This is a genomic window from Neisseria shayeganii (genome assembly GCF_014054965.1).
In the GTDB taxonomy this organism is placed as follows: domain Bacteria; phylum Pseudomonadota; class Gammaproteobacteria; order Burkholderiales; family Neisseriaceae; genus Eikenella; species Eikenella shayeganii.
The window spans coordinates 1690084-1747754 of record NZ_CP059567.1 but is presented as its reverse complement, the minus strand read 5'-3'; the positions used below and the strand labels follow the sequence as shown (position 1 = coordinate 1747754).

48 protein-coding genes and 1 tRNA gene are annotated in these 57671 nt (G+C 59.4%); 32 read left to right on the top strand and 17 right to left on the bottom strand.

The window, feature by feature from the left end; genetic code table 11:
- Positions 1-267: 267 nt before the first annotated feature.
- Positions 268-3630: a TonB-dependent receptor domain-containing protein gene (locus H3L94_RS08530; protein WP_182121667.1), complete on the bottom strand. Its 3363-nt coding sequence runs from the start codon at positions 3628-3630 to the stop codon at positions 268-270.
- A gap of 544 nt (positions 3631-4174) precedes the next feature.
- Between H3L94_RS08530 and sstT the strand changes: the two genes are divergently transcribed.
- From sstT to H3L94_RS08505, 5 genes are all read left to right on the top strand, one after another.
- Positions 4175-5404: a serine/threonine transporter SstT gene (sstT, locus tag H3L94_RS08525; protein WP_009118836.1), complete on the top strand. Its 1230-nt coding sequence runs from the start codon at positions 4175-4177 to the stop codon at positions 5402-5404.
- Positions 5405-5535: 131 nt separating this feature from the next.
- A complete protein-coding gene (locus H3L94_RS08520; protein WP_009118835.1) occupies positions 5536-6030 on the top strand; it encodes a low molecular weight protein-tyrosine-phosphatase in 495 nt (164 codons plus the stop codon).
- Positions 6031-6147: 117 nt separating this feature from the next.
- Positions 6148-8010 (top strand): dihydroxy-acid dehydratase, encoded by a 1863-nt coding sequence (gene ilvD, locus H3L94_RS08515; RefSeq protein ID WP_182121666.1) that lies wholly within the window; start codon positions 6148-6150, stop codon positions 8008-8010.
- 361 nt (positions 8011-8371) lie between these two features.
- Positions 8372-8812: a hypothetical protein gene (locus H3L94_RS08510; RefSeq protein ID WP_182121665.1), complete on the top strand. Its 441-nt coding sequence runs from the start codon at positions 8372-8374 to the stop codon at positions 8810-8812.
- Between the two features lie 51 nt (positions 8813-8863).
- Positions 8864-9361, top strand: coding sequence for a hypothetical protein (locus tag H3L94_RS08505; RefSeq protein WP_182121664.1), 498 nt, complete (start codon positions 8864-8866; stop codon positions 9359-9361).
- An 82-nt stretch (positions 9362-9443) separates the two neighbouring features.
- Here H3L94_RS08505 and argG read toward each other — a convergent pair whose 3' ends face one another.
- On the bottom strand, positions 9444-10778 hold the full coding sequence (gene argG / locus H3L94_RS08500; protein WP_182121663.1) for an argininosuccinate synthase: 1335 nt from the start codon (positions 10776-10778) through the stop codon (positions 9444-9446).
- Between the two features lie 317 nt (positions 10779-11095).
- Here argG and H3L94_RS08495 point away from each other — a divergent pair, with 317 nt between their 5' ends.
- The gene (locus H3L94_RS08495; RefSeq protein ID WP_182121662.1) at positions 11096-11593 is read left to right on the top strand and encodes a hypothetical protein; all 498 of its coding nucleotides are present in this window, start codon (positions 11096-11098) and stop codon (positions 11591-11593) included.
- A 165-nt stretch (positions 11594-11758) separates the two neighbouring features.
- Positions 11759-13357 (top strand): peptide chain release factor 3, encoded by a 1599-nt coding sequence (locus H3L94_RS08490; protein WP_182123139.1) that lies wholly within the window; start codon positions 11759-11761, stop codon positions 13355-13357.
- A gap of 92 nt (positions 13358-13449) precedes the next feature.
- On the opposite strand, the gene H3L94_RS13045 is transcribed toward H3L94_RS08490, so the two are convergent.
- The 3 genes from H3L94_RS13045 to fabD form a co-directional block, all read right to left on the bottom strand.
- A protein-coding gene (locus H3L94_RS13045; RefSeq protein WP_182121299.1) for an IS630 family transposase occupies positions 13450-14389 on the bottom strand; the annotation gives its coding sequence in 2 pieces (ribosomal slippage) (positions 13450-14055 and positions 14057-14389; 939 coding nt in all).
- A 57-nt stretch (positions 14390-14446) separates the two neighbouring features.
- A complete protein-coding gene (fabG, locus tag H3L94_RS08480) occupies positions 14447-15193 on the bottom strand; it encodes a 3-oxoacyl-ACP reductase FabG (protein ID WP_182121661.1) in 747 nt (248 codons plus the stop codon).
- A gap of 198 nt (positions 15194-15391) precedes the next feature.
- Positions 15392-16318, bottom strand: a complete 927-nt coding sequence (fabD, locus tag H3L94_RS08475) for an ACP S-malonyltransferase (RefSeq protein WP_182121660.1) — start codon at positions 16316-16318, stop codon at positions 15392-15394.
- Between the two features lie 205 nt (positions 16319-16523).
- Between fabD and H3L94_RS08470 the strand changes: the two genes are divergently transcribed.
- Positions 16524-17399, top strand: coding sequence for a chorismate mutase (locus H3L94_RS08470; protein ID WP_182123138.1), 876 nt, complete (start codon positions 16524-16526; stop codon positions 17397-17399).
- 74 nt (positions 17400-17473) lie between these two features.
- Positions 17474-18246 (top strand): IS5 family transposase gene (locus H3L94_RS08465; RefSeq protein WP_182121336.1). Its coding sequence is split into 2 segments (ribosomal slippage): positions 17474-17828 and positions 17828-18246, totalling 774 coding nucleotides; the frame shifts between segments, so codons are not numbered across the junction.
- A 185-nt stretch (positions 18247-18431) separates the two neighbouring features.
- On the opposite strand, the gene H3L94_RS08460 is transcribed toward H3L94_RS08465, so the two are convergent.
- Positions 18432-19916 carry a tetratricopeptide repeat protein gene (locus H3L94_RS08460; protein ID WP_182121659.1) on the bottom strand — a complete coding sequence of 495 codons (1485 nt, stop codon included), beginning with the start codon at positions 19914-19916 and terminating at the stop codon, positions 18432-18434.
- A gap of 286 nt (positions 19917-20202) precedes the next feature.
- Here H3L94_RS08460 and H3L94_RS08455 point away from each other — a divergent pair, with 286 nt between their 5' ends.
- Together H3L94_RS08455 and H3L94_RS08450 are read left to right on the top strand one after the other, a co-directional pair.
- The gene (locus H3L94_RS08455; protein WP_009118687.1) at positions 20203-20346 is read left to right on the top strand and encodes a DUF3149 domain-containing protein; all 144 of its coding nucleotides are present in this window, start codon (positions 20203-20205) and stop codon (positions 20344-20346) included.
- Positions 20347-20499: 153 nt separating this feature from the next.
- A complete protein-coding gene (locus H3L94_RS08450) occupies positions 20500-21018 on the top strand; it encodes a GbsR/MarR family transcriptional regulator (RefSeq protein ID WP_182121658.1) in 519 nt (172 codons plus the stop codon).
- A 234-nt stretch (positions 21019-21252) separates the two neighbouring features.
- Here H3L94_RS08450 and H3L94_RS08445 read toward each other — a convergent pair whose 3' ends face one another.
- The 3 genes from H3L94_RS08445 to dinG form a co-directional block, all read right to left on the bottom strand.
- Complete coding sequence (locus H3L94_RS08445; protein ID WP_182121657.1) at positions 21253-25998, bottom strand: NAD-glutamate dehydrogenase; 4746 nt, start codon at positions 25996-25998, stop codon at positions 21253-21255.
- A gap of 306 nt (positions 25999-26304) precedes the next feature.
- The gene (locus tag H3L94_RS08440; protein WP_009118683.1) at positions 26305-26784 is read right to left on the bottom strand and encodes an FKBP-type peptidyl-prolyl cis-trans isomerase; all 480 of its coding nucleotides are present in this window, start codon (positions 26782-26784) and stop codon (positions 26305-26307) included.
- 101 nt (positions 26785-26885) lie between these two features.
- On the bottom strand, positions 26886-29015 hold the full coding sequence (dinG, locus tag H3L94_RS08435) for an ATP-dependent DNA helicase DinG (RefSeq protein WP_182121656.1): 2130 nt from the start codon (positions 29013-29015) through the stop codon (positions 26886-26888).
- 123 nt (positions 29016-29138) lie between these two features.
- Here dinG and H3L94_RS08430 point away from each other — a divergent pair, with 123 nt between their 5' ends.
- The 15 genes from H3L94_RS08430 (at position 29139) to H3L94_RS08360 (ending at position 40856) form a co-directional block, all read left to right on the top strand.
- Positions 29139-29345: a hypothetical protein gene (locus H3L94_RS08430; RefSeq protein WP_040660145.1), complete on the top strand. Its 207-nt coding sequence runs from the start codon at positions 29139-29141 to the stop codon at positions 29343-29345.
- Positions 29342-29701 carry a VanZ family protein gene (locus H3L94_RS08425; protein WP_182121655.1) on the top strand — a complete coding sequence of 120 codons (360 nt, stop codon included), beginning with the start codon at positions 29342-29344 and terminating at the stop codon, positions 29699-29701. The genes H3L94_RS08430 and H3L94_RS08425 overlap by 4 nt, the downstream gene beginning before the upstream one ends.
- A gap of 61 nt (positions 29702-29762) precedes the next feature.
- A tRNA-Pro gene (locus H3L94_RS08420) sits at positions 29763-29839 on the top strand.
- A 135-nt stretch (positions 29840-29974) separates the two neighbouring features.
- Positions 29975-30331, top strand: a complete 357-nt coding sequence (locus H3L94_RS08415) for a hypothetical protein (RefSeq protein WP_009118680.1) — start codon at positions 29975-29977, stop codon at positions 30329-30331.
- 100 nt (positions 30332-30431) lie between these two features.
- On the top strand, positions 30432-31730 hold the full coding sequence (tyrS, locus tag H3L94_RS08410) for a tyrosine--tRNA ligase (protein WP_182121654.1): 1299 nt from the start codon (positions 30432-30434) through the stop codon (positions 31728-31730).
- A gap of 175 nt (positions 31731-31905) precedes the next feature.
- On the top strand, positions 31906-32154 hold the full coding sequence (rpsP, locus tag H3L94_RS08405) for a 30S ribosomal protein S16 (RefSeq protein WP_009118678.1): 249 nt from the start codon (positions 31906-31908) through the stop codon (positions 32152-32154).
- Between the two features lie 17 nt (positions 32155-32171).
- A complete protein-coding gene (gene rimM, locus H3L94_RS08400; RefSeq protein WP_182121653.1) occupies positions 32172-32684 on the top strand; it encodes a ribosome maturation factor RimM in 513 nt (170 codons plus the stop codon).
- Positions 32684-33427 carry a tRNA (guanosine(37)-N1)-methyltransferase TrmD gene (gene trmD, locus H3L94_RS08395; protein WP_182121652.1) on the top strand — a complete coding sequence of 248 codons (744 nt, stop codon included), beginning with the start codon at positions 32684-32686 and terminating at the stop codon, positions 33425-33427. The genes rimM and trmD overlap by 1 nt, the downstream gene beginning before the upstream one ends.
- 14 nt (positions 33428-33441) lie before the next feature.
- The gene (gene rplS / locus H3L94_RS08390; RefSeq protein ID WP_009118675.1) at positions 33442-33810 is read left to right on the top strand and encodes a 50S ribosomal protein L19; all 369 of its coding nucleotides are present in this window, start codon (positions 33442-33444) and stop codon (positions 33808-33810) included.
- Positions 33811-34103: 293 nt separating this feature from the next.
- On the top strand, positions 34104-34832 hold the full coding sequence (phoU, locus tag H3L94_RS08385) for a phosphate signaling complex protein PhoU (RefSeq protein WP_182121651.1): 729 nt from the start codon (positions 34104-34106) through the stop codon (positions 34830-34832).
- A 411-nt stretch (positions 34833-35243) separates the two neighbouring features.
- Positions 35244-36041, top strand: a complete 798-nt coding sequence (locus H3L94_RS08380) for an ABC transporter ATP-binding protein (protein WP_182121650.1) — start codon at positions 35244-35246, stop codon at positions 36039-36041.
- 145 nt (positions 36042-36186) lie between these two features.
- Positions 36187-37353: an ABC transporter substrate-binding protein gene (locus tag H3L94_RS08375; protein ID WP_182121649.1), complete on the top strand. Its 1167-nt coding sequence runs from the start codon at positions 36187-36189 to the stop codon at positions 37351-37353.
- 67 nt (positions 37354-37420) lie between these two features.
- Positions 37421-38173 (top strand): ABC transporter permease, encoded by a 753-nt coding sequence (locus H3L94_RS08370; RefSeq protein WP_182121648.1) that lies wholly within the window; start codon positions 37421-37423, stop codon positions 38171-38173.
- Between the two features lie 362 nt (positions 38174-38535).
- Positions 38536-38862: a hypothetical protein gene (locus tag H3L94_RS08365; protein WP_182121647.1), complete on the top strand. Its 327-nt coding sequence runs from the start codon at positions 38536-38538 to the stop codon at positions 38860-38862.
- 338 nt (positions 38863-39200) lie between these two features.
- Positions 39201-40856 (top strand): electron transfer flavoprotein-ubiquinone oxidoreductase, encoded by a 1656-nt coding sequence (locus H3L94_RS08360; RefSeq protein ID WP_182121646.1) that lies wholly within the window; start codon positions 39201-39203, stop codon positions 40854-40856.
- Positions 40857-40985: 129 nt separating this feature from the next.
- Here the strand turns inward: H3L94_RS08360 and hslO are convergent, their stop codons facing one another.
- Complete coding sequence (hslO, locus tag H3L94_RS08355; RefSeq protein ID WP_182121645.1) at positions 40986-41891, bottom strand: Hsp33 family molecular chaperone HslO; 906 nt, start codon at positions 41889-41891, stop codon at positions 40986-40988.
- A 189-nt stretch (positions 41892-42080) separates the two neighbouring features.
- On the opposite strand from hslO, the gene rfaD reads away from it, so the two are divergent.
- Positions 42081-43082, top strand: coding sequence for an ADP-glyceromanno-heptose 6-epimerase (gene rfaD, locus H3L94_RS08350; protein WP_182121644.1), 1002 nt, complete (start codon positions 42081-42083; stop codon positions 43080-43082).
- Between the two features lie 112 nt (positions 43083-43194).
- Here rfaD and H3L94_RS08345 read toward each other — a convergent pair whose 3' ends face one another.
- The 3 genes from H3L94_RS08345 to H3L94_RS08335 form a co-directional block, all read right to left on the bottom strand.
- A complete protein-coding gene (locus H3L94_RS08345; RefSeq protein ID WP_232203073.1) occupies positions 43195-43680 on the bottom strand; it encodes a DUF4442 domain-containing protein in 486 nt (161 codons plus the stop codon).
- Between the two features lie 88 nt (positions 43681-43768).
- Positions 43769-44782, bottom strand: coding sequence for a ketol-acid reductoisomerase (gene ilvC / locus H3L94_RS08340; protein WP_182121643.1), 1014 nt, complete (start codon positions 44780-44782; stop codon positions 43769-43771).
- Positions 44783-44803: 21 nt separating this feature from the next.
- The gene (locus H3L94_RS08335; protein ID WP_182121642.1) at positions 44804-45004 is read right to left on the bottom strand and encodes a hypothetical protein; all 201 of its coding nucleotides are present in this window, start codon (positions 45002-45004) and stop codon (positions 44804-44806) included.
- 130 nt (positions 45005-45134) lie between these two features.
- On the opposite strand from H3L94_RS08335, the gene H3L94_RS08330 reads away from it, so the two are divergent.
- From H3L94_RS08330 to mfd, 3 genes are all read left to right on the top strand, one after another.
- Complete coding sequence (locus H3L94_RS08330) at positions 45135-45425, top strand: hypothetical protein (RefSeq protein ID WP_009118659.1); 291 nt, start codon at positions 45135-45137, stop codon at positions 45423-45425.
- Positions 45426-45561: 136 nt separating this feature from the next.
- Positions 45562-46497, top strand: a complete 936-nt coding sequence (gene pip, locus H3L94_RS08325; protein WP_182121641.1) for a prolyl aminopeptidase — start codon at positions 45562-45564, stop codon at positions 46495-46497.
- Positions 46498-46681: 184 nt separating this feature from the next.
- Entirely contained in the window at positions 46682-50293 is a 3612-nt protein-coding gene (gene mfd, locus H3L94_RS08320) for a transcription-repair coupling factor (protein ID WP_182121640.1), read from the top strand.
- Positions 50294-50466: 173 nt separating this feature from the next.
- On the opposite strand, the gene H3L94_RS08315 is transcribed toward mfd, so the two are convergent.
- Entirely contained in the window at positions 50467-51657 is a 1191-nt protein-coding gene (locus tag H3L94_RS08315; RefSeq protein WP_182121639.1) for a CaiB/BaiF CoA transferase family protein, read from the bottom strand.
- Positions 51658-51838: 181 nt separating this feature from the next.
- On the opposite strand from H3L94_RS08315, the gene H3L94_RS08310 reads away from it, so the two are divergent.
- Positions 51839-53875: a M28 family peptidase gene (locus tag H3L94_RS08310; RefSeq protein ID WP_182121638.1), complete on the top strand. Its 2037-nt coding sequence runs from the start codon at positions 51839-51841 to the stop codon at positions 53873-53875.
- A gap of 129 nt (positions 53876-54004) precedes the next feature.
- Here the strand turns inward: H3L94_RS08310 and H3L94_RS08305 are convergent, their stop codons facing one another.
- The 3 genes from H3L94_RS08305 to H3L94_RS08295 form a co-directional block, all read right to left on the bottom strand.
- Complete coding sequence (locus H3L94_RS08305; protein WP_182121637.1) at positions 54005-54472, bottom strand: ankyrin repeat domain-containing protein; 468 nt, start codon at positions 54470-54472, stop codon at positions 54005-54007.
- Between the two features lie 241 nt (positions 54473-54713).
- Positions 54714-55256, bottom strand: a complete 543-nt coding sequence (locus H3L94_RS08300; protein ID WP_182121636.1) for a hypothetical protein — start codon at positions 55254-55256, stop codon at positions 54714-54716.
- Between the two features lie 278 nt (positions 55257-55534).
- Positions 55535-56716, bottom strand: coding sequence for an acyl-CoA dehydrogenase (locus H3L94_RS08295; RefSeq protein WP_182121635.1), 1182 nt, complete (start codon positions 56714-56716; stop codon positions 55535-55537).
- A 105-nt stretch (positions 56717-56821) separates the two neighbouring features.
- On the opposite strand from H3L94_RS08295, the gene H3L94_RS08290 reads away from it, so the two are divergent.
- Positions 56822-57616, top strand: coding sequence for an IclR family transcriptional regulator (locus H3L94_RS08290; protein WP_009118410.1), 795 nt, complete (start codon positions 56822-56824; stop codon positions 57614-57616).
- Positions 57617-57671: the final 55 nt, after the last annotated feature.

Below are 57671 nucleotides of genomic sequence, written 5' to 3'. Positions count from 1 at the left end.
TGCCGCAGCGCAGTATAGATCATTCAATTTTAAAAGTAAATAATAATTATTATTAATTATAAAGAAAGTTGAACATTCTGAGCCTGTCGGAAATCTTTTGGCTGGACGTAGTTGCCTTATAGTTTGGGTTAAGGCGTAGCGCCAGTCCAACGCTTCTATTTCGGAGGATGGATTGTTGGGTTGCGGCGTACCGCCCAAGTCAATCTGCGGGTCTCAAACCGGAGGCTACCTGAAATCTTTCAGGTAGCCTCAAAACGCCGGCTTGGCTTACCATTTGCCGGAAATGCCCAGGCGGATGCTGCGGCCGGGGCCGGGCATAAACGAGCGGGAAAGCGGGTCGAGGTAATAGCGGTTGGTCAGATTGGTGCCGGACAATTCGGCGCTAAAATGCTTGTTGATGCGGTAGCGCACATAGGCGTCCCACAAGGCCACCGGCTGCCAGCGCACTGCGCTGCCGCCGCCAAAACGTTGTTCACAATGTGATTTGTCGCCAGGCCAGTGGGCAAAGCAGTCTTCACGGGCGCTTTTGTCGCGGGTGTCGTAAACGCGGCTGTGGTAGGTCAGGCGGCTGCCCACTTCCAGTTTTTCATCCCAGAAACGCGCCCCCAGATTGGCCACCACCGACCAGCGTGGTGCCACCATATGCTGCAGGTAGCCGTTTTCGGCCATGCCGCCGTTAAAGCAGCGCAGCCTCTGCTCTTCGCCGGTAATCACGCTGCGCCATACTGCATCGTCGCATACCTGATTTTTCAGATTGCGGGTTACCGCCAAATCGGCAAAGATGCGGCCGAAATCGGCGCGGCTTTGAAATTCTACGCCGGTACGGATTTGTTTGTCGTACTGCTGGATAATGTATTTGTCGTCGCGGTCGTAGATATTACGGGTGGTGTTGTGGAAATAGCCCAGACGCATATCGGCATAGCGCGCTTGGGGCAGCAGGCCGGTGAAGTCATGCACATAGCCCACTTCCCAGTTTTTGCCCCGCTCCGGTTGCAGGGTGCGGTATTTCGACAGATCAAGCTGGGTGCTGAAGCCGACTGTGCCTTCGAAGATGCTGGGGAAGCGTACGGTTTCAGCATAGCGGGCATAGAGTCGGCCCCTGTCGCCGATTTGCGCCGTCAAGCCCAGCATGGGCAACCAGCGGCTGCGTCCATAGCGGCGGCTTAATTCAGCCACCTCTTGATCATTTAATTCTTTTTCAGTTGTTACTTCTCCTCCCGGTTTTACATTTGGGCACTCAACCCCATAGTTTGTGTAACGTTCTTCAAACTCATCCTTGTCACAACGGTAAATTCGTCTAACGGTTCTGCCGTCCAATGGATTTACAGCTTGTGCATCCCAATCCGTTGAGAAATTGGGATGGTCTTTATAATGCAAGCGGCCATACGAATCGAGCTTCCATAAACGATCAACCCCTTCCACAAATAAATCTTCGCCTGTTTCTTTATGACGCAGTACGGTGACAGTTCTGTGCAGTCCTTGGTCGAACCATTCTTTTACTTCAGGGTCGAGATCCGAAGCGCCGTTACCATGCTGATCCCACTGTTGTTTAAACCGATTGTATAAATCTAATTGTTCAGGCGAAGCAATTTGAGCATATCTGACCCGCTCCCCCAATGTCATAGACGGTTTGTAATTGGGATTGGCTTCTTTCAGCCTATTGATAAACGATTGCAGGTTCTCATCACGCACTTCAGAACGGCTTTGGCGGGCGCCGGCTTCAATGGTGAGCCAGGAAAACGGGCGGTAGCGGAAATTAAAACCGAAATTGACTTCCTGGCGCCTGCCGGAACGCGGCGCGGCAACATTATAGGTTTGGGTATTGTAGTTGATGGGGTCTGAACCGTTATTGGTAGCCTGCAAACCGTCGCTAAAGGTTTTATTGGGATTGTTGAAAAACTCGTCAAAATTGCTGTGCCCCTTCAGGGTTTCATACTGGATATCGCCCATCAGGGTTAATTCCAGATTGTCGCGCAGCCTCATCCGGTTGGAGAGCTGGAAGCCGACACGGTTGTTTTGGGCGTGATAGGCCTCGCCGGCAATGGTGTTAAAACGGTTGTCGACATTTTTCAAATAATCGGCCGGATCGGGTTTGTTCGGCACCGGCACGCCCATGGCGCGCAGGCGTTCTATCAGCACTTCCCGCCAATTGGGGTCTTGGATGTCGATGCCCATGGCGGCCGGGTCCAGGCCCATGTTGCGGAAATCATCTACGGACAGACTCATGAATTGGTCATATTGATTACGGTCTCCGCTAAATTGGGTATCGATATACAAAACATCACCGGGCGCGCCGCCGGCGGAGTTGGTTTTGGAGCGGGTGCGGGTGGTCCACAGCGAGGCGTTTAGGTCTATCCAGCGGCTGTCTTGCGGTTTCCAGCGCCAATCCAGATTGTAAGCCTGCTGTTTGACCCAGGCCTCCGGCCATTGCAGCACGGTGCCGAAAGTATCGGGGGTAACGCCCAGGCGCGAAGGCATCACTTCGCCAAAGCGGGTATGGGTATGGCGCAGGCCCAGTTTCAGCGTATGGCCTTCGGCCGGCCTGAGGGTGAATTTGCCCAGCCAAGAGCGGGTATTGAGCGAGGTGTTGGTGACTTCGCCGCCGGGGTGATACAGCAAGGCAATCCACGGCATATAGGGGTCGCGGTTTTGGGTCATGATCTGGGACAAAGGCGTATTCGGGTCTTTGCCCTGGCCATAGTCTTCGCCGCCGTTTTTGCCGGAAAAATAATTGCCTTTGTTGCGGTAGGCATAGGCCAGCATGGCATCGAAATTTTCCTGTTTGGTGGCGGCGGCAATACGGAAGGCTCTGTCGCCGAAGAATTTGTTTTGCCCGTCAAAGCGCTGGGCTTGGCGGTCGCCTTTGCCGAAATACAGCCGCCACATACCGCCGGTCACATCATTCGGGCTGCTCAAGGTGCGGTAATCCACGCTGTTGCCGTAGATGTTTTTTAAGGGTTCGATGGAGTTGTTGCCGGTTTCCACCCGCACTTCCAGGCCGTATTTTTGCCCTTCGGGCACAATATCGTCGGCATCAATGGTTTTCATCGCCATGGCACCGCCGATGCCGCTTCTGACCTCGCGGTTCAGCGAAGGGCCTTTTTCCACATACACGCTGCTGATGATATTGGGGTCCACATAGTTGCGGTTGTTGACGCCGGCATAGCCGCGCCAAACGGTAATCGATTGCTCGGTGCCGTCCACGGTGACCGGAATGCGCCCCTGGCCTTGCACGCCGCGGATATTGGGGTCGATGGCGCCGCTGTTGCGCGAGTCGCCGCTGTGCACGCCCACCATGCCGCTGATCAGGTCGGAAACGCTGTTGCCGCGATAGGTTTCGATTTCCCGCCTGCCTTTATAGACATTGCTGATGTCGCGGGTATAGACGCGGCTGTGGCCGATTTCGTCTTTGGGAATGCGCCTGCCTTCCACCACAATGGTGGGCAGGGTGGTTTCATTGCTTGCTTCGGTACCGTCGGCAGCAGCGTCCAAATAAGCGGCGGGCGGGTGGGTTTCCTCTTTTGTTTCGGTATTGTCGGCCGCATAGGCGGGCATGGCCAAATAGGCGGTGGCCAGCGCCACAATGATGGGCTTGGGCGACAAGCAAGGCGGAAAACGGCGTACAGCCATAATAAAACCCCTTTCAGAATTCGATTTTTTGGTGAATCCCCCGGCAGTAGGTACGACGAGGGCGGACGGATAATTAATTTGTGTAAATTATTGCAATAATATCATTGGATAAAAATCATTATCAATACTAAATTAATCTTTGGTGTTGATTCTATTGTCTCAGCAAGAGTCTTGCGGGTGGATGCTTGGCAGGGGAGAGCCGAGACCTTTGCAAACTTCCCTCATGGCCAAGACGAAAATCTCCGAAACCGTGGGCTGTGGTTTCGGAGGTTGAGTGAGATCAGGTTTGCAAAGATTTCAAGCTTGGAAAGGCAAACACATCCGGCGGGCCGGGCAGAGGTCTCGGGCTACCTGAAAGCGGGTGTGATCCCATATAAGATTTGATATAAATCAAAGAGTCGGGCACAAAATCGGCCGAGTGTGTCGCTTTGCGCACAATCGTGTCGCCGAAACGGGGGGATATAGGTAAAAAAATGTCTGTTCCTGCCATCTGCCGTTAGAATCGCATACTTTTTTACCGGTTTCTCGGTTAGGGAATTCATCTATGGCAAAACAAAATTGGGCGGCTGCTTTAGACCGCATCGGTTTGGTGATGCAGATCGTGATCGGTCTGATTTTGGGTGTGCTGGTGGGCTGGCTGTCGCGCGACACCGGCATGGGCGGTGCGGTCGGCGAATTGGGTCAGATTCTGGGCGGCCTGTTTGTGGGCGCGCTCAAAGCGGTGGCGCCGATTCTGATTTTCGTGTTGGTGACGGCAGCCATTTCGCAAAGCCGCAGCGGCACGGCCACCAATATGCGGCCGATTCTGTTGCTGTATCTGTTCGGTACTTTTGCCGCAGCGCTGGTGGCCGTGAGTGCGAGCTTTGCTTTTCCCTCCACGCTCACCCTGAGCGGCGTGGAAGCGGCCACGCGCGAGGCACCCGGCGGCATCGGCGAAGTGATGCGCAATCTGTTGATGAAGCTGGTGTCCAATCCGATACAGGCCCTGGCCGATGCCAACTACATCGGTATTTTGGCGTGGGCCTTGGTGTTGGGCGCGGCTTTGCGCCAAGCCGGCGAGCGCACCCGCGAGCTGATTGCCGACTTGGCGGCTGCGGTATCGACGGTGGTGCGCTGGGTGATCCGCTTCGCGCCCTTGGGTATTTTCGGTTTGGTGCTGACCACCATTATCGTGGAAGGTTTCAGCGGCATCGGCCGTTATGTGCACCTGTTGGCGGTGCTGCTGGGCGCCATGCTGTTTGTGGCGCTGGTGGTGAACCCTTTGATTGTGTTTGCCCAAACCCGCAGCAATCCTTATCCGCTGGTGTTCACCTGCCTGCGCGAGAGCGGAATGACGGCCTTCTTTACCCGATCCTCCGCCGCCAATATCCCGGTGAACATGGCTTTGGCGAAAAAGCTCGGCCTCAATGAAGACACTTATTCGGTGTCGATTCCGCTGGGCGCCACCATCAATATGGCCGGTGCGGCCATTACCATCACCGTGCTCACGCTGGCGGCGGTGCACACTTTGGGCATTGAAGTCGATTTCTGGACCGCGGTCTTGTTGAGCGTGGTGGCCTCGCTTGGCGCCTGCGGCGCTTCCGGCGTGGCCGGCGGCTCGCTGCTGCTGATTCCGATGGCGTGCAGCCTGTTTAATATCGAAAACGACATTGCCATGCAGGTGGTGGCGGTCGGTTTCATCATCGGCGTGGTGCAGGATTCCGCCGAAACGGCCTTGAATTCGTCCACCGACGTGCTGTTTACCGCCGCTGTGGATCAGGCCCGCCGGCGTTGAGCCGGTGGCGTTTGCCTTCCGGCCACGAATCAGGCTACCTGAAACGCTTTCAGGTAGCCTGATGGTTTATGTTTAACCTGATGGTTTATGTTTAATCGGTATCCGGTTTCCTTTTATTCAGGAGTATTTCCATGACCCGTATTCTCTTCGTCTGCCTCGGCAATATCTGCCGCTCGCCGATGGCCGAATACCTTTGCCGCAAGATGGCGGCCGAGCAGGGTATTCCCTTGCTCACCGCCAGCGCCGGCACCTCCGGCTGGCACGACGGCGAAGGCATGCATTGCGGCACCGCCGAAGTATTGGAATCGGCAGGCATAGCCGGCAACGGCTTTGTCAGCCGCCAGGTGCGCCGCAGCGACTTTGAAGATTACGACTATCTGCTGGCCATGGATGCCGACAATCTGGCCGAGTTGGAGCGCCTGTTCGGCCGCCATCCGCAGAAAATCTTCCTCATCACCGACCTGCTGGCCGATGCCGCTTACGACCATGTGCCCGACCCTTGGTATACCGGCCGTTTCAACCAAACCCGCGACATCCTCACCGCCTGCTGCCGCGTGTTGTTGGCGCGGCTGGCGGCGGGGCAGCCGCTGCGTTCGCCGTCAGGTGAAGCGGCCGCTGGGCCGTAGTGAAAGTGCCGGCGGAATCGGCTAGAATATGCCGGCTTGAATCAGGCTACCTGAAAGCCTTTCAGGTAGCCTGTTGATTTTGAATTTAAATATCCGCATACAGAAGGAAGACACACCATGCCCGCCTACCGCTCCAAAACCTCCACCCACGGCCGCAATATGGCCGGCGCGCGCGCTTTATGGCGTGCCACCGGCGTGGCCGACGAAGATTTCGGCAAACCGATTATCGCCATCGCCAACTCGTTCACCCAATTCGTGCCCGGCCATGTGCATCTGCATAATATGGGGCAGCTTGTGGCGCGCGAAATCGAAAAAGCGGGCGGTTTAGCCAAAGAATTCAACACCATCGCGGTGGACGACGGCATTGCCATGGGCCACAGCGGTATGCTCTACAGCCTGCCCAGCCGCGATTTGATTGCCGATTCGGTGGAATACATGGTGAACGCACATTGTGCCGACGCACTGGTGTGCATTTCCAACTGCGACAAAATCACCCCCGGCATGCTGATGGCCGCCATGCGCCTGAACATTCCCACCGTGTTCGTTTCAGGCGGCCCGATGGAAGCGGGCAAGGTGATCGGCGTGGCCAACATCACCGATACCCGCAAGCTGGATTTGGTGGATGCGATGGTGGATGCCGCCAACGATGAAGTGTCCGACGAAGAAGTGGCGGCGGTAGAGCGCTCCGCCTGCCCGACCTGCGGCTCCTGCTCCGGCATGTTTACCGCCAACTCAATGAACTGCCTCACCGAAGCCTTGGGCTTGTCGCTGCCGGGCAACGGCTCGCTGCTGGCCACCCATGCAGGCCGTAAAGAACTGTTTTTGGAAGCAGGCCGTCTGATTGTGGACATTACCAAACGCTATTACGAGCAAGACGACGAGAGCGTATTGCCGCGCAGCATCGCCACCAAAGCCGCGTTTGAAAACGCCATGAGTTTGGACGTGGCGATGGGCGGTTCCACCAACACCGTACTGCATCTATTGGCTGCCGCTAGCGAAGCGCAAGTGGATTTCAAAATGGCCGACATCGACCGCATCAGCCGCCAAGTGCCGTGTTTGTGCAAAGTCGCCCCAGCCACGCAGAAATACCACATGGAAGACGTACACCGCGCCGGCGGTGTGATGGGTATTCTGGCCGAACTCGACCGCGCCGGCTGCCTGAAAACCGACGTTTCCACCGTTCACGAAAAAACCTTGGAAGACGCGCTGGCGAAATGGGACATCACCAACCCCGCCAACGAAACCGCACATCAGCGCTACAAAGCCGCACCGGGCGGCGTGCGCACCACCGAAGCCTTTTCGCAAAACCGACAATGGCCTTCGCTCGACCTCGACCGCGAAAACGGCTGTATCCGCAGTAAAGCCCATGCCTACTCGCAAGACGGCGGCTTGGCCGTACTGTTCGGCAACATCGCCGAACGCGGCTGCGTGGTGAAAACCGCCGGTGTGGACGACAGCATTCTCACATTCACCGGCCGCGCGCGCGTGTTTGAAAGCCAAGATGCCGCCGTGGCAGGCATTTTGGACAACCAAATCGTTGCGGGCGACATCGTGATCATCCGCTACGAAGGCCCGAAAGGCGGCCCGGGCATGCAGGAAATGCTCTATCCCACCAGCTACCTGAAATCCAAAGGCTTGGGCAAAGCCTGCGCCCTGCTGACCGACGGCCGTTTTTCAGGCGGCACTTCCGGCTTGAGCATCGGCCACGTTTCGCCCGAAGCGGCGGAAGGCGGTGCCATCGGTTTGGTGAAAGAAGGCGACACCATCGAAATCGACATTCCCAAGCGCAGCATCCGCTTGGCTGTTACCGATGAAGAATTGGCCAACCGTCGCGAAGAAATGGAAGCGCGCGGAGCCAAAGCGTGGAAGCCCGAAAACCGCGACCGCCACGTTTCCGCCGCCTTGCGTGCCTACGCCGCCATGACCACTTCCGCCGACACCGGCGCGGTGCGCGACGTATCGCAGGTGGAGCGCCGATAAGCACAGAGCAAACAGGCTACCTGAAAAACCGATTGCGCGTTTTTCAGGTAGCCTTTATGGTGTCAGCCGGATGCTCAAACCGAGTAGGTTGGGTTGGAGCGCAGCGCAAACCCAACATGGGCAAAAGCTTGATTGTATGGAATGATTGTTGTTGGGTGACGGCCTGCGGCCTAACCCAAGCTACGGCTGGAATCCGACCCATAAGCCATGCGGCATAAAGAAAAATCTTTCCGGTAGCCGCAAATGCCTTGTCGGATACGAGTATCCGACCTACGGTTTGGCGCAAGAGGCAGTTTTGATATCTTCAAGGCAGCCGCCAACCCCTTGGCGTATCCATCCACCTCAAAATAAGGAGAGCATCATGCGTTCTGTATTGTTGACCGCCGCTTTGTTGGCCGCCGCATCCGCCGCCGCGCAAACCCCGGCTGCGGCCTCTGCCTCCGCGCCGGTATCGGCGCAATGTCTGAACTGGCTGGATGAAACCGCCCATCTGATGACGGCGGGCGAAGTGTGCGAAAGCGGCGAATTGGCCCAAGCCTATCGGGCGGCGGGCTTGGTGCGCATGCACGTGATGCGGCAGCAATGCGGGCAAATGGATGAGCAACACCCGCAGTGGCAGGCACAGTGGCGCCGCCATCCCGCCTTTGCCCTGGACGACCCGGCACGGCGCACCGAAGCCGATGTGCGCGCTTATTGCCAAGCCCACCGCAGCACCGCCGCTGGGATTTTCCGCCGCTATGCGCCCACCTTGCAGCAGGATATCCGCGAAATGTGGCGAACAGCTGTGCAGGGAGCGGACTGAACGGCCGCCGGTTTCAGGTAGCCGGAGCGGGGTGTGACAGAGGAGCAGGTAATGGGGCATCCGGTTTTGGAATGGCGCTTTCGGGCGGAATCGCCTTGGCTCTTGGTATTGATTGCGCTGCCGTGGCTGGTGGTGTTGCTTTTGTTGTGGCAGGCGTTGCGGTCTTTTGAGGCGGGCGGGGCCGTGTTTCTGCTGCCGGCAGCTTTATTTGCTTTTGTCGGCGGCGCGGCTTGGCGGTTGTGGTTCGCTTCTTGTCGGCGCACGCGCGGCGGCTGGGAATACATCCGTCTTGATGAGGATGCGCTGTCTTGGGCCATCGACGGGCATGGCTCGGGCAGGGTGGAGTACGCATGGCTGACGGTGGTGGGCGGCGTGCGGAGCTGCCACGGCGTGTATTTGCAATACGTCCCGCCGGGGCATACGGCGCTGTTGCCGCAAACCGTGTGTTTGGATGTTCGCCGCATCCGTCAAGCCGGCTGGATGGGGGCTTTGGCTATAGAGCGGGCCATTCGGAAGCGTTGCCCGCCGGGGAATTTGTACCGGGTGTAGGTGCCGTTGGGGCAAAAATAGAAACAGGCTACCTGAAAAGCAGACTTTCTGCTTTCAGGTAGCCTTTATTTGCACGGCTGCCTTATTCTTGATGCTTCAGCTGCGGCAGTACCGAACCTTCGCCCAAGGAAAGCAGGCCGCTTTGGGCGTAGAGGCCGAGTTTGGCGCGGGTGTCGGTGATGTCGAGGTTGCGCATGGTCAGCTGGCCGATGCGGTCGGCCGGGGTAAAGGCGGCGTTTTCGACCTTCTCCATGCTCAAGCGTTCGGGCTGGTAGGTGAGGTTAGGCGATTCGGTGTTCAGAATCGAGTAGTCGTTGCCGCGGCGCAGCTCGAGGGTGACTTCGCCGGTGATGGCGCTGGCCACCCAGCGTTGGGCGGTTTCGCGCAGCATCAGGGCTTGGCTGTCGAACCAGCGGCCTTGGTAGAGCAGGCGGCCGAGGCGCAGGCCGTTGATGCGGTATTGCTCGATGGTGTCTTCGTTGTGGATGCCGCTTAAGAGGCGCTCGTAGGCGATGTGCAGCAGCGCCATGCCGGGGGCTTCGTAGATGCCGCGCGATTTGGCTTCGATGATGCGGTTTTCGATTTGATCGCTCATGCCCAAGCCGTGGCGGCCGCCGATGCGGTTGGCTTCCAAAAACAGTTCCACGGGGTCGGAGAAGGTGCGGCCGTTCAGCGCCACGGGCACGCCTTCTTCGAAACGTACGCGCACTTCTTCGGCTTTCACTTCAACGTTTTCGTCCCAGAAGGCCACGCCCATGATGGGTTTCACGATTTTGATGCCGCTGTTGAGGAATTCCAGATCTTTGGCTTCGTGGGTGGCGCCCAGCATATTGGAATCGGTGGAGTAGGCTTTTTCCACCGACATTTTGTAGTCGAAGCCGTTGGCAATCAGAAATTCGCTCATTTCCTGACGGCCGCCCAATTCGTCGATAAAGGTTTGGTCGAGCCAGGGTTTGTAGATGCGCAGGCTGGGATTGGTTAAGAGGCCGTAGCGGTAGAAGCGTTCGATGTCGTTGCCTTTGTAGGTGGAGCCGTCGCCCCAGATGTTGACGTCGTCTTCTTTCATGGCGGAAACCAGCATGGTGCCGGTAACGGCGCGGCCCAGCGGGGTGGTGTTGAAATAGGTGGCACCGCCGGTGGTGACGTGGAAGGCGCCGCATTGGATGGCGGCAATGCCTTCGTGGGCCAGCTGGCTGCGGCAGTCGATCAGGCGGGCTTCGATGGCGCCGTATTCTTTGGCTTTGCGCGGAATGGCCTCGTAATCGTCTTCGTCGGGCTGGCCGAGGTTGGCGGTGTAGGCGTAGGGCAGGGCGCCTTTCAGCTTCATCCACAGGAGGGCGGCGGAGGTGTCGAGGCCGCCGGAAAAGGCGATGCCGACTTTCTGGCCGGCGGGCAGGTTTTGCAGAATGGTGCTCATAAACGTTTCTTGCTTGGATTAAGTGGCAGGGAAAAGGCGGTATTATTCTCTGAATTGCCGATGCAGTAAAGCGCTGTCGGGGCGTGGCGGCCGGCGTATCCGGCTTGTCGGCTGACGGGGTTTCAGGTAGCCTGAGACCTTTGCAAACCCCCATCTGCGGCGCATTTCTGTGTTGTGCGCTGCTCGCTCGCTTGCCTATCTTCATGGTATGTCTGCGCTCGCTGTGCTGCTACGCCTTGAACTGCATCCACATCTGGGGGGTTGCAAAGGTCTCAGCCTGCCGCGGGCCGAATCACTTTTTCAGGACGGATGAACACATGCCTCCTTCTTCGACTGCTTATCCGTATCGCCGTGTGGCGTGGTCTTATGTTTTGTGCACCGGCGTGCTGGCCGGGGTGCTGTACTCTTTGCTGTTGGCGCTGTGGAGCGAGGGCTGGGAAGCGCCGACGCAGATGCTGATGACGCTGCTGTCGGCCAAAACGCTGTGGTTTACGCTGCTGATGGTCTTGAACGGCGCGCTTTGGTTTGCTGCCTGCGGGCCGGCTGCGGCGGCGGTGGCGCTGTCGGCGCGCCTGCATCATCATCCGATCGGCCTGCTGCTGCCGGCTTTGGCCGCCGCTGTCGCGGCTTTGCTGCCGTATTGGTTGTTTTCCGTGTCTAAGCTGCCGGTGATGTCGCTGCCGGGCTGGATGCCGTTCGATTTTTACGGCCTGAAAGACCCGCCCGATGTTCTGCCGGCCGTGGCCGGCGGGGCGGCGGCCTGGTTGGTGGGCTGGTGGGTGCTGCCGTATGCGGAGGGGGAAGAAGCGGCATAAGGCGGTATTCATCGTGCAGCTAAGATAATCGGGCTACCTGAAAAGCGTGGAGGTGCATGCCGTGCTTTCAGGTAGCCCGATGGTTTGGGCGCTGCGGCGGCTGCCGTTTCGGCCGGCAAATCTGTTAAAATGCGCGGTTTCCCGAATTGCCGCATGGTGATGTTTATGTCGTCTATTGCCGAACAGGTGCGCTGCCGCCGCACTTTTGCCATTATTTCCCACCCCGACGCGGGTAAAACCACGCTCACCGAAAAGCTGCTGCTGTTTTCGGGCGCGATTCAGAGCGCCGGCACGGTGAAGGGCAAAAAGTCGGGCAAGTTCGCCACTTCCGACTGGATGGAAATCGAGAAACAGCGCGGCATTTCGGTGGCCTCATCGGTGATGCAGTTCGATTATCACGACCACACCGTGAACCTGCTCGACACCCCCGGCCACCAAGACTTCTCCGAAGACACCTACCGCGTGCTCACCGCGGTGGACAGCGCGCTGATGGTGATCGACGCGGCCAAGGGTGTGGAGGCGCAAACCATCAAACTCTTGAACGTCTGCCGCCTGCGCAACACGCCCATCGTCACCTTTATGAACAAATACGACCGCGAGGTGCGCGATTCGCTGGAACTGCTGGACGAAGTGGAAAACATCCTCAAAATCCGCTGCGCGCCGGTCACCTGGCCCATCGGCATGGGCAAAAACTTCAAGGGCGTGTACCACATTCTCAACGATGAGGTGTATTTGTTTGAGGCGGGCGGCGAAAAACTGCCGCACGAGTTTGAAGTGGTGCAGGGCATAGACAATCCGCGGCTGGACGAATTGTTTCCGCTGGAAATGGACAATCTGCGCGCCGAAATCGAGCTGGTGCAGGCCGCATCGAATGAATTTGTGCTGGAAGAATTTCTGGCCGGCGAACTGACGCCGGTGTTTTTCGGCTCCGCCATCAACAACTTCGGCATTCGCGAAATCCTCGATTCACTGATTGACTGGGCGCCGGCGCCGCAGCCGCGCGACGCCACCGTGCGCATGGTGGCGCCGGCGGAGGAGAAATTTTCCGGTTTCGTATTTAAAATCCAAGCCAATATGGACCCGAAACACCGCGACCGCATCGCCTTTTTGCGCGTGTGTTCCGGCAAATTCGAGCGCGGCATGAAGATGAAGCATCTGCGCATCAACCGCGACATTGCCGCTTCCAGCGTGGTGACCTTTATGTCGCACGACCGCGAGTTGGTGGAAGAAGCCTACGCCGGCGACATCATCGGCATCCCCAACCACGGCAACATCCAAATCGGCGACAGCTTTTCAGAAGGCGAACTGCTGGCGTTTACCGGCATCCCGTTTTTTGCGCCCGAGCTGTTCCGCAGCGTGCGCATCAAAAACCCGCTGAAAATGAAGCAGCTGCAAAAAGGTTTGCAGCAGCTGGGCGAAGAAGGCGCGGTGCAGGTGTTCAAGCCGCACAGCGGCGGCGATTTGATTTTGGGCGCGGTGGGCGTGCTGCAGTTTGAAGTGGTCACGTCGCGCTTGGCGGCCGAATACGGCGTGGATGCGGTGTTCGACAGCGCTTCCATCTGGTCGGCGCGTTGGGTGTCTTGCCCGGACAAGAAAAAACTGGCCGAATTTGAAAAAGCCAATGCCGCCAATCTGTCGATTGATGCCGGCGGCAACCTGGCCTATCTGGCGCCCAACCGCGTGAACCTGAACCTCACACAGGAGCGCTGGCCGGATATTGTGTTCCACGAAACCCGCGAGCATTCGGTGAATCTGAACGATTGATGCCGGATAGACGGCAAACCCATCAATAAAGGCTACCTGAAACGCTTTCAGGTAGCCTTTATTCTGTGTGCCAAGTTTAGAGCAATTTCGATTTAATTCATTACATACCCAGCTGATTTGAAGTAATTGGCACACTCTTGAGCCGAGAACAAATCAACCAGCTGCCCCATGCGCTGCCACAGCGCACCCACCGTGCGCTCGCCCGCCCTGCGCAGCAGCGCCTTGAACTTGGCAAACAGCTTCTCGATGGGGTTCAAATCCGGCGAGTACGGCGGCAGATAGCGAATGCTGGCGCCCACGCCTTCGATGGCTTCTCGCACGCCCGCCACTTTGTGGCTGGAGAGGTTGTCGGCAATGACGATGTCGCCAGGGCGAAGTGTCGGGCACCGAAAGGTTTTGACCCACGCCAGAAACACGGCGCCATTGATGGGGCCATCGGTCACCATGGGGGCCGTCAGTGCATCACAGCGCAAGGCGGCAATGAAGGTGCTGGTCTTCCAGTGCCCATGCGGGGCGCTGGCCACGCAGCGTTGACCGCGCGGGGCGCGCCCGCGCAGCGGCGTCATGCAGGTGCTGCTCCAGGTCTCGTCCAGAAATACCAGGCGCCTGGCATCGAGCCGGGCCTGCTGCTGTATCCAGCTCGCCCGTGCCTGCTGCACGTCTTCACGCTCCTGCTCGCTGGCGTGCAGCGTTTTTTTTGAAGCTCAGCCGCCATTTGTTGAGCTGGTGCCACAAGGCCGAGGGTTTGATGCTGATGCCATGCTCGCCCAAACGCTCGCACATTTGCACCAAGGTCAGATCGGGATCGGCCTTGATCCAGTCGCGGATCATGCCCTCTACTGGCGCCAGCCGGGAGATGCGCTTGCCGCCTTGCTGCCTGCTGCTGCGCTCGCCTTCTTTTTCGAAGCGATCACGCACCCGATATACCCACATGCGGCTGACTTCATAACGACGGGCAATGGCGCTGGGGCGCTCTCCGCGCTCCAGCGCTCCCAGTACTCGATCTCGCAGGTCTTGCGAATAGGCGCGCATCTCATGCTCCGGCTGCCAGAAAAAACCTATTATGTAACGTTTTTAGTCGAAGTTGCTCTAAGGCATCAGCATGCCGCCGTTGACGTGCAGGGTTTGGCCGGTGATGTATTTGGCTTGGTCGCTGGCCAGAAACAGTACCGCATCGGCGATGTCTTGCGGCTCGCCGAAGCTGCCCAGTGCGGTTTGCGCTTCAAACATTTTGCGGGTTTCTTCCGGCAGGGCGCGGGTCATGTCGGTGTCGATGAAGCCGGGCGCCACGCAGTTGACGGTGATGCCGCGGCTGCCGATTTCGCGTGCCATGGATTTGGCAAAGCCGATCAGGCCGGCTTTGGCGGCGGCGTAGTTGGCCTGGCCGGCGTTACCCATGCTGCCCACCACGGAGGTGATGTTGATGATGCGGCCGTGGCGGGCTTTCATCATGCCGCGCATGGCGGCTTTGCTGGCGCGGAACACGGATTTCAGATTCACCTGCATGATTTCGTCCCACTCTTCTTCTTTCATGCGCATCAGCAGGTTGTCGCGTGTGATGCCGGCGTTGTTCACCAGAATGGCCAGCGGCCCGTGGGTTTTTTCGAGCTCGGCAATCAGGTTTTCGATGCTGTCGGCCTCGGCAATGTTGAGCACGCGGCCTTCGCCGCCCCATTGGGCCAGCCGCTCGCTGATGGCGGCCGCGCCGCTTTCGCTGGTGGCGGTGCCGATCACTTTGGCACCGGCGCGGGCCAAGGTGTCGGCAATGGCGGCGCCGATGCCGCGCGAGGCACCGGTAACGAGGGCGGTTTTGCCGCTTAAATCTTGTGTACTCATGGATATTCCTTGTTTGAATGAAGGGCTACCTGAACAGCTGGCGTTGTGCAGCAAGGGGTGGTTTGTTTTCAGGTAGCCTGTGTGGCGGTTGGGAAACGGTTTGCAGTCTGCGGGCAAGCGGTTTTTGACCACGGCGGCCGACAGACTGAGTAGTCTCTTAGACGGCCGCCGCGGGCAAATCTTGCACGCGGGGCGCGATTAATGGCTGTCGATAAAGGCCTGCACCTGCTCGGCGGAAGTGAGCGCGGTGCAGACGGCCGCTTTGTCGATGCGTTTGGCCAGACCGGCCAACACTTTGCCGGGGCCGCATTCGGCCGATTGGGTGATGCCTTCGCGCACCAACAGGGCGACGGTTTCGGTCCAGCGCACGGGGCTGTAGAGCTGGCGGACCAGCGCGTCTTTGATTCGCTCGGGATCTTGGTAGGCGGCGACGTCGGCATTGTGGATCACGCGGATGGCGGGCGCGGCCACGGCCACGCCGGCCAGGGCTTCGGCCAGTTTGTCGGCGGCCGGCTTCATCAGGCGGCAGTGCGAAGGCACGGAAACGGGCAGGGGCAGGGCGCGTTTGGCTCCGGCTTCCTTGGCGGCGGCCATGGCGCGCTCGACGGCGGCGGCGCTGCCGGCAATCACAATCTGGCCGGGGGAGTTGAAATTCACCGCTTCCACCACTTCGCCCTGCTCGGCTTGGGCGCAAATATCGCGCACTACTTCATCGTCCAAGCCCAACACGGCAGCCATCGCGCCTTCGCCTTGAGGCACGGCAGACTGCATCAGCTCGGCGCGCAGGTGCACCAGTTTGACGGCATCGGCAAAGTCCAAACTGCCGGCGGCCACCAGGGCGCTGTATTCGCCCAAGCTGTGGCCGGCCACCACGGAGGGCTCGCGGCCGCCGAGTTCGCGGTAGGCGCGGTAAGTGGCCACGCCGGCGGCCAGCATCAGCGGCTGGGTGTTCACGGTTTGGCCGATCAGCTCGGCATCCTCGCCGTTCATCATCGCCCACAGGTCTTGGTTGAGTGCGGCGGAGGCTTCGTCAAAAACGGCTTTCACCACGGGCAGGCTGTCGAAGCCGCTCATCATATTGAGGCTTTGCGAGCCTTGGCCGGGGAAGAAAAAAGCGAAAGACATGGTGTTTCCTTGTAATGAAAATCGGGTGGCGGCCTGAATCAGGCCCTTACTGTATCACAGGCAGACAAAGGCAGAAAAAGGCTGCTGCCCGCCGTTGCCAAAAATGGAATGATTATACCAAATCGTTTGGGCGGCCGCTCAGGCTACCTGAAAGCCGCGGCATGCTATCATGCCGGCCTTATTTGATGTTTGCAGGGGACAGGCGATGATTATTGTGATGCAGCGGCAGGCCGACGAAGCGGCGGTGGCGCGGGTGGTGGACTTTATCCGTTCGCGCGGCTTGAGCGAGCATGTGTCGCGCGGCGACGAGCGCACCATCATCGGCGCGGTGGGCGACGAGCGGGTGTTTGATCCGCAGGAATTGCAGGCGCTGCCGCAGGTGGAGCGCGCCATCCGCATTTTGGCCGACTGGCGCATCATCAGCCGCGAAAGCCGGCCGGACAACACCGTGCTCACCGTGCGCGGGCACCGCATCGGCGCAGGCGGCTGTTTGACCATTCCGCAGGCGGGCTGGGACGGCAGCCTGCCTGAGGCGGGCATATTGTATACCGATCCTTTTTTCGCGCATCCCAGTCCGTATTACGCGGCGCAGCAGGCGGGCGAGAAACAGCGCCAGCAGCAGATGTCGGCTTTGCTGGCGGCGGCGCATGCCGCAGGCAAGGCGGTGATTGTGCGCATCCGCGACGTGCGCCAGATTCAGGCGGCGTTGGCGGCACAGGCCGATATCCTTTATTTGGGCGGCGAGCTGATGACCAACCGCGTTTTGCAACAGGAAGTGGGCCTGCTCAATGTGCCGCTGATTTTGTGCAAAGACAAGCATCATCGGGCCGAGGAATGGCTGAGGGCGGCGGAACACATTGCGCTCAAAGGCAACCACCATATTTTGCTCGGCGAAAGCGGCACGCTGAGTTTCGACCCGCAGGCACCGCACCGTTTGGATACCGAAGCCATCTGCAAAGCGAAGAAAATCAGCCATCTGCCGGTGATTGCCAACATCATCCGCCTGCCGCACCGCTATATGGACGCCGAGGTGCTGCATGCCTTGGCCGAAGCGGCCGGTGCCGACGGGGTGATTGCCTGACGGGCAAAGACTGTTAGCGATGTCGGCCGGTCGGGCGCTAGGCCGAATCGACATTCATCTGGTATCTTTGGCGGATGACCAAGACCAAGCATCCGCGGCCCCGCCGCTACGAATTAACCCAAACCCAATGGGAGCGGATCGAAGATCTGCTCCCAGGCAAGGCCGGTGACCCCGGGCGTACGGCAGCGGACAACCGCAGCTTCGTCAATGGCGTGCTGTGGGTGTTGCGCTCCGGGGCGCGCTGGAGCGATCTGCCCACGCGCTACGGAGCCTACAAGAGCGTGCACAAGCGCTTCACCCGCTGGGCGGCCAAGGGTATCTGGGAGCTGGTGTTCCAGTCCCTGATTCAGGATCGAAGCAACGAGTATCTGATGATCGACAGCAGCATTGTCCGGGCGCACGCACAGGCGGCGACCGGAAAAGGGGGGCGGCACACCCGGCTCTGGGGCGTTGCCGAGGAGGTCTGAGCACGAAGATCCACATGGCGACAGATGGCCAGGGCCGACCGGTGCGATTCATCCTCACTGGCGGCCAGCGTAACGACATCACGCAAGCCCCAGCGCTGCTGGCCGGGTTCAAGCCCAAGTACGTCTTGGCCGACAAAGGCTATGACAGCCGGCAACTGGTGGCGTTGATCCACTCGCTCGGCGCCCAGGCGGTGATCCCGCCTCGCAGCTGCCAGCAGCCGCGTGCCTACGACAAAGCACGCTACCGGCTACGCAATCGCATCGAGCGTTGCTTTGCCAGGCTCAAGCAGTTCCGCCGCATCGCCACTCGTTTTGACCGCAAGCCCTCTCACTTCCTGGCTTTCCTCTATCTCGCATCAATTACCTTGTGGGTGGGTTGAATGTCGATTCGGCCTAGGGTTTTCAGGTAGCCTGACGGGTGGATATTCGGGGGAGCCCTTGAATCATTTTATAAGTTTTAGAGCCAACACTATTTGCCCCTCCATGCCGTTGATGGCACGGAGGGGTAAATATTGATCGGGCTACCTGAAAAGCGGTTGCTTAGCGAAAAGTGGGGCGGCCAGCTTCAGGACAAGGCTTCCTGCCACTGCTCCAACAGCGCCTGCCATTCGCCGGCCTGCTTGTGGCCGGCTTCGATGGCGGCTTTCAGGTGGCCTACCGCTTCGCCGGCGTGGGCACGCACGCCCCAGCCGTGGTAATACAGACAGGCCAGATTATAAAGCGCCAGTGCGTCTTGCTGTTTGGCGGCTTTTTTCAGCCAATGGGCGGCTTTTTCCAAATCTTTGCCCACAAATTCGCCGTGGAAGAACATCATGCCCAGATTGGTTTGCGCTTTGGGCAGGCCGAATTCGGCGGCGGCTTTGTAGAGGGCAAAGGCTTTGCCGATGTCTTGGGTAACGCCCAGGCCGAAATGGCAGGCGAAGGCTTGGCGGTAGTTTTCTTCCGCCAGCTGGGTTTCGGCATCGGGCAGGTGGTAGAGCGGGTCGGACGGACGGTGGGTGGGCGCGGTGGGCTCGGCCAGTTTTTCTTTGGCGGCTTCGTGGCCGTTTAAGACTGCCTGTTCGTACCATTGCTTGGCCAGTTTGTCGTCTTTGGCCACGCCCAAGCCGTAGCGGTAAACGTCGCCCATTTGATACATGGCGTCGGCATTGCCCAAGCGCACGGCTTGTTCGAGGCAGCGGATGGCGGCGTCGAAATCCTGACGGATGCCCTGGCCGGTGAGCAGCTGTTTGGCCAGCAGGTTGAGGGCTTCGGCATCGTTGGCGTTGGCTGCTTGGATGATCCAAGGAATAGCCTGTTCGGGGTCGGCGGCGCAGCCGATGCCGTTGAGCCGCATGCTGCCGGCTTTGGATTGGGCGGCCACCACGCCTTTGGCGGCCACGCGCTCATACCAATGCAGGGCTTTGGCTTTGTCCATGCCGCCGAAGCGGCCGGTTTCATACAAACGTGCTAGCTGCCATTGGGCATCGCCGTAGTCGTGTTCGGCCGCCTGTTTGAGCCAGGCCACGCCTTGGCGCACATCGGCTTTGGTGCCCAGGCCGTTGAGCAGGGCGTAGGCCATGTGGTATTGGGCTTGTGCTTCGCCCAAAGCGGCGGCGCGGGAGGCCCAGGCGAAAGCCTGCTGGTGCTGGCCATGGGCGGCGGCGTTTTCCATCAGCCAGATGAGGGCGGGCGGAAACTTTTGTGCGGCCAGATGCTGCATCACCTGGCTGGCGGCCAGCACGTCTTGCTGCATGCCTTCACCGTTGGCCTGCATCATGGCCAGGCTGTAGGCGGCGTTCAGGTAGCCTGAAGCGGCGGACTGTTCCAGCCAATACAGTGCTTCGGCATGATTCTGTGCCGTGTGGCGGCCGTGGCGCAGGTTTTCACCCAATTCGTATTGGGCCTCGGCCATGCCCCATTCCGCGGCCTGCTGCAAATCGGCCATGCCCTGCGCTTCGGTTTCTTCGGCAGCCAGGTAGGCTTGTGCGCGGCGGTAATAGGCATCGGCATCCGGCAGGCTTGCCGGCGTCTGTTTTTCGGCTTTGCGTCCTAATCCGAATTTGATCATCCGTTTTCCCAGTTTTCCGGTTGATGTTTGTGCGGCAAAGCAGCGGTTTTCAGAGATACGTGCCCGCCTTTGCCGAAAGGTGTCGGGTTTCTGCCTGAATTAACGGGCAAAAACGGGCAAATTCTAGCATGCCTGCGGCGGAAACTGTGGCGTTTGCCCGAATGGGGCAGCCAATTGGCACAATTCGCGCATTCATTGATTTCCGTCAAAGTGGTTTTTGCCGGCTTGGTTATAATCGGCTCCAGATAAAAATTCCAATATTCAGAAATACTCGGAACCCAAATCCATGCAAGTTTTTTCAGAATTATTCAGTTCTTCGGTAGGCATTGCCTCTTTTATTACCATCGCCGCGATTGTGGTGATTGCCATCTTCTTATTCTTTTGGGTGAAACGCCGCGTAGATGAAGACAGCAAAAACAATCAGCGTTGATGAAACAGTTTCCTCTTGATGTGTGTGTGTTTTGGTGTGGCTAAGGCCGCACCTTTTTTTTGCCGGGCAAAGCCGGTATTGTTTCAGTATTGACAGAAATAACAGTGCCTATTTAAAGTGGCGCACCTGATTGTTTATGAACACCCGACCTAGATGAAACTCAATCCCGCTACCGAAAAATTCGTGCTGCACTGGGGAGAAATGGGCACCCAGTGGGGCGTGAACCGCACCGTTGCCCAAATCCACGCTTTGCTGTTTATCATCGGCCGGCCGATGCATGCCGAGGAAATCGTGGAAACTTTGGGCGTGGCGCGCTCGAATGTGAGCAACAGCATCCGCGAGCTACAAAGCTGGAAGCTGGTGCATACCGTGCACATCATGGGCGACCGCCGCGACCATTTCGCCACCGACACCGATGTGTGGGCCTTGTTCCGCACCATTGTGGCCGAACGGATGCGCCGCGAAATCGAGCCGACCGAGCAGTTTTTGCGCCAGCTGATGGAAACGCCGGAGTTTCAGCAGGAGAGCGGCGAGGTGCAGCAGCGTGTGCGCCAGACCCACGAGTTTGTCGGTACGCTCACCAGTTGGGCCACCGAGATGCTGAAGCTGTCCACCGCTACCTTGAGCAAGGTATTGAAACTGGGCGCCAGTATTCAAAAGCTGTTGCGTTGAGGCTACCTGAAAGGCTTTCAGGTGGCCTGAGACCTCTACCGATCCCTTATCTGCGGCGCAGGTTTCTGTCCTAGCATTTACGCTCGCTACACTGCTGCGTTTTGAACTGCATCCACATCTGGGGGTTTTGCAAAGGTCTCAGCCCTCAAAACGTTGTTCCGACCAAACAAAAGGCTACCTGAAACGCCGGCTGCGGAGTGCAGCCCCGTTTCAGGTAGCCTTTATTCGCTCAGCTTAGTGGCCGATGCGGGCCAGATTGCGCATCAGCGCGGAGAGCATGGCGAGGTCGGTTTGGCCGTAGCGCTGCATATCGGCGATTTGGGCACGGGCGGCGGCGATGTTCTCGGCCGTTTGTGCGCCGTTTTCGGCATTCAGGAAGCTGCGGGCCAGGGTGAGGTGGATGTTTTGGGCATCTTCGCGCACGGCGAGGCAGGCTTGGTTTTGCCAGATGTTGTCGCGTGGCAGGGAGGCGATGGCCCGGTAAATCCAGCTCATGTTCAGCCGCTCGGAGAGCATGAAGTAGGCTTTGGCCACGGTGGCCACCGGTTTGCCGCTCTCTTCGGCCAAGTCCAGTACGCTGAGGACGTTTTCGGCAAAGGGCAGGCGGGCCAAGACGGCGGCCTCTTCTTCGCTGAATACGCCGTAGCCGCGCAGTTCGGCTTCGCGCTCGGCTACGCTGGGGTGCTCGTCGGCACGCACGCGTTCGGGCAGCTGCTGCATGAAGTCGGCCACGCCTGCCCGGTAGTGCCCGATGATTTGGCCGATGTCGCCGAAGGGGCGTTTGTTGCGCAGGAGTTGGCGGGCCACGCGGTTCATCAGGCGGGCGACGTCGGCCATCAGGCGCATCTGTACGTTGGCCGGCAGACGGTTGTCGAGCGCCTGCAGGGCTTGGAAGCGGGCTTCGCCGTCCAAGAGGGCGTCGGCAATCCAGTAGGCGCGGACCACATCGGCGGCCGAGGCGTTGTTTTCTTCACTGAAACGCTGCACAAAGCTGATGCCCATGCGGTTGATGACGCGGTTGGCCAGCTGGTTGGCGATGATTTCGCGCTTCAGGTAGTGCTGCTTCATGCCGTCGCCGTAGCGTTGTTGCAGGGCTTCGGGGAAGTAGTGGGTAAGCACGGGCAGGAAGTTTTCGTCATCGGGCAGGTCGCTGTCCAAGAGTTGGTCTTGGCAGAGGATTTTGCTGTAGGCCAGGAGCACGGCCACTTCGGGATTGGCCAGGCCCAGGCCGGCAGCGGCGCGTGCTTTGACGGCCTCGGCGTCGGGCAGGTGTTCAATGGCGCGGTCAAGCCCGGCATGCTGCTCCAGATAGTGCATCAGGTCGTTGTGGGCGTTCAGGTAGCCTGCGGGGTCGAGTTGGTTCATGGCCAGGATTTGGGTTTGCAGGTAGTTGTTTTGCAATACCAGTCGGGCCACGTCGTCGGTCATTTCCTTCAGCAGGCGGTCGCGCTCGAGCAGGGTCAGGCGGCCGTTGCGCACTTCTTCGCCGAGCAGGATTTTGATGTTGACTTCGTGGTCGGAGCAATCTACGCCGGCGGAGTTGTCGATGGCGTCGGTACAGCAGCGGCCGCCGCTTTGCCAATATTCGATGCGGCCCAGTTGGGTGGCGCCGAGGTTGCCGCCTTCGCCCAATACTTTGGCGCGCATCTCGCCGCCGTTCACGCGCACGGGGTCGTTGGCGCGGTCGCGGGCGTCGGCGTGGGTTTCGGAGGCGGCTTTGATGTAGGTGCCGATGCCGCCGTTGTAAACCAGCTCGACTTCGGCTTTCAGCAGCTCGCGGATCAGGTCGTTGGGCGCCATGCTGTCTTCGTTCAGCCCCAGCCATTCCTTCACTTCGGGTGAGAGGGAAATGGATTTGGCGCTGCGCTCGTACACGCCGCCGCCTTGGGAAATCAGGGCGGGGTTGTATTGGTCCCAGCCGGCCACGGCTTCAAACAGGCGTTTGCGCTCGGCATAACTCTTGGCCGCATCGGGATTGGGGTCGAGGAAGATGTGGCGGTGGTTGAAGGCGGCTTTCAGGCGGATGTGTTCCGACAGCAGCATGCCGTTGCCGAATACGTCGCCGCCCATGTCGCCGATGCCGACCACGGTGAAGTCTTCTTTTTGGATGTCTTTGCCCAAATGGCGGAAATGGCGTTTTACCGATTCCCAAGCGCCGCGGGCGGTGATGCCCATGCCTTTGTGGTCGTAGCCGGCCGAGCCGCCGGAGGCAAAGGCGTCATCGAGCCAGAAACCGTGTGCTTGGGCGATGCCGTTGGCGGTGTCGGAGAAGGTGGCCGTGCCTTTGTCGGCGGCCACCACCAGATAGGGGTCGTCGCCGTCGCGGCGGTGGACTTGCGGCGGCGGCACGATGCGGCCTTGCTGGCGGTTGTCGGTGATGTCGAGCAGGGCATTGATGAAGATTTTGTAGCAGGCCACGCCTTCGGCCAAATAGGCCTGGCGGTCGGCCGGGTTGGGCAGCTGTTTGCACACGAAGCCGCCTTTGGAGCCGTTGGGCACGATGACGGAGTTTTTCACCATCTGCGCTTTTACCAAGCCCAGCACTTCGGTGCGGAAGTCTTCGAAACGATCCGACCAGCGCAGGCCGCCGCGCGCCACTTTGGAGCCGCGCAGGTGGGTGCCTTCCACGCGCGGGCTGTACACCCAGATTTCGTACATCGGCCACGGTTTGGGCAGGAAGGGGATTTCTTTGGACTCGATTTTGAAGCTGATGTCTTGTTTCAGGTAGCCTGCTTCGTCGGTTTGCCAGAAGTTGGTGCGGCGCACGGCCAAAATCACGGTGCGGAAGGCATTGAGAATGCGGTCGTCATCGAGATTGGGCACTTCGGCCAACAGGGTGTCGAGCTCGGCATCGATGGCTTGGGCGCGTTGCGGGTCGGCATTGTCCGGATGCAGCCGGGCTTCAAACAATGCCACCAGTTTGGCGGTAATGCCGCTGTGGCGGGCCAGGGTCTGTTCGATATAGTTTTGGCCGAAAGGCAGGGTGGCCTGCTTGAGGAATTTGGCCAAAGCGCGGATGAGTACGCTGCTGCGCCAGGAAATGCCGGTGGCGGCCACCAGGGCGTTGAAGCGGTCGTTTTCCACTCGGCCGGCCCACACTTCTTCGAATAGGGCCAACACTTGCTCGCGGGTGTCTTCTTGTTCGATGAATTCGCTGCTCAGGCCGTCGGCGAGGCTGAGTGAGAAGTGGCTCAGGCCGACGCTTTGGTTGTCGGTTTTCAGGCGGTAAGGTTCTTCCGCATAGACGGTAAGCCCCATGTTTTCCAGCATGGGCAGGGTTTTGGACAGGCTGGGGCTGCGGTCGGCCACATACATTTTCAGCCAATACGGCGCGTTGCTGTTGTGGCTTTGGTCGCCGAAGCGGGCCACCAGTGCTTTGTCGGCCAGTTGTTCGGCCGAAGCGACATCGGCCAGCGCTTCCTCGGGCGTGAAGGCTTCGCGGTAGCCGGCGGAGAAAGCGGTGCTGTATTTCGATACGGTATCGGCCGGCAGCTTGCTGTTTTTGGCGGCGCTTTGCCAGTCGCTGTACCAACCGCGTACCAGGCCGTTGATACGGCTTTCCAATTCGGCGCTGTCGAATTCGGGCAGGTCGGCGGCTTGGGTGCGGAACAGGAAATGTACGCGGGCCAGCGGGTTGTCGCCGGTAAGTTGCACTTCGAATTCGGTTTCGGTGGCGGCGAAGGCCTGTTGCAGCAAATCGCCGATGCGTTGGCGCATTTCGGTGCTGAACTGCTCTTTGGGCAGGTAAACCAAGGCGGAGACATAGCGCTTGAAGTCGTCCACGCGGGCAAACAGGCGCACGCGGGGGCGTTCGGTGAGGGAGACGATGCCGGCGGCGATTTCGGTGAGATCATTGTTGCCGATTTCGAACATCTCGTCGCGCGGATAGGTTTGCAGGACATAGCGCAGGGTTTTTTCTTTGTGGCTGCCGCGCACGAAGTCGCAGTGCTTCAGGGCGTAATCGGCTTTGTTGCGCAGCACGGGGATGTTCCACACGCTGTCCAGATAGGCTTGGGCGGTATAGAGGCCGATGAAGCGCCATTGGCCGACCACTTTGCCGTTTTCGTCCAGTTTCTGAATGCCGATGAGGTCGTAATAGGCGTTGCGGTGGATGCGGCTGCGGCGTTGCGATTTGTTGAGGATGAGGCGGTCGCCGAGCAGCCATTTGGCTTTGTCGTCTTCAGACAAGCTGGCAAAACCGGTGGAGTAGGGCTGCACGCCGCGTTTGGCCAATACGCCCAAGGCGGTTTCCGGGCGGGCTTGCAGCTGCAGTTTGTTGTCTTGGTCTTGGACCAGGTCGTATTCGCAGAAACCCATCAGCAGGAAGTGGTTGTCGGCCAGCCAGCTGAGGAAGGAGACGGTTTCGGCGTCGCTGCTGTTGCGGCCGCCGTTGAGCACCATTTGGTTGACCAACAGCAGTTGGCCGCGCAGTTTGTGTTCGCTCTCCACCACGCTGCGCAACTCTTCGATCAGGTCGCGGATTTTTTCGGCCAACGCTTGGGCTTGGGCGGTGGTGGTGTCGGCCAGGCGCAGCACGATCAAGGATTCGAGCTGGCCGCCGTCGCTGTCGTTGGCGCGGTGCATGGCCACGGCTTTGCCGTCGGCGTCGCGCTCGACATTGAAAATGGGGTGCACCATGGCCGCCAGCGACAAGCCTTCGCGGTTGAGCAGCAAAGAGAGCGAGTCGATGAGGAAAGGCATATTGTCCGCCACAATTTCGACTACGGTGTGCTCCGGAGTGAAGCTGCCGGCCACGCCGGGCGAAACCACGCGCACCGCCACTTCACCGGCTTTGCGCGGCATGCGCACCAAGCGGCAGTGCGAATCGGCGCCGGCCACCAAGTCGGCATCGTCGTATTGGGCCAGGCCGCCGAAATCGGCGTTTTCATAATAGGTTTCGAGCACGTGCAGGAAAGCGTCGGGATAGCTTTGCGAACGGGCTTGTTCGAGCAGGCGGTTGATATGGGCGGACTGCTTCATCTCTATATCCTCGGGGATGGTTGGTTTTTAAGATGGAACGGGCAGGCCGGAAACCGGTTGTGCGCGGCCAAGCTGCGGCGGCACGGCGGGCCCGGAATGCCTCGGGATTCGGTAAGGCCGAAAGTACGCCGCATCATACCCAAATCGTATGCGGCAGGCTACCTGAAAGCGGGAAAACCGGTAGAAAAGACGGCGGTTTGATGTGTGTTTCGTACAATTGCTTTAAACCGCCGTCCGGAGAGCCCGGAAACGGCGGTTTTGTGTTCTGCACCGCGATACTTTGCGGTGTGGGAGAGGAGGCGTTTTTTAATGATGGTGGCCGTGCGCACCGTGTGCGTGGCCGTGTTCGATTTCTTCGGCTTCGGCCGGGCGCACTTCGGTCACGGTGGCTTTGAAGCGGATTTTCATGCCGGCCAGGGGGTGGTTGCCGTCCACCACGGCTTTGCCGTCGGCCACGTCGGTGACGCGGTACACGATGACGTCGCCGGTTTCGGGGTCGTCGGCTTCAAACATCATGCCCACTTCCACTTCGACGGGGAACACATCCAAAGATTCTACGCGCACGAGTTCGGGTTCTTGTTCGCCGAAGGCATCATCCGGCTGCAATACCACATCCACGCTGTCGCCTGCGGCTTTGCCGTGCAGGGCTTCTTCTACCAGCGGGAAAATGCCGTCGTAGCCGCCGTGCAGGTAGGCAATCGGTTCTTCGGTTTTGTCGATCAGCTGGTCGTTGGCGTCCAACATTTCGTAATGCAGCGTGACGACGGTGTTTTTTTCAATATTCATAGCACGGGGCCTTTTGTGGGTGGGGTGGGAAAGGCGGTATTGTACCGCATCGCTGCGGGGAAGGGGGAGAGCGGTTTCAGGTAGCCTGCGGGCTGCCGGAGTCAGCCGATGCGTTTGAAGGGCGGCAGGCAGGCGAGCAGCTGTTTGCCGTAGCGGGCGTAGAGCACGCGGTTGTCGAGGATGGTGATGCGGCCGTAGTCGCTTTCGGTGCGGATCAGGCGGCCGACGGCCTGAATCAGTTTGATGCTGGCTTCGGGCACGGTCACCTCCATAAAGGGGTTGCCGCCGCGCTGCTCGATCCAGCGGCTGCGGGTTTTTTCGATGGGGTGGTCGGGCATGGAGAAGGGCAGTTTGGCAATGATCACCTGCACGCAGGCGTCGCCGGGCAGGTCGAGGCCTTCGGCGAAGCTGTCGAGGCCGAAAATAATGCTGGCGCGTCCTTCGGCCACGGCGCGGCGGTGCTGCTCGAGCAGCACGGCTTTGGGCAGGTCGCCCTGCACCAGCAGCAGGGGCAGCAGGCTTTCAGGTAGCCTGTGGGCCACATCCTGCATTTGTTTGCGCGAGGAAAACAGCACCAGGGTGCCGATGGCTTCTTCGGGGTTGATCAGTTTGGGCAGCCATTCGGCCACGGCTTGGGTGTGGGCGGCGGCGTCTTTGGGGCTGGCGGCCACGGCCGGGATGTAGAGTTCGCCCTGGCTGAGGAAGTTGAACGGGCTGTTGAGGGCGAGGGTGGTGGTTTCAGGTAGCCAGACGAGGCCGGTTTGGCGCAGTAAATGGTCGAAATTGCCCAGCGACTGCAGGGTGGCGGAGGTGAGCAGGGCACCGGCGGCGCGCCGCCACAGGTGGTTGGCCAGATAGGAGGCGCTGCTGATGGGGCTGGCGTGGAAGAAGTAGTCGTTTTTGTCGTCGAGGCGGCGGGTGATCCACTTGGCCAGCGGCTCTTCGCCTTCGGCGGGTACGGTGGCCAGCAAATCCCAGGTGGCGCTGATTTGCTCGATGCGGGCGCGGAAGATGCCGAATTCGCTGCTGAGGCGGTCGATTTGCGCGCCGTCTTGGTCTTTGTCGCGGCGGGCGGCGGCCAGGGCGTCGTTGAGGCCGTTGGCGTGTTTGTAGAGGCTGCGGGCGGCGGTGGCGGTGTTGGCAACGAGCAGCGCCAAGGATTCGGGAATGCGTCCGTCCTGCCACAGCCACACGGATTCGTTGTTTTCCGACGGGCGCAGTTCGGGTTCGCCGGAGAGGTGGAACTGCCATTCGTGCAGGCTTTCCAAGAGGGCGGCGGCGGCTTCGTCGGCCAGATTGGCCAGCTCGGCTTTGTCGGTAAGGGTAGCGATTTTGTCGGTAACGGCGGGCAGTTTTTCCAAGGCCCAAACCGCTTGGTTCCAAGAGTGTTCGGCGGCGAACTGGTTGAGCGCTTTTTTGGGCAGGTGGTGGGCTTCGTCGATGCAGTAGAAGCTGTGTTCGGGCGCGGGCAGAATCACGCCGCCGCCCATGCCGATGTCCACCATCAGCAGGTCGTGGTTGGCCACGATGACGTCCACGTTTTCCAGCAGGTCGCGCGCGAGGTAAAACGGACATTCGGGGCGGTTGGGGCAGGCGGCTTTGAGGCAGCCGTAATTGTCGTTGTTGACTTTGGCCCACAGGGCGTCGTCGATTTTTTCCGGCCAGGTGTCGCGGTCGCCGTCGAAGCGGCGCGCGGCGAAGTCGTCGGCCAGCCGGTGCAGCAGTTGCAGCTCCTCGGGTTTGGGTTTGCTGTCCCACAGTACGGCGGGGGATTCGAAGCCGAGCAGGTTTTGCTGGGCGTGGTTTTGGGTGAGCTGGTAGAGCTTGTAGGGGCAGAGGTAGCGGCCGCGGCCTTTGGCCAGCGCAAACGTCAGCGCCAGGCCGCTTTTTTCCACCACAAAGGGCAGGTCGCGCCCCACCAGCTGCTCCTGCAGGGCCACGGTGGCGCTGGAAACCACCAGTTTTTTGCCGCGCGTCTGCGCCATGATGCCGCCGGCCAACAGGTAGGCCAGGCTTTTGCCCACGCCGGTGGGGCCTTCGATGACAGCAATGCTTTCGCCTTCGCGCCGCGGGGCGTCTTCGCCTTCCTGACGGTTTTGGCTGCGCGAGAAGGCGTTGGCCACGGCGGCCAGCATTTCGCGCTGTGCCTGGCGCGGGCGGAAATGGGGCAGGTTTTCGGCGATGGTCTGGTAGTGGCGGCGGATGGCGTCTTTTTCGGTTTCGGTGAGCATGGGGTGGCGGAACGGGCGGCAAAGGCGGGCATTATAGCGGAAAGCGGCAGGCGGGTTCGGCGGCGTGGCGGGCTACCTGAAAGCGCAGTAAAATGCACGGTTTTGCTTTCAGGTAGCCTGAAGATGTCGGAATTGACGGATTATTTTCGCAACGAAGCGCCAGGTGCGGCGGCGGAGACTTTGGATTTTTGGCTGCACGAGTGCAGTTTGGATGAGGCGCCGACTGCGGTCGAGGTGGCCGAATGGCAGGCGGTGTTTGCGGCGCGGGGCGGTAAGTTTCTGCGTCTGGCGGAGCAGTGCCGGCAGTGGCTGGCGGAGGAGGGGGCGTGAACCGTTGGTTGTTGTTGGCGGTCTTGTGGTTTGCCGCCGGGGTGTACGGTTTGATTTTCCGCGAAACCGACGGTGGCGCACCGCCGATTCCCCATTTCGATAAGGTGGCGCATTTCGGCCTGTTTTTCGGGCAGTTTTGGTTATTGGCCAAGGTGTTCATGCAAGAGCGACGGGCGATACCGTTTGCGGCTTTGTTGGTGCTGGCGCTGGCCTTGGCTGCGGGCAGCGAATGGGCGCAGGGCGCGTTGACCCAAACGCGCGCCGGCGATTGGCGCGATGCGCTGGCCGATATCTCGGGTGCCGTGGCGGCCCTGTGGCTGGCGCGCAAGGTGGCGGCGGCTAAAGCGGCGGTTTGAAAACAGCAGCTGAAAAATTCGCTTGCCAAACACCGATTGGCTCAATATAATTGCCGCCTTTCGGAATGTAGCGCAGTCTGGTAGCGCACTTCGTTCGGGACGAAGGGGTCGGAGGTTCGAATCCTCTCATTCCGACCAGACATAAAAAAGACTTGGCCGCTGCCAAGTCTTTTTTGTTATCCGCCAGGTGATGCGTTTTGGCTCTGCGGGAATGGCGGTCGATTTGGCATGCCACGATTCATTAAAAACACACAATCCATAAAGACACACAATATGATTTATCAAGAACTTCAGAAGCTTTGGCAGCAGCAGCTGGGCATTCTCACCGAGTCGCCGGTGGTGATTGCGCGGCGTCTGATGCTGTTCAGCCAGCCGTTTTGGTCGGTGGAAACCGCGCAGGAATACCAGCGCATGTATTGGGAAAAATACCTGGCTGCCCAACAGCTTACCATGTCGTGGGCCAGCTTTTGCATGCATGCGGGGCAGGCGATGCTGGTTTCGCCCGAAGTGCCGACGCCGAAAACTTATTACCGCTGGGCGGGCAAAACCGCCAAAGCCGCCAACCGCGCCTTGTCGTCGGTGAGCCGGCGTGTGCACAACAACCGTGTGCGCTTGAGCAAACGCCGCTAAGCGCTTGGGCGCCGTTTTTCAGGTAGCCTGCAGGCTACCTGAAAAGCCTGAGACCTTTGCAAAAGCCCCAGATGTTTATTGCCATATTACCGAGAAGCTTATGAATGCCTTACTTCAAGACCTGCAGGCCCGCGGCCTGATTGCGCAGACCACCGATATCGACGCCCTGTCTGCGCTGTTGGACGAAAAAAAGATTGCGCTCTACTGCGGTTTCGACCCGACGGCCGATAGCCTGCACATCGGCCATCTGTTGCCGGTGCTGGCCCTGCGCCGTTTCCAGCAGGCCGGCCACCAACCCGTGGCCTTGGTCGGCGGCGCCACCGGCATGATCGGCGATCCGAGTTTTAAAGCGGTGGAACGCAGCCTCAACAGTGCGGAAACCGTACAAGGCTGGGTGGAGAGCATCAAAAACCAGCTCAAGCCTTTCCTGGTCTTTGAAGGCGACCATGCCGCCATCATGGCCAATAATGCCGACTGGTTTGCCCAAATGAACTGTTTGGACTTCCTGCGCGACATCGGCAAGCATTTCTCCGTCAACGCCATGCTGGCGAAAGAATCGGTAAAGCAGCGCATTGAGCGCGACGACGTGGGCATTTCCTTCACCGAATTCGCCTACGCCCTGCTGCAGGGCTACGATTTTGCCGAGCTGCACCGCCGCCACGGCGTGATGTTGCAGATCGGCGGCTCCGACCAATGGGGCAACATCACTTGGGGCACCGACCTCACCCGCCGTCTGCACCAGCAAAACGTGTTCGGTCTGACCCTGCCGCTGGTGAGCAAGGCTGACGGCACCAAATTCGGCAAAACCGAAGGCGGCGCGGTGTGGTTGGATGCCAAGAAAACTTCGCCCTATCAGTTTTACCAATTCTGGCTCAAAGTGGCCGATGCCGACGTTTATAAATTCCTCAAGTACTTTACTTTCCTCAGTGTTGAGGACATCGACGCCATTGAAGCCCGAGACCGCGCCAGCGGCAGCAAGCCCGAAGCGCAGCGGATTTTGGCCGAGGAAATGACGCGCCTGATCCACGGCGAAGCCGCCTTGGAAGCGGCGCAACGCATTACCGAGAGCCTGTTTTCCGGCGACGAAAGCGGCCTCACCGAAAACGATTATGCCCAACTGGCCTTGGACGGCCTGCCGGCTTTCGAGGTTTCAGGTAGCCTGAATGTGGTGGAAGCGCTGGTATTGAGCGGTTTGGCTAAGTCCAACAAAGAAGCGCGTGAGTTTGTGAAAAACAAAGCGGTCTTGCTCAACGGCGAAACGGCGGCGGCCAACAATCCTGATCACGCTGCCGAGCGCCCCGACGACGCCTGCATGATTACCGAAGCGCACAAGCGTTTCGACCGCTACACCATTGTGAAGCGCGGCAAGCGCAACCATGCCTTGCTGGTGTGGGCGTAAATTTCGGCGGGGTGCGTTTTGCCTGATGCGGCAGACAACCGGTTCAGATGGCCTGAAATACAACTGATAAGGTGGCGTATTGACGGGTGCGGCGAATAAATGCTTGCCTTGCCGTCATAAATTGCCCTAAAATTCGCGGTTTTCTTATTGACCGATTTTTTCCGAAGGAATAGTCATGGTAGTAATTCGTTTGGCTCGCGGCGGTTCCAAGCACCGTCCTTTCTACAACATCGTGGTAACCGATTCCCGCAGCCGTCGCGACGGCCGTTTTATTGAGCGTGTGGGTTTTTACAACCCCGTTGCCAATGAAAAACAAGAGCGTGTACGCCTGAACGCCGAGCGCCTGAACCACTGGGTCGGCCAAGGCGCGCAATTGAGCGATGCCGTTGCCAAGCTGGTAAAAGAACAGAAAGCGGCCGCTTAATTTTCAGGTAGCCTTCAATGAGCAGTGCCGATAATCAATGGGTAGCCATGGGCTATGTCAAAGGTGCATTCGGAGTCAAAGGCTGGCTGAAAGCCGCCGTCAGCACCGAATACACCGACAGCCTGTTGGATTACCCGGTTTGGCGTTTGCGCAAAGACGGCGATGTCCGTAGCTATACCCTGGAGGCAGGCAAAGCGGTCGGCGACGAACTGCAGGTGAAACTGCAGGAAATCGATGATCGGGATGCCGCCCAATTGTTGCGCGGCTACACCATCGAGGTGGGCCGCCACGAATTCGCTCCTGCGGAAGAGGGCGAATATTACTGGACCGATTTGGTCGGCATGACGGTACGCAACCGTGATGGCGAGCTGCTCGGTTCGGTGAGCAATTTAATGGAAACCGGCGCGCACGACGTGCTGGTGGTGGACGGTGCTTACGGCCGCAAGCTGATTCCGTTTGTATCCCACTACATCGATACGGTGGATGCCGAAGCCCGCTGCATTGTGGCGGATTGGGGTACGGATTACTGATGCACATCCAAGCCATCACTCTGTTTCCGGAAATGTTCCGCAGCATTACCGATTACGGCGTTACCGGGCGTGCACTCAAGCAGGGCTTGTGGCGGTTTGACAGCATCAACCCGCGCCAGTTTGCCGACAACAAGCTCGGCTATATCGACGACCGGCCTTTCGGCGGCGGTCCCGGCATGATCATGATGGCCGAGCCGCTGGATGCCGCCATACGGGCGGCTCAGGCGAAACAAGCCGGCAAAGTGGTGTATCTGAGCCCGCAGGGCGTGCCCTTGACCCACCGCAAGGTGCAGCAGCTGGCCGCTTCAGGTAGCCTGATTTTGCTGTGCGGCCGCTACGAAGGCGTAGACGAACGCTTGTTGCAGCAGTCGGTGGACGAAGAAATCTGCATCGGCGATTTTGTGGTGTCCGGCGGCGAACTGCCGGCCATGATGCTGATGGATGCCGTGTTGCGCCTGGTGCCGGGCGTGTTGGGCGACATGGCTTCGGCCGAACAGGATTCGTTTGCCGACGGCTTGCTGGATTGTCCGCACTATACCCGTCCGGTTGAGTTTCAAGGCATGGCGGTGCCGGCTGTTTTGCGCAGCGGCAACCACGGCCTGATTGCCGCGTGGCGTTTGGAACAAGCGCTGCGCCGCACCTTAGCGCGACGGCCGGATTTGCTGGCCGCGCGTGATTTAACCCCAGAGGAATCTAGGCTCCTGCACAAAATCCGGCAGGAGGAACGAGATATCCCATCATAACTTAAGGAAACATCATGAATTTGATCCAACAACTCGAGCAAGAAGAAATTGCCCGTCTGAACAAAGCCATCCCTGAGTTTGCACCCGGTGATACCGTGGTGGTGTCTGTGCGCGTAACCGAGGGCAGCCGCACCCGTCTGCAGGCTTACGAAGGCGTGGTGATCGCCCGCCGCAACCGTGGTCTGAACAGCAGCTTCATCGTGCGTAAAATTTCCAGCGGCGAAGGCGTAGAGCGTACTTTCCAACTGTATTCGCCCAATGTGGAAAAAATCGAAGTGAAACGCCGCGGTGACGTGCGTCGCGCCAAGCTGTACTACTTGCGCGGCCTGACCGGCAAAGCCGCCCGCATCAAAGAAAAGCTGCCGAGCCGTAAAAAAGACTAAGCAGCCCTCATTTTGCCAAACCTGCCTTCGGGCAGGTTTTTTTCATGCCGCTCCAGGCCTTTCAACCTCTCCGCCTGTGCCTGCCTTGGCCAGCACGGCCGCAAGCCCTTTTCCGAGAAGGCGCAACAGATATCAACAGATATCAGGCAAGCGGATGGGCGATAGCGATCAGTTCTCAGCCATAAACGCTGCCGGCAGAAATGCGCAGCGGATGGGGGAAGGTTGCCGCTTGTCAAAAAGACGTCATCAAAACGCCCTATCATGCCCCAACCCACAGACAACAGGAAACCGGCATGGCAGAACATATTTCTTCTCACTTCCATCAAGAACTGGAAACCGTACGCAGCGAAGTGATGCGCATGGGCAGCTTGGTCGAGCAGCAACTGCAGGTGGTGCTGGCCGCCTTCTCCACGGGCTCGGCCGACGGCTTGTCCGCGGTGATCGAGGGCGATCATGCCATTAATGCTCTGGAAGTGGCGATTGACGACCATTGTCAAACCATCATTGCCCGCCGCCAACCGGCTGCCGGCGATTTGCGCTTGGTGCTGGCGGTGAGCCGTATTATTGTGGATCTGGAGCGGATGGGCGACGAGTTGAAAAAAATCGCCCGTATGGCGCATCCGCTGTTGGCGGAAAACCGGATTGCGGTTGGCGAACTGTACGATACCCACCGTTTGGCCGGTATGACTGCCAGCATGATCCGCCGCGGTTTAGACGCATTTGCCCGTTTGGATGCCGGCGCCCTGCCAGATTTGAATGCGGCCGACCGGCATTTGGATGCCGCCTACCGCCGCCAATTCCGCCTGCTGCTCAGCCATATGATGGAAGAGCCGGGCCAAACCGGCATCTTGCTGGATGTGACGATGATGAACAAACGCATCGAGCGCATCGGCGACCACGCCAAAAACATTGCCGAGCATGTGGTGTATCTGGTGCGCGGCATCGACGTGCGTCACCGGCCGCCGGAGGCCATCCGGCAGGATGGGCTGCCGGATGGCGATCTCTCTGAAAACATACCTTAAGATTTTAGTTTCTCCCATTGTCGCGGCCACGTCCCGATGTGGGGGCAACAGGGTCAAGCCAAACAGCAGGCTACCTGAAACCGATAGAAATCGGTTTCAGGTAGCCTGCTGTTTTGTATCCCCCATCTGCGGCACCTCTCTGCGTTGTGGGTTGATGCCCTGGGGGCGGCTCACCCGCTTGTCCATCTATCTGATAGGTCTGTCCCACAGGAATGCCCGGCGTTCACGCTTGCTGCGCGGCTACGCCTTGGACTGCATCCATATCTAGACGTTTTGCAAAGCCCCGGCCGGTTTGCCAACCTGCTGCCGTCATATAGCCGGAATTTCTTTAGATAGCGTGAAAGATTCTTTCTGTTTTGCGCCCGTATTCTCTACAGTAGCGCCTTTCCCATCCGCCGTCTTTATCCGCTTATGAGCCTGCTTTCCGCCCGCCACATCACCTTAGCCTACCCGCAAAACGGCAGCCTGCACACCGTGTTGCAGGACTTTTCGCTCGACGTGGCCGCCGGCGAACTGGTCGGCCTGATGGGCCCCAGCGGAGTGGGCAAATCTTCCTTGCTGCGGGTATTGGCCGGTTTGGCCAAGCCGCAGGCCGGCGAAGTGCGCCTGTTCGGCGAATTGCTGACCCGCCCGCATCCGCGCTTGGGTTTTGTTTTCCAGCAGGCCGTGTTGCTGCCTTGGCTGAACGTGGCCGACAACACCGCCTTCGGCCTCGATTTTGCCGGCCAACCCAAGTTGAGCCGCGACGAGCGCCGGGAACGGGTGGCACAGGCTTTGGCGGAGGTGGGCCTTAGTCATGCGGCCCAGCAGTTTCCCGGCGAGCTTTCCGGCGGCATGGCGCAGCGCGTTTCTTTGGCGCGCATTTTGGCGAGACGGCCGGACATCTGGCTGCTGGACGAACCGTTTTCCGCCCTCGATGCGGTTACCCGCAGCGAAATGCAGGCCTTGCTGCGCGAGCTGGTCAGCCGCCACCGCGCCTCGGCCGTGATGGTGACCCATGACATTGATGAAGCCCTGATGGTGGCCGACCGTGCGGTTTTAATCGGCAAACGCCCCGGCCGCCGCATCGGCGAATGGCGGCTGAGTCTGCCCCACCCGCGCCATGAATCGTTGTTGCAGATGAATGCCGAGCGGGTACAGATTCTGCAGGCGCTGCACGATGCCCGCAGTGACAGCCGCCAGATGGAGAGTGTGGAGTTTGTGATTTAGGGCGTGCCAGGCCAAACCGCTTACCCCGACCACAACCGAGCTTTGCGTATTGCCCGCCGTTTCCTTCATACCGAAACAGGCTACCTGAAACCGAATACGCCGATGGCGGGCGTTCAGGTAGCCCATTGCCTTTCAAGGATGTCTCATGACTTCGCGCCGTGATTTTCTCAAACTGGCCGCCCTGTTCAGCACCGCCGGCAGCCTGCCCCTGCTGCAGGCCTGCGGACGCCGCGCCGAGCAACAGCCCGATGCCCCGCTCACCATCGGCTACCTGCCGATTACCGATGCCACGCCGCTCTTGGTGGCCCATGCCCGCGGGCTGTTTGCCGAGCAGGGCATTCAGGTGGCCAAGCCTGTGCTGTTCCGCAGCTGGGCCTCGCTGGTGGAGGCCTTTCTCAGCGGGCAGGTCAACCTTATCCACCTGCTCTCGCCGATGAGCATTTGGGCGCGCTACGGCAGCGGTTCGCCGATCAAAGTGGTGATGTGGAACCACATGGCCGGTTCGGCACTTACGGTGGCGCCCGATGTCCGCCGCATTGCCGATTTGTCTGGCCGTACGGTTGCCATACCGTTTTGGTATTCGATTCACAATGTGGTGTTGCAGCAATTGCTGCGCGCCGAAGGTTTGCAAGTGGTGGAACGCACGCCGCAGCCCGGCGAAGTACGGCTGGCGGTGATGGCGCCGGCCGATATGGTGGCTGCGCTGGCCGCCGGCACCGTGGCCGGTTTTATTGTGGCCGAGCCCTTCAACGCCGCTGCCGAAACCAAAGGCGTGGGGCGGGTGCTGCGTTTTTCCGGCGACGTTTGGCGCGATCATGCCTGCTGCGTCACCTTGATGCAGGAGCGCGACATCCAAACCCGGCCGCAATGGGTGCAGGGTGTGGTGAACGCTTTGGTGGAGGCGCAGGCTTTTGCCGCCGAACACCGCAGTGAAACCGCCGCCTTGCTGGCCAAAAGCGGCCCCCACCGCTATACCCCGCACGAAGCGGCGGTTTTACAGCAAGTGTTGGCGCCTGCCGATGCCGCTTGGGCGCGTTACCGCGAACAAGGCATCATCCGCCACCCCGAATGGGCGCAAAAACGCATCGATTTTCAGCCCTATCCCTTTCCCTCTTATACCGAAGCCTTGGTGGCAATGCTGAAACAAACCCATATCGCCGGCGTCAACCGTTTCCTTGATACGCTGGACCCCGCCTTCGCCACCCGCGATTTGGTGGACGACCGCTTCGTGCGCAGCGCCATCGAACGCGGCGGCCACCGCGAACGTTTCGGCCTCAGCGGCTGGACGCGGCAGGAAGTCATTGCCGTTTAGCGGCCGTTTGCCCGGCACAGGTCTTAGGCTACCTGAAACCCTTTCCGTTACCTTGATAAGGAACACCATGCCCGCCCTGAAAAATACCGCCCTCAGCCTGCTCGGCCTGCTGATTCTGCTGCTGTTGTGGCAGGCCGGCAGCAGCCTCTTGGCGCGCCAACTGCCCTTGGCCAATCTGCTTGCCCCTTTGCCCGCCATGCAAAGCCTGCTCGACCTGCTGCTCGGCGGTCAGTTGCACGCCCATGTGCTCGCCAGCTTGAAACGGGTGGCCGTCGGCCTGTTGTGGGCCTTGGCCATCGGCATTCCGCTTGGTTTGCTGGTGGGTCAGTCGGCGTGGGCGGAAAAACTCAGCGGCACCGCTTTTCAGTTTTTGCGCATGATCTCGCCGCTGTCTTGGATGCCGGTGGTGGTGATGCTGTTCGGCATCGGCGACGCCCCGATTTATTTTCTGCTCGCCTTTGCCGCCGTATGGCCCATTTTGCTCAATACCGCTGTCGGCGTGAAGGCCATCAGCCCGCAATGGCTGATGTTCGGCGCCTCGCTTTCCGCCACCCGCAGCGAAATGCTGTGGCGCATCATGCTGCCCGCCGTGTTCGGCCACATCCTCACCGGCCTGCGTCTGGCCATCGGCGTGGTGTGGATTGTGCTGGTGCCCTGCGAAATGCTCGGCGTCAACGAAGGCTTGGGCTACTTTATTCTCGACACCCGCGACCGCCTGGCCTATGCCGAACTGATGGCGGCCATCCTGCTCATCGGCCTGCTCGGCTGGCTGCTCGACAGCGCCACGCGCCGATTGCAACAACGCTGGGCGCACAGCTGATGACGCCCTTCGGCCCGGCTGGCTGACTGCGGGCCAACGGCCGCAAACCGAGAACAGGCTACCTGAAACCCCGCCATCCGGCAGCGGGTTTCAGGTAGCCTGATACCTTTGCAACCCCCATCTGCGGTGCATTGCTGCGTTGTGTGTTGATGCCCTGGGGGGGCGGCTAACCTGCTTGCCCATCTATCGAATAGGCTTTCCCACAGGAATACCCGGCGTTCACGCTCGCTGCGCTGCTGCGCCTTGAACGGCATCCACAGCTGGCAGTTTTGCGAGGGTCTCAGCCTGTTGCTTGGCGGTCCGCTTGGACAGCGCCGGACAAGCGGGTAAACTGGGCCGACCGATTGGACCAGCAGGAGGGCATGATGAAAGCGTTGCGTATATGGGCTGTTTGGGTTTTGGTGGCCGCTTTGGCGGGCTGTCAGGCGGCCGGCGACACCGTTGAGGTGTACCGCAGCGACGGCGCCCGCCAATGCGAAGGCGAGGGCATCGGTCTCGACGCCATGCAGCCGATGCTGGGTGGGATTCCAGTGTATGCCGCCCGCAAAGACCACGTGTATGCCGAGGTGTATCCGGAAGTGTGCGGCGCGCCGATGAGCAGCGTGAATGTGTACACCATCGACCGCGCCCACTGGCCGCAGGCCCAGGCGCAAGGGTTTCTGTTGTTCCCGTCTGGGGACCAGCACTAAAGACTCGGTCGGATTATTCTGCATTGCAAAATTCAGTTTTTTTCTGCGGAACCTGATGCTATAATCGATTCCGTTTTTTTGGCCGTATGCGCCCAGATCCTGTCCATCATCTTCTTGCGCCGGTATTTTTCGAGACCCAACTCCTGTCTATCGGATGGAAATACGCGCCAGATTGGACACGGGTAAGTTTGACCATGCTGCAGGCGCGGCTTTCGGCCGGATAGCGAAGCGGAAGCACGCCGGAATGGAGATTTTGAACAGGCTCTCAAGCTGCGCTACAATCCGCGAAACTACTTTCAGGTAGCCCATCAGAATAAAAACCTTTAAGGAAGAAAACCATGACCGAAACCATCGAACGCGACAGCATGCAGTACGATGTGGTGATTGTCGGTGCCGGCCCGGCCGGTTTGTCTACCGCCATCAAATTGAAACAACTGGCCGAAGCGGCCGGACGGGAAATCAGCGTGTGTGTGGTGGAAAAAGGCTCCGAAGTGGGCGCACACGTTTTGTCCGGTGCGGTGATCGACCCCAAATCGCTCACCGAACTGATTCCCAACTGGCAGGAGCTCGGCGCCCCGCTTACCCGCCCGGTTACCGAAGACCGCTTCCTGATTCTGAGCGAAACTGGCTCGCGCCAAATGCCCACCCCGCCGAATTTTCAAAACCACGGCAACTACATCATCAGCCTGGGCATGCTGTGCCGCTGGCTGGCCGAGCAGGCCGAAGGCTTGGGCGTGGAAATCTACCCCGGCTTCGCCGCCGCCGAAGTACTCTACCATTCAGACGGCAGCGTGAAAGGCATCGCCACCGGTGATATGGGCATCGGCAAAGACGGTGAACCCACGGCCGACTACGCCCCCGGCATGGAGCTGTGGGGCCGCCAAACCGTGTTTGCCGAAGGCTGCCGCGGCTCGCTGAGCAAACAGCTCATCAAACAGTTCGCCCTCGACAAAGACAGCCAGCCGCAAACTTACGGCATCGGCATTAAAGAATTGTGGGAAGTCGATCCCGCCCAATCCAAACCGGGCACCGTCACCCACACCGCCGGCTGGCCGATGGACAACCACACCTACGGCGGCTCCTTTCTCTACCACTTGGACGACAACAAAGTGGCGGTCGGCTTCGTGGTGGGCCTCGACTACCAAAACCCCTACCTGTCGCCGTTTGAAGAATTCCAACGCTTCAAAACCCACCCCGATATCCGCCCGATTTTCGAAGGCGGCCGCCGCATTGCCTACGGCGCACGCGCTTTGGTGGAAGGCGGCCTGCAGTCGCTGCCCAAACTCACCTTCCCCGGCGGCGTATTGGTGGGCGATGCCGCCGGCTTCCTGAATGTGCCGCGCATCAAAGGTTCCCACGCCGCAATCAAATCCGGCATGTTGGCCGCCGAAGCCGTGTTCGGCGTGTTGGACGAAGTGGAAGAAGCGGAAACTTCCGGCAAAGAAGCCGCTGCCTACACCGCCTTGTTCCAAAATTCCTGGCTGCACGATGAGTTGCACCGCGCGCGCAATATCCGCCCAGCCTTCAAATGGGGCTTGTGGCCGGCCATGATTTACGGCGCCATCGACACCTATCTGTTTAAAGGCAATGCGCCGTGGACCCTGAAGCACCACGGCACCGATCACGCCAGCCTGAAGCCGGCCGCCCAATGCCAGCCGATCGCCTACCCGAAACCGGACGGCAAAGTGTCTTTCGACCGCCTCAGCAGCGTGTTCCTGTCGGCCACCAACCACGAGGAAAACCAACCGGCCCACTTGAAGCTGACCCGCCCCGAAGTGGCCATCGAAACCAATCTGAAAACCTACGCCAGCCCGGAAACCCGCTATTGTCCGGCCGGGGTGTATGAAATCGTGGAAGAAGAAAGCGGCCCGCGCTTGCAGATCAACGCGCAAAACTGCGTACACTGCAAAACCTGCGACATCAAAGACCCCACCCAAAACATCACTTGGACCTGCCCCGAAGGCAGCGGCGGCCCCAATTACGCCGAGATGTAGGCAACAGAGAGGCAAGTGGGAGCAAAGGTTTCCGATTCCGGGCCGCCCCATACAACAGGCTACCTGAAACACTGCTTGACGCAGGTTTCAGGTAGCCTGTTTTGTGTTGACCCTTGGCTGCCGCGCGCTTTATTGCAGAGGTAGGGCGGCTTTGGCGGCGGCCACCACATCGCTGCCGAACAAGGCGTTGACGTCGGTTTCGTCAAACACATACTGCTCGCCGCAAAAATCGCAGTCTATGCCCACGCTGCCTTGCTCGGCCACCACGCTGCCGACTTCCTGACCGCCCAGCAAAAGCAGCATATCGCTTACCTTGCCGCGCGAGCAGGTGCAGGCGAATTCGATGTTTTCCGGCGGAAACACGAGCGGCGGGGTTTCGTGGAACAGGCGGTAGAGCAGGTGGGGGGCGTCGAGATCGGTGAGTTCGGCGGCGTTCACGGTGTCGGCCAGGGCGGTCACGTGCGCCCAAGCGTCTTCTGTCAGATTTTCTTCGGGCAGGCGCTGCAGCAGCAGGCCGCCCACATGGGAGGGGGAAGCGGCCAGCGAAATATGGGTTGCGAGCTGCTCGGAGCGCTGCATATAGCCGGTGAGCATATCGGCGATGCTGTCGCCTTCCAGCGGCACGATGCCCTGCCACTGTTCGCCGTCGTCGGGCTGGAGGGTGATGGCGAAAATGCCGTCGCCGCCGAGCAGGTCGGTGAGGCTGCGCTGGCCGCTGAGGTCGGCCTGTTCGTTCCAGCGCGCGGTGGCGCGGCAGGTGCGGCCGGAGTTGGCTTCGGCCACCAGCATTTTCAGGTCGCCGCGCCCCTGTACCTGCAGAATCAGAGTGCCTTCGAGTTTGAGGTTGCTGGAGAGCAGAGCGGCGGCGGCCAGCAGTTCGCCCAAGGCGTTGCGGATGGCATCGGGATAGTGTTTGCGCGCCACGATGTGCTGCCAGACCTCTTGCAGCCGGATGTGCAGGCCGCGCACGGGCATGTCGTCGAAAATAAAGCGGGTGCGGCAGTCGGCAGTGTGGGCGGGAGCGGGTGTGTTCATGAATGGCTTTCGGATGGTATCGGAATCAGCAGCCAATATGGTTCGCGGCGGCGAAATATCAAGATCTGCTGAGGGCGGTGGCGGCGGTTTTGCGGCTATAATGCGGCTTTCAGGTAGCCTGTATGCTTTTTTAGGGGCACGGTTGAGGCTAGCTGACAGCCTGTTTTTATCTGTTTCGGGAGAATCCTGATGACCATTATCGTAACCGGCGCGGCCGGCTTTATCGGCAGTAATATCGTGCGTGCGCTGAACGAGCGCGGCATCCGCGACATTGTGGCGGTGGACAATTTCAGCCGGGCCGATAAATTCCGCAATCTGGTGCAGGCCGACATCGCCCATTATCTCGACAAACACGAATTCATCCGCATGGTGCGCGCCCACAAATTCAGCGGCGACGACATCGAGGCGGTGTTCCACCAAGGCGCCTGTTCCGACACCATGTGCCACGACGGCGTGTATATGATGGACAACAACTACCAATACACACTGGATCTTTTGGATTGGTGTCAGGACGAGCGCATCCGCCTGATTTACGCTTCTTCGGCCGCAGTGTACGGCAAAGGGCAGGTGTTCCGCGAGGAGCGCGAGCTGGAAGCGCCTTTGAATGTGTACGGCTATTCCAAATTTCTGTTCGACCAGATTCTGCGCCGCCGCATGGAGCAGGGCTTGGGCGAGCAGGTGGTGGGGCTGCGCTATTTCAATGTTTACGGCCGCCACGAGCAGCACAAAGGCCGCATGGCTTCGGTGGCCTTCCACCATTTTCACGAATACCGCGAGCACGGCCGGGTCACCCTGTTCGGTGCCTACGACGGCTACGGCAACGGCGAGCAGAGCCGCGATTTCATCAGCGTGGAAGACGTGGTGAAGGTGAATCTGTTTTTCTTCGACCGCCCCGAAAAAACAGGCATTTTCAACTGCGGCACCGGCCGCAGCCAGCCGTTTAACGATTTGGCCACCGCCACCGTCAACGCCTGCCGCGCGGCCGAGGGCTTGCCGGAATTGGCTTTGGAAGAATTGGTGGCGCAGGGTTTGATTGTGTACCGCGATTTTCCGGATGCGCTCAAAGGCAAATACCAGAGCTTTACCCAGGCCGACATTTCCGCCCTGCGCGATGCGGGCTATCAGGAAGAGTTTGACGATGTGGCTGCCGGCGTAAAACGCTACGTGGCTTGGTTGGCCGAGCAGGATTGAGGGTTTGCCGCTGTAGTTTCAGGTAGCCTGCAGGCTACCTGAAACCCGGAATCCACATGATGGATGTCGGCTTTGCTAGGCATAAAAACAGGCGGGTGATTCCCGTCTGTTTTTATGCCGCCGCTTTTTCTGCCGGCGGGGCGCTGCCGTTTTGTTTGCGCCGCAAATACACCTGTTTGCGCACGCGGGCCACCACTTCGCCTTGGCTGTCGATGACTTCGTTTTCAAACCAGTGCAGCACTTTGCCGCCGTCGGCGGCGCGCGCCAACAGCTCGGCCAGCACGGCGTCGTCGAGGCGGAATTCCACCGCCACCGTGCCGCGGCCGGGTTTGACGAATTCGATTTCCGCCGCTTTGTCCCACACGATGTAGCCGCGGGGCAGGGCGTGCAGAATCAGCAGCATCCAGAAGGGGTCGGTCATGGCAAACAGGCTGCCGCCGAAATGGGTGCCGACGTAGTTGCGGTTCCACCATTTCTGCCGCAGTTCGATGCGGGCGCTGCGCCAGTTGCGACTCATGTCGGTGACGCGGATGCCGGTGAACAAAAAGGGCGGCCAGAGGTTCATGGCCAGTTTCATGGTTCGCGGGGTCATTTTCATGTGGCGGGCTACCTGAAAATCTGTTGGCGGTAGGGGGAAAATAGAAATACCGCTTTCGCTGCGGCGAAAGCGGTATCGGGGCAGGGGATTAGTTTTTGTCTTGGTCCACCAGTTTGTTTTTGGCAATCCAAGGCATCATGCTGCGCAGTTGGGCGCCGACTTTTTCGATTTGGTGGTCGGCGTTCAAACGGCGGCGGGCGGTCATGCTGGCGTAGTTGGTGTTGCCTTCCTGGATGAACATTTTGGCGTATTCGCCGCTTTGGATGCGGTAGAGCGCTTTTTTCATCGCTTCTTTGGTGGCGGGGGTGATCACTTCCGGGCCGGTTACGTATTCGCCGTATTCGGCATTGTTGGAAATGGAGTAGTTCATGTTGGCGATGCCGCCTTCGTACATCAAGTCCACAATCAGTTTCAGCTCGTGCAGGCATTCGAAGTAGGCCATTTCGGGGGCGTAGCCGGCTTCCACCAGGGTTTCGAAGCCGCATTTCACCAGCTCGACTGCGCCGCCGCACAAGACGGCCTGTTCGCCGAAGAGGTCGGTTTCGGTTTCTTCACGGAAGTTGGTTTCGATCACGCCGCCTTTGGTGCCGCCGTTGGCTGCGGCGTAAGAGAGGGCGATGTCGCGGGCTTTGCCGGAGTTGTCTTGGTAAACGGCGATCAGGGAGGGCACGCCGCCGCCTTTGAGGTATTCGCTGCGCACGGTGTGGCCGGGGCCTTTGGGAGCCACCATGATCACATCGACGTTTTTGGCGGGAACGATTTGGTTGTAATGTACGTTGAAGCCGTGGGCGAAGGCCAAAACGGCGCCGTCTTTCAGGTTGTTGTGGATTTCGGCGTTGTAAACGGCGGGCGCGCTTTCGTCGGGCAGGAGAATCATCACCACGTCGGCGGCTTTGGTGGCTTCGGCCACGCTGCGTACATCGAAGCCGGCTGCTTGGGCTTTGTTCCAGGAGCCGCCTTGGCGCAGGCCGATCACCACATTGACGCCGGAGTCTTTTAGGTTGGCGGCGTGGGCGTGGCCTTGCGAGCCGTAGCCGATGATGGCCACGGTTTTGCCTTTGATCAGGGAGAGGTCGGCGTCTTTATCGTAAAACACTTGCATGGAACGTTCCTTCATAAACAGTTAGATAAAATCGGTGAAATCTCGCGGCACACGGGCGGGCTGTTGGCGGCGCGGCGGCAGGCTGCGGGTGGCGGCTGCCGCACGGTCACGTTGCCGTAAAGTGCGGCATACTACCTGAAATTTGCAGCCTTGGCAGCTTATTTGGACAAAAATTTTTTGCTTGCTTTCGGTTTGCTTGGGCAGCGGTAAAAATTTGGACAAATTGTCTTATTTGCTTGTGCGGAACATGGGAGAGGCTACCTGAAATGCGGTGTGCCGCCGGCATGGGGCGAGGGGCGGAAAGGGTTTATAATGCGGCCTTTTCCGGATGATCCCCATATAGGTGTGCGTGATGACGCTCCAACAAGAACTCGGCTTGTTCCTGCTGCCCGCCGGCGTGTTTCTGATGTGTTTTGCCGCGCTGTGGCAGATGTATGTGATGATGACCGAAAGCTATACCCTCAACCGCTTTAAAGACAAACAGCTGGTGTGGGCGGTCACGCTGCTGTTTTTCACTTTCAGCATAGGCGTGTATTGGCTGTGCCCGAATGCACGCAAAAAAGGCATTTTGTTTTTTATTCTCGGTGTGGGCGGTGTGGTGTGTTATGTCTTGGGAAGGATGTGGCTGCCGTTTGCCAAATAAGCATGCAGGCTACCTGAAACGGAAAAACCGCTTTCAGGTAGCCTGTGCTGATGAAGGCTTAGCAGAATAACCATTGTCAAAACCATCTGCGGCATGTCCTCAGACAGCCGCACTGTTTTGTTGAAAGAACAATACTGTGTATCCGATTTCAGAACCTTACCGCAGCGGCCTGCTGGCCGTGTCCGACCTTCATCAGATTTATTGGGAAGAATCCGGCAACCCGCAGGGCCTGCCGGTGATTTTTCTGCACGGCGGCCCCGGAGCGGGCGCATCGCCCAAAGCGCGCGGTTTTTTCAACCCCGCCGCCTACCGCGTGGTCATCATCGACCAGCGCGGCTGCGGCCGTTCGCTGCCTTATGCCGAAACGCGCGACAACACCACTTGGGATTTGGTGGCCGACATTGAAAAAGTGCGCAAGATGCTGGGCATCGAGCGCTGGCTGGTGTTCGGCGGTTCTTGGGGCAGCACGCTGGCGCTGGCTTATGCGCAAACCCATCCCGAGCGGGTGCGCGGCCTGATTTTGCGCGGCATTTTCTTGGGCCGGCCCAGCGAAATCCGTTGGCTGAACGAAGCCGGCGGCGCGGAATACATTTATCCCGAGCAATGGCAGCATTACCTTGCTCCCGTGCCCGAACAAAAGCGCGGCAATATGGTGCAGGCCTACCACGAGATGCTGTTCGGCTCGGATCACGCCCAAGCGCTGCGGGCGGCGAAAGCCTGGGCCGAATGGGAAAGCTGGCTGGTGCAGTTTGATCCGCAGCCGGTGGAAGAAGATGCCGAGCAGGCTTTGGCGATTGCGCGCATCGAAAACCATTATTTCGTCCACGGCTGTTGGTTGGACAACGATAAGGCATTGCTGGCGAATGTGGACAAAATCCGCCATCTGCCCACCGTGATTGTGCAGGGCCGTTACGACATCTGCACGCCGATGCACAGCGCCTGGGCGTTGAAGCAGGCGTTTCCCGAAACCGATTTGCGCATCGTGCAGGGCGGCCATGCCGCGTTTGAAGGTGAAGTGGCCAAAGGCTTGGTGCAGGCGGCGGATGAGTTTGCCCTCCTGTTGGCTACCTGAAAAGGCACCGGCCATTGGTTATTGCCGCGATGCTTGGATTGGCAATCATGTATTTGCCTTGGGCTACCTGAAAACGTGTCGGCTGTCTGTTGGCGGCTTTCAGGTAGCCTGCGGCCGCAGGCTGCCGGCATCTGTTTTATGTTGATGATTTCCCCGTTTCTTTTTGCATGACGATTCTGTGTTTATGAGCCCGTTTCCCATCCCCGCCCCCGCCCAAAAATCCCGCTGGCTCGGCCTTTCGCGCGGCAGCCTGCCTTTGATGCTTACCGAATGCCTGCCTGAACAACCCGTAAAAATCATTCTCACGCAAGATGTGGAGCAGGCCTTGCGCCTGCAAACCGCGTGGCAGTTTTTCCGCCCGCAGGATAATGCGGTGTTTCTGCCCGATTGGGAAACGCTGCCCTACGAACGTTTTTCGCCGCATCAGGATTTGGTTTCGGAGCGGCTTTCTGCCTTGTGGCAGCTGAAAAACGGGCAGGCCGACGTGTTGGTGGTGCCGGTGGCCACCGCCATGCAGAAGCTCGCGCCGGTGTCGTTTCTGCTCGGGCGCACGTTTTGGCTGAAAACGGGTCAAACGCTCGATATCGACGCGTTGCGCGAAAACTTGATTGAAGCGGGTTACAGCCATGTTTCCAACGTGATTGCCGCCGGCGAATTTGCCGTGCGCGGCGGTATTTTGGATATTTTTCCGATGGGCGCGGAGTTGCCCTACCGCCTCGATATGTTCGGCGATGAAATCGACAGCATCAAAACTTTCGATCCCGACACCCAGCGCACGCTTGCTCCGGTAAGCGAAATCCGCCTGCTGCCCGCGCACGAGTTCCCCACCGATGACGACGCGCAAAAAATCTTCCGCAGCCGTTTCCGCGAAGAAATCGAGGGCGACTACAACGCCGCCGCCGTGTACAAAGCCGTGAGCAACGGCCATTTCGGTGCGGGCGTGGAATATTATCTGCCGCTGTTTTTTGAAAACGAATGCGCCACATTGTTTGACTATATCGGCGAAGAAGCCGTTGTCGTGTGCCTCGGCGACGTACACACCGAAGCTGCGCGCTTTTGGGCGGACGTGAAAACCCGCTATGCGATGGCGCAGGGCGATGATGCTTACCCGCCTTTGCATCCACAGCATTTGTATCTCAGTGAAGACCAGTTTGCAGGCCGTCTGAAACCTTATCCGCAAATTCTGCCCGACTTTCACGGCAAGCAGCACCAATTGCCCGATGTGGCCGTGAACCGCCAATCCGAAACCCCGCTCGCCGCCCTGCACGGTTTTCAGACGGCCTTTGAGGGCAGGATTCTGTTGTGCGCCGAAAGCGCAGGCCGTCGCGAAACCATGCTCGGCTTTTTTGCCCAGCACGGTCTGAAACCGAAAAGCGTGGACGGCTGGCAGGCGTTTTTAAACAGCGATGCGCCGCTGTGCATTGCCGTCACGCAGTTGGCGTACGGGTTTCAGCTGCCGTCTGAAAACGCGGGCGGTGTTTCCGAATCGGCCGAAGCCGTAGGTCGGATTCCCGAATCCGACAAAACGCAATCGGCACAAATGTCGGATACAAGTATCCGACCTACGGAAGCCCATTTTTCAGACGGCCTTTCAGGTAGCCTGCCCATTGATGCAGAACCCGTAGGTCGGATTCTCGAATCCGACAAAACACAATCGGCGCAAATGTCGCGGCCTACAACCGGCCTCGCCGTCATCACCGAATCCGACCTCTACCAATACGTCGCCCGCAGCCGCACCGCACGCCGCAAGAAGCACGCCCAAGTTTCAGACGGCCTTTTGCGCGATCTGGCCGAAATCAACATCGGCGACCCCGTGGTACACGAAGAGCACGGCATCGGCCGCTATATGGGCTTGGTCAGCATGGATTTGGGCGAAGGCAGCACCGAAATGATGCTGCTCGAATACGCCAACGAAGCCCAGCTTTATGTGCCCGTGTCGCAGCTGCACCTGATCAGCCGCTATTCCGGCCATGCCTATGAAAACGTGCAACTGCACCGCTTGGGCACCGCAGCATGGAGCAAAGCCAAACGCAAAGCCGCCGAAAAAGCCCGCGACACCGCCGCCGAACTGCTCAATCTCTACGCCCAACGCGCCGCACAAGAAGGCTTTAAATTCCAGTTTAACGAATTGGACTACCAAGCCTTTTCAGACGGCTTCGGCTACGAAGAAACCGAAGACCAAGCCGCCGCCATCGCCGCCGTACTCAAAGACCTTACCCAAGGCAAACCGATGGACAGGCTAGTGTGCGGCGATGTCGGCTTCGGCAAAACCGAAGTCGCCTTGCGCGCCGCCTTCGTGGCCGTGATGGGCGGCAAACAAGTGGCCGTACTCGCCCCCACCACGCTGCTGGTGGAACAACACGCACAAAATTTCAGCGACCGCTTCGCCGATTTTCCCGTTAAAGTCGCCCAGCTTTCCCGCTTCAACAGCAGCAAAGAAACCAAAGCCACGCTCGCCGGTATGGCTGACGGCACAGTCGATATCGTCATCGGCACGCACAAACTCGTGCAAGACGACATCCAATTCAAAAACTTAGGCTTGGTGATTATCGACGAAGAACACCGCTTCGGCGTGCGCCAAAAAGAGCAACTCAAACGCCTGCGCGCCAACGTCGATATCCTCACCCTTACCGCCACCCCCATTCCGCGCACCCTCAGCATGGCACTCGAAGGCTTGCGCGATTTCTCGCTCATCACCACCGCACCCAGCCGCCGTTTGGCCGTTAAAACCTTCGTCAAACCCTTCAGCGAAGCCAGCGTACGCGAAGCCGTGCTGCGCGAACTCAAACGCGGCGGGCAAGTATTCTTTTTGCACAACGAAGTCGAAACCATCGAAAACATGCGCGAACGCCTGCAAGAGCTGCTGCCCGAAGCCCGCATCGGTGTCGCCCACGGCCAATTGCGCGAGCGCGAACTCGAACAAGTGATGCGCGACTTCCTGCAACAGCGGTTCAACCTGCTGCTGTGTTCCACCATCATTGAAACCGGCATCGACATCCCCAACGCCAACACTATCATCATCAACCGCGCCGACAAATTCGGCCTTGCCCAACTGCACCAATTGCGCGGGCGCGTCGGCCGCAGCCACCACCAAGCCTACGCCTACCTGCTTACACCCGAATACATCACCAAAGATGCCGAAAAACGCCTCGATGCCATTTCCGCCGCCGACGAACTCGGCGCAGGTTTTACCCTTGCCATGCAGGATTTGGAAATCCGCGGTGCCGGCGAAATCCTCGGCGAAGGGCAAAGCGGCGAAATGATGCAGGTTGGCTTCACTCTCTACACCGAAATGTTAAAACAAGCCGTGCGCGACCTCAAAAAAGGCCGCCAGCCCGACCTCGACGCACCGCTGGGCGTAACCACCGAAATCAAACTGCACAGCCCCGCGCTCTTGCCCGAAAGCTACTGCCCCGACATCCACGAGCGGCTAGTGCTCTATAAACGCCTCGCCACCTGCGAAACCAAGGGCCAAATCAACAGCGTGCACGAAGAACTCGTCGACCGCTTCGGCCTGCCCGAACAACCCGTCAAAACCCTAATCGAAAGCCACCGCATCCGCCTGACGGCCAAAGAAATGGGCATAGACGCAATCGATGCCACCAGCGACGCCGTTACCCTTACCTTCGGCAAACACCACAACATCGACCCCGCGCAGATTATCCTACTGATGCAAAGCAACAAAAACTACCGCATGGCCGGCGCAGACAAATTGCGCGTAAGCGCGGTGATGGAAGATGTGGAAACAAGGATTCAGACGGTGAAAGCGGTTTTGAAGAAATTGGGGGAGAAGTAAACGGGCTGTTGGAAAGAAAAGGCCGTCTGAAATTTCAGACGGCCTCAGGACTAACCGTAGGGCGGGAAGGGATGCCCAACCTACACGGAATAAACACCACGGGCTACCTGAAACCTTTCTGCCAAGCAGGAATCGGTTTTCAGGTAGCCTGTTATGCTTTGCTTGATGTGATATTAAATCACGCCTTCTTCGCGCCAGCGGGCGATGTCTTCATCCGTGTAGCCCAAGCTGCGCAATACGGCATCGGTGCTGCTGCCCAAAGCCGGGGGCGGGCTGTCGTAGCGCACGGGTGTGGCGGAGAGTTTGACGGGGTTGCCGAGCATGCGCACGGGGCTGCCTTGCTCGGCGAAGTCCACCACCATTTGACGGTGCTGTACCTGCGGCAGTTGCAGGGCTTCGGCGATGTTGTTGATGGCGCCGCAGGGCACTTGTACCGCTTCCAGTGCGGCCAGCCATTCGTCGCGCCCGCGTTGCCTAAAGGCTTGCGCCAGCTCGGGCACGAGGAGGTCGCGGTTGCGCACGCGCTGCGGGTTGGTGGCGAAGCGTTCGTCTTCGTGCCAGCGGCCGCCGAGCACGCCGCAGACGGCGGCAAATTGTTTGTCGTTGCCGCAGGCCAGAATCAGGTGCTGGCCGCCGGCGGTTTCAAACACTTGGTAGGGCACGATATTGGGGTGGGCGTTGCCCAGGCGCGGCGGCACCTCGCCGGAAGCGAGGTGGTTCATGCCCACATTGGCGAGCATGGCCACGGCGGAATCGAGCAGCGACACATCCACATGCTGGCCTTCGCCGGTGTGCGCCCGCGCCAACAGGGCGGCCTGGATGCCGATGGTGAGCTGGAGGCCGGCAAACAAGTCCACCACCGCCACGCCCACTTTGTGCGGCAGGCCGTCGGTGGGGCCGGTGATGCTCATCAGCCCGCTCAAGCCTTGGATGATGTAGTCGTAACCGGGCTTGGCGGCATCGGGGCCGGTTTGGCCGAAGCCGGTGAGCGAGGCGTAGATCAGGCGCGGGTTGACGGCTTTGAGCGATTCGTAATCGAGGCCGTATTTTTTCAGGCCGCCGACTTTGTAGTTTTCCACCAACACGTCGGCTTCGGCCGCCAGCCGGCGCACGATGGCCTGCCCTTCGTGGCTGGCCATATTGATGGTGAGCGACTGTTTGTTGCGGTTGACGGTGCCGAAGTAGGCGGCGGTGCCGTCGGCAAAGGCGGGCGGCGACCATTGGCGGGTTTCGTCGCCGGCGCCGGGCCGCTCCACTTTGATGACTTCTGCGCCCAAATCGGCCAGCGCCTGGGTGCAGGAAGGACCTGCCAATACGCGGGAAAGATCCAATACTTTAATACCGTTTAGAGCAGTCGGCTGCATGATGTTTCCTTTTTGATTATTGATGGTCATTGGTAAACAGCGATTGAAATCGGGCGGGTGCTTTCAGGTAGCCTGTCCTGCAACATCCGCATGGTTATGTAAATATAATGTACAACTATGTTAATATTTCCAGCCTTATCGGTTTATTATATTGACACAATAACACACATAGGAGCAAACCATGCCGCTTACCAAACCTTTGTTGATTTCTGTTTTTGTCTGCCATGCCTTGCTGCTGGCTTCCTCGGCAGCCGCTGCCGAGACAGCATACGGCAGCTACGGTAAGGAAACTGCACTCACATTGGTGCGCGAACATGCCGGAAGGCTCGCTGGCGACCCCAAAGAAGCGGTGGCCGCCCAATATATGCTGGAACGGATGCGTGTAGCGGGTCGTGCCGAGCCGCAGGCGCAGGAGTTCGGTTTCACCGCCCGCCGCGGCACGTTGGCCGGCAGCCGCATCACCAGCCGCAATATTGTGGTGAATCAGGCCGGCAGTGGCAACACCGGCCGCGTGCTGATTGTCGGCGCGCACTATGACTCGGCGCCTTCCGACCGCAGACTGGATCGCTCACGGTTGGAAGGTTTGGACGACAATGCCTCCGGTGCCGGCGTGCTGACCGAGTTGGTGCGTCATCTGGGCGGTATCGAAACCGAGCATGACATCCGATTTGTAGCATTTGGTGCCGAAGAGTACGGGCTGATCGGGTCGCGCCATTTTGCCGCACAATTGACTGCCGAAGAGAAGCAGAAAGCCTTGGGCATGATCAATCTGGACAGCTTGGTTACCGGCGACAAGATGTATGTTAACGCCGGTGATCGGGCGCATGACAGCGTCAGCGGGCAATCGGTAGCCGCTTACAGCGGTTTGCGCGAACACGCTTTGGCCGTGGCCAAAGAGCTGGGCATTGATCTGCATGTCAACCCGGGCGATAAAAACGTGCCCGGCACCAATACTCCTTATAAGCCTTATGGTGTCGGCTGCTGCAGCGATCAAGAGGCTTTTGACGCCGCCGGTTTGCCGGTGGCCGGCTTTGAAGCAACCAACTGGGATCTGGGCCCGGATTTCGATGGTTATACCCAAACCGACAACCCCAAGATTCCCGGCGGCAGTACTTGGCACGATCCGGCCGAGGACAACGAAGCCTTTTTGGGCAACGCCTTGCCGCCGGGGCGTTTGGAACAGCGGATGCGTGATTTCTCCCGTTTGGCGACGCGCCTGATTGTGGAGCAAACCAATGCCGACCTTCTGCAATCCGTCAAGAGCGCTGCGGTAACGCAAAATGCCTTCAACCGCCACCTGCACGACAGTGCCGTCCAAGCCCAATTGCCCGTTTACCGCCGCGCTGCGGTATTGCAGGCAGGTTGGGGCGGGGAAGAAGCCGCCCGCGTTTGGTTGGACGGTGACTACCGATACCGCGATGCCGATTATGCCGTTTCAGGTAGCCACATTCATGCCGGGGTGTATGGCGAATATGCCGTTCGGCCGCAATGGGCACTTGGCGGCGGCCTGCGTGTGGCACATCATTTGGGCGGCAGCGGCTCAATCGGCAAAGAACGTGCCTATGGCTTGCAGGCCTATTCTGTCTTCGGAGCGCCCGAACAAGGCTGGTCGAACATCACGGTGCTGGGTTGGTTCCGTCATTCTGCCGATTTGGAGCGCCATATCCGCTTGGGGGGCGGTAATGTTCCGACCATTATCGACAAAAGGGAAATGGGTCGTGCACGCGGTTCTGTTTTTAGCCTGAGCAATACGCTGGCCTATCATTTTGGTCAGGCCGATGTCTTGCGCCACGGGCCTTACTGGGGGGTGAACTACCGTTACGCCACCATTAACGCCCACCGCAGCGGCGATGCAGGTTCGCGCACCGCATTGGACATCGGCAAAACCCGCGATGAGCAATGGGACAGCGAATTGGGTTACCAATTGCAATACCGCTTTCATGCCGGAAACAAACCGGTGTCGCTTTACGGCCAGCTCGCTTATGTGCGTCTGTTCGGCCAGCCCGGTCTTGAAAACGTAACCGCGATTTCTCGTGCCGACGGGCGTGCTCGCAACGGGCAATATCAGGCAGATGAAGACAAGAGCTACGGTCGCCTGCAAATCGGCGCGGCCAGCCAATTAACGCCCAAGTTGAGTGCTTATGTGCATGGAGACACCACCTTGGCGCGCCGTGAGCGGCGAAGCGCCATGCACCTGGGCGTGCAATACCGTTTCTAAAGCCACCACAGCAAACCGGCCGGCTGCCGATACAGCCGGCTTTTTCATGCCCGCGATAAGGAAGCGGGCTGGCGTATAGCGCGACGGCGTATCTTACTTACTAAGGATGTTGGGTTAAAACTTGTCGGTTCATGGCCGATACGGGTTTACAGATTGTGAATCCGGTTCTGCAGTCGCTTCTTTTCCGGCCTGTTGTAGGCAGCGCCGTTTGGCAGCGTTGGAGGCCATATCCAGCGGGCTGCGCCCATTGCATTCGCGGACAGCCGGATCGGCGCCGGCGGCCAGCAGGATTTTGACGGTGGACAGTTTGCCGTGGCTGGCGGCCCAGTGTAGGGCGGTGTAGCCGTGGCGGTCGGCCGCATTGACGTCGGCTCCGGCGGCCAGCAGGCAGCGCACCACGGCATCTTCGCCCCAACTGGCGGCGCCGGATAAGGCGGTTTCGCCGCTGGAATCGCGCCAATTGACATCGGCGCCGGCAGCCAGCAAACGGCGCACGCGGCTCACTTTCCCGGCCCAGGCGGCGGCGTGCAGGGCGGATTCGGCCCCGCCTTCTTCGGCACTCAGGCCGCCGGAATTTTGGAAAAAATGGGTCGGCATGATGCATCCTTTGAACAATCTGTTTGCGGCACCGCCTAAGCAGCGGATTGTTGTAGAGCCTGTTGGCCATTCACCGGCACGGCGGTGTTTAGCTCCGCCGGTCTGCTGCACGCCCGAGAAGGCAAAAAACACAGCAAGCTTACACAGCTGGCGCACATTTCGTTGCCTTTTGTGGGATTCGCGCCGCAGACAGGGACTTTTGACCGCAAAAACCGTCGCAACGTAGGTTGTGAGCAGGCGCTTAGTACAGCGCGCGGTCGATGCAGCTGGCGCAATCTTGCCGGCTGTCGGCGGCACAGGCGGCGTGGTGGCGGATGCCGCGGTCGTGTTCGAGACGCTGTTGGCGGGTGCACACGCTTTCGCGCGCGCCGCCCAAGGCTTGCAGTACGCCGATGCCGGCTTCCTGGTAGGCATCGAGCGCCACATCATTCGCCTTCTGAATGGCCGACAGGCCGGCTTCGCCCATGGTGTGTTTCAACACCCGGTCGCCGATATTGTCTTGGCCGCGGTGGCCCATGCGGGCGGCTTGGTTCATCACGTTTTGGGTTTGCCCCCAGCGTTGGCGGCAGGTTTCGTCGAGCGCCATCGGGCGGTCGGCGGCGGGGGCGGCCGCCCATTCCTGTGCCACGCAATCGGTGGCGCTGGCGGCATGGCTGCCGAAGTGGCGCAGCCCTTGGCCGACATCGTGCGCGATTTCGCGTAAAGAGTCGGCCGCAGCCGGGGCGCTGAACAGTGCCAGTGCGGTCAACAGCAGGCCGAATGCGCGGAGGCGTTGAAACAACATATTGGATGGTGTGCCGTAATGAAGAGGGCGGAATATTTTGACGGCATAGCCCTGCCGGGCAAGCGCCATGCCGTCAAAATATTCAGGCTGAGACCTTTGAAAACCCTCATCTGCGGCGCATTTCTGCGTTGTGCGCTGCTCGCTCGCTTGCCTATCTACATGATATGTCTTCGCTCGCTGCGCTGCTACGCCTTGAACTGCATCCACATCTGAGGGTTTTCAAAGGTCTCAGGCTACCTGAAAGCCTGATGCTGCTTTCAGGTAGCCTGCGTTTCGGTTTAACCGAAGGCGGCGATGCCGGTTTGGGCGCGGCCCAGAATCAGGGCGTGTACGTCGTGCGTGCCTTCGTAGGTGTTGACGGCTTCCAAGTTCATCACGTGGCGGATAACGTGGTATTCGTCGGCAATGCCGTTACCGCCGTGCATGTCGCGGGCCACGCGGGCGATGTCCAACGCCTTGCCGCAGTTGTTGCGTTTGATCAGGGAGATCATTTCGGGCGCGGCTTTGTCTTCGTCCATCAAACGGCCCACTTGCAGGGCGGCTTGCAGGCCTAGGGCGATTTCGGTTTGCATATTGGCCAGTTTCATCTGCACGATTTGGGTGGCGGCCAGCGGGCGGTTGAACTGCTTGCGGTCCAAAGTGTATTGGCGGGCGGCCTGCCAGCAGAATTCAGCAGCACCCATGGCGCCCCAGGCAATGCCGTAGCGGGCTTTGTTCAGACAGCCGAAGGGGCCTTTCAAACCGCGGATTTCGGGGAAGGCGTTTTCTTCGGGCACGAACACTTCGTCCATCACGATTTCGCCGGTGATGGAGGCGCGCAGCGAGAACTTGCCTTCAATTTTGGGTGCAGACAGGCCTTTCATGCCTTTTTCCAAGATGAAGCCGCGGATTTCGCCGGCGTCGTCTTTGGCCCACACCACGAACACATCGGCAATCGGGCTGTTGGTGATCCACATTTTGCTGCCGCTCAGGGAGTAGCCGCCGTCCACTTTTTTGGCGCGGGTTTGCATGGAAGCGGGGTCGGAACCGGCATTCGGTTCGGTGAGGCCGAAGCAGCCGATCAGCTCACCGGTGGCCAGTTTGGGCAGAAATTTTTCTTTCTGTTCGTCGGTGCCGTAGGCCCAGATTGGGTGCATCACCAAGCTGGACTGTACGCTCATGGCGCTACGGTAGCCGGAATCCACGCGCTCTACCGCGCGGGCGATCAGGCCGTAGGCCACGCTGCTCATGCCGGCACAGCCGTAGCCGTCAATGGTTACTCCCAGCAAACCCAGTTCGCCCATTTGGCGCATGATGTTGCGGTCGAAGTTTTCTTCGCGGTTGGCCATCAGAATGCCGGGCATCAGCTGCTCTTGGCAGAACGCTTCGGCCGATTCGGCCACCATGCGTTCTTCTTCGGTGAGCTGGCTGCTCAGCAGTAGGGGGTCTTCCCAAGTAAACGGTGCACGGGTTTGTGCCATGATGATTCTCCTTGAAATCAAATTGAAACAGAAAAATATTCCGCCAGTCGAAATATTGTTTTACAATACGGAACGAAATATAAGCAAAAACGAAAGGGCTGTAAAGTGATAAATACCATTTCCGCCGAAATCCAGCGCGCCGAAATTGAGAACGACCGCCAATTCGTGACCGCGCTGGCCCGGGGTCTAGGCATTTTAAGCGTTTTCGAGAACAGCAACATCGCGCTGACGCACCAAATGATCTGCGAACGCACCAAGTTGCCCAAGGCCACGGTGTCGCGCCTGATCTACACGCTGCTGTGCACCGAGTTTCTGGCGCAAGACCCGGACGGCGGTTACCGCTTGGGCATGGCCGCCATCCGCATCAGCGCCACCGCTTGGGCGCAATACGATTTGATCCGCCACGCCCAACCCCTGATGGCCGCCTTTGCTGCCGAGCACCATGTGTCGGTCAACATCGCCAAAGAAGAAGGCGGCGAAATGCTGTATCTGGCCTGTTGCCGTAGCCCGGCGCGCCTGGCGGTGCAGCTGATGGTGGGCAGCAAAGTGCCGGCGGCCCAAACGGCCATCGGCCGTGCGTATTATGCCGTAGCCGATGATTTCCAGCGAGCGCATTTGCGCCGTCATCTGCCGCCGCTGCCTGAAATGGAAACGGCGCAGCAGCTGGAGATGCTGGCCGGCCATGAGGCGTTTTACCGCGAGCACGGCTATACGCTGTCTGCCGGTGAATTTTCGCCCGATATTTTGGCCGTGGCGGTGGGCGTTTACAATCGGGCGGAACAGCGTTACACTCACGCTTTGAATGCCAGTGTGCCGGCCAGCCGCTGGCAGGAGGCGGATTTTGTGCGCGAGATTGTGCCGGGCTTGCAAAAGCTGGCTCAGGAAATCAGCGCGGCGTGATTTGATGCCGGTGATCGACCGGGCAGTGTGTGATGAGAAAAAGGCTACCTGAAAA

Bases quoted from the DNA above. Each gene is read 5' to 3' on its own strand.
- H3L94_RS08330 (WP_009118659.1), top strand. From the start codon at position 45,135: ATGACGCTCCAACAAGAACTCGGCTTGTTCCTGCTGCCCGCCGGCGTG.
- H3L94_RS08490 (WP_182123139.1), top strand. From the start codon at position 11,759: ATGTCGTCTATTGCCGAACAGGTGCGCTGCCGCCGCACTTTTGCCATT.
- rpsP (WP_009118678.1), top strand. From the start codon at position 31,906: ATGGTAGTAATTCGTTTGGCTCGCGGCGGTTCCAAGCACCGTCCTTTC.
- H3L94_RS08295 (WP_182121635.1), bottom strand. From the start codon at position 56,716: ATGGCACAAACCCGTGCACCGTTTACTTGGGAAGACCCCCTACTGCTG.
- H3L94_RS08470 (WP_182123138.1), top strand. From the start codon at position 16,524: ATGATTATTGTGATGCAGCGGCAGGCCGACGAAGCGGCGGTGGCGCGG.
- H3L94_RS08445 (WP_182121657.1), bottom strand. From the start codon at position 25,998: ATGAAGCAGTCCGCCCATATCAACCGCCTGCTCGAACAAGCCCGTTCG.
- rfaD (WP_182121644.1), top strand. From the start codon at position 42,081: ATGACCATTATCGTAACCGGCGCGGCCGGCTTTATCGGCAGTAATATC.
- fabD (WP_182121660.1), bottom strand. From the start codon at position 16,318: ATGTCTTTCGCTTTTTTCTTCCCCGGCCAAGGCTCGCAAAGCCTCAAT.
- sstT (WP_009118836.1), top strand. From the start codon at position 4,175: ATGGCAAAACAAAATTGGGCGGCTGCTTTAGACCGCATCGGTTTGGTG.
- mfd (WP_182121640.1), top strand. From the start codon at position 46,682: ATGAGCCCGTTTCCCATCCCCGCCCCCGCCCAAAAATCCCGCTGGCTC.
- H3L94_RS08495 (WP_182121662.1), top strand. From the start codon at position 11,096: ATGCCTCCTTCTTCGACTGCTTATCCGTATCGCCGTGTGGCGTGGTCT.
- H3L94_RS08305 (WP_182121637.1), bottom strand. From the start codon at position 54,472: ATGCCGACCCATTTTTTCCAAAATTCCGGCGGCCTGAGTGCCGAAGAA.
- H3L94_RS08300 (WP_182121636.1), bottom strand. From the start codon at position 55,256: ATGTTGTTTCAACGCCTCCGCGCATTCGGCCTGCTGTTGACCGCACTG.
- rimM (WP_182121653.1), top strand. From the start codon at position 32,172: ATGAGCAGTGCCGATAATCAATGGGTAGCCATGGGCTATGTCAAAGGT.
- tyrS (WP_182121654.1), top strand. From the start codon at position 30,432: ATGAATGCCTTACTTCAAGACCTGCAGGCCCGCGGCCTGATTGCGCAG.
- H3L94_RS08430 (WP_040660145.1), top strand. From the start codon at position 29,139: ATGTCGGAATTGACGGATTATTTTCGCAACGAAGCGCCAGGTGCGGCG.
- H3L94_RS08415 (WP_009118680.1), top strand. From the start codon at position 29,975: ATGATTTATCAAGAACTTCAGAAGCTTTGGCAGCAGCAGCTGGGCATT.
- hslO (WP_182121645.1), bottom strand. From the start codon at position 41,891: ATGAACACACCCGCTCCCGCCCACACTGCCGACTGCCGCACCCGCTTT.
- argG (WP_182121663.1), bottom strand. From the start codon at position 10,778: ATGAGCACCATTCTGCAAAACCTGCCCGCCGGCCAGAAAGTCGGCATC.
- phoU (WP_182121651.1), top strand. From the start codon at position 34,104: ATGGCAGAACATATTTCTTCTCACTTCCATCAAGAACTGGAAACCGTA.
- H3L94_RS08365 (WP_182121647.1), top strand. From the start codon at position 38,536: ATGATGAAAGCGTTGCGTATATGGGCTGTTTGGGTTTTGGTGGCCGCT.
- H3L94_RS08450 (WP_182121658.1), top strand. From the start codon at position 20,500: ATGAAACTCAATCCCGCTACCGAAAAATTCGTGCTGCACTGGGGAGAA.
- trmD (WP_182121652.1), top strand. From the start codon at position 32,684: ATGCACATCCAAGCCATCACTCTGTTTCCGGAAATGTTCCGCAGCATT.
- ilvD (WP_182121666.1), top strand. From the start codon at position 6,148: ATGCCCGCCTACCGCTCCAAAACCTCCACCCACGGCCGCAATATGGCC.
- H3L94_RS08520 (WP_009118835.1), top strand. From the start codon at position 5,536: ATGACCCGTATTCTCTTCGTCTGCCTCGGCAATATCTGCCGCTCGCCG.
- H3L94_RS08310 (WP_182121638.1), top strand. From the start codon at position 51,839: ATGCCGCTTACCAAACCTTTGTTGATTTCTGTTTTTGTCTGCCATGCC.
- dinG (WP_182121656.1), bottom strand. From the start codon at position 29,015: ATGCTCACCGAAACCGAAAAAGACGCCATCCGCCGCCACTACCAGACC.
- H3L94_RS08360 (WP_182121646.1), top strand. From the start codon at position 39,201: ATGACCGAAACCATCGAACGCGACAGCATGCAGTACGATGTGGTGATT.
- H3L94_RS08440 (WP_009118683.1), bottom strand. From the start codon at position 26,784: ATGAATATTGAAAAAAACACCGTCGTCACGCTGCATTACGAAATGTTG.
- H3L94_RS08505 (WP_182121664.1), top strand. From the start codon at position 8,864: ATGGGGCATCCGGTTTTGGAATGGCGCTTTCGGGCGGAATCGCCTTGG.
- H3L94_RS08455 (WP_009118687.1), top strand. From the start codon at position 20,203: ATGCAAGTTTTTTCAGAATTATTCAGTTCTTCGGTAGGCATTGCCTCT.
- H3L94_RS08530 (WP_182121667.1), bottom strand. From the start codon at position 3,630: ATGGCTGTACGCCGTTTTCCGCCTTGCTTGTCGCCCAAGCCCATCATT.
- ilvC (WP_182121643.1), bottom strand. From the start codon at position 44,782: ATGCAAGTGTTTTACGATAAAGACGCCGACCTCTCCCTGATCAAAGGC.
- H3L94_RS08460 (WP_182121659.1), bottom strand. From the start codon at position 19,916: ATGATCAAATTCGGATTAGGACGCAAAGCCGAAAAACAGACGCCGGCA.
- fabG (WP_182121661.1), bottom strand. From the start codon at position 15,193: ATGAGTACACAAGATTTAAGCGGCAAAACCGCCCTCGTTACCGGTGCC.
- H3L94_RS08375 (WP_182121649.1), top strand. From the start codon at position 36,187: ATGACTTCGCGCCGTGATTTTCTCAAACTGGCCGCCCTGTTCAGCACC.
- H3L94_RS08315 (WP_182121639.1), bottom strand. From the start codon at position 51,657: ATGCAGCCGACTGCTCTAAACGGTATTAAAGTATTGGATCTTTCCCGC.
- H3L94_RS08345 (WP_232203073.1), bottom strand. From the start codon at position 43,680: ATGAAAATGACCCCGCGAACCATGAAACTGGCCATGAACCTCTGGCCG.
- H3L94_RS08370 (WP_182121648.1), top strand. From the start codon at position 37,421: ATGCCCGCCCTGAAAAATACCGCCCTCAGCCTGCTCGGCCTGCTGATT.
- H3L94_RS08510 (WP_182121665.1), top strand. From the start codon at position 8,372: ATGCGTTCTGTATTGTTGACCGCCGCTTTGTTGGCCGCCGCATCCGCC.
- rplS (WP_009118675.1), top strand. From the start codon at position 33,442: ATGAATTTGATCCAACAACTCGAGCAAGAAGAAATTGCCCGTCTGAAC.
- H3L94_RS08380 (WP_182121650.1), top strand. From the start codon at position 35,244: ATGAGCCTGCTTTCCGCCCGCCACATCACCTTAGCCTACCCGCAAAAC.